At 70.5% G+C, this 57,671-nt stretch carries 47 protein-coding genes (2 of these 47 only partly in view); 16 read left to right on the top strand and 31 right to left on the bottom strand.

Annotated elements, in window-relative coordinates:
• The 4 genes from hmgA to ACZ68P_RS18555 form a co-directional block, all read left to right on the top strand.
• Nucleotides 1-970, top strand: partial view of a homogentisate 1,2-dioxygenase gene (gene hmgA / locus ACZ68P_RS18570; protein ID WP_471007343.1) — the 3' portion only. 353 nt of this gene lie to the left of the window's left edge; 970 of the gene's 1,323 nt are visible here — the last part of the coding sequence; its start codon lies beyond the left edge, outside the window; its stop codon occupies nt 968-970.
• A gap of 12 nt (nt 971-982) precedes the next feature.
• Entirely contained in the window at nt 983-1,732 is a 750-nt protein-coding gene (locus tag ACZ68P_RS18565; RefSeq protein ID WP_471007341.1) for a GntR family transcriptional regulator, read from the top strand.
• Between the two features lie 76 nt (nt 1,733-1,808).
• The gene (locus ACZ68P_RS18560) at nt 1,809-3,062 is read left to right on the top strand and encodes a type ISP restriction/modification enzyme (RefSeq protein ID WP_471007339.1); all 1,254 of its coding nucleotides are present in this window, start codon (nt 1,809-1,811) and stop codon (nt 3,060-3,062) included.
• A gap of 195 nt (nt 3,063-3,257) precedes the next feature.
• Nucleotides 3,258-4,454 (top strand): CaiB/BaiF CoA transferase family protein, encoded by a 1,197-nt coding sequence (locus ACZ68P_RS18555; RefSeq protein WP_471007337.1) that lies wholly within the window; start codon nt 3,258-3,260, stop codon nt 4,452-4,454.
• A 150-nt stretch (nt 4,455-4,604) separates the two neighbouring features.
• Here ACZ68P_RS18555 and ACZ68P_RS18550 read toward each other — a convergent pair whose 3' ends face one another.
• The gene (locus ACZ68P_RS18550) at nt 4,605-4,868 is read right to left on the bottom strand and encodes a hypothetical protein (RefSeq protein WP_365719234.1); all 264 of its coding nucleotides are present in this window, start codon (nt 4,866-4,868) and stop codon (nt 4,605-4,607) included.
• 337 nt (nt 4,869-5,205) lie between these two features.
• On the opposite strand from ACZ68P_RS18550, the gene ACZ68P_RS18545 reads away from it, so the two are divergent.
• Nucleotides 5,206-6,855, top strand: coding sequence for a serine/threonine-protein kinase (locus tag ACZ68P_RS18545; protein WP_471007334.1), 1,650 nt, complete (start codon nt 5,206-5,208; stop codon nt 6,853-6,855).
• Here the strand turns inward: ACZ68P_RS18545 and ACZ68P_RS18540 are convergent.
• Complete coding sequence (locus tag ACZ68P_RS18540; protein WP_471007332.1) at nt 6,839-7,645, bottom strand: SGNH/GDSL hydrolase family protein; 807 nt, start codon at nt 7,643-7,645, stop codon at nt 6,839-6,841. The genes ACZ68P_RS18545 and ACZ68P_RS18540 overlap by 17 nt on opposite strands.
• A 227-nt stretch (nt 7,646-7,872) precedes the next feature.
• On the opposite strand from ACZ68P_RS18540, the gene ACZ68P_RS18535 reads away from it, so the two are divergent.
• On the top strand, nt 7,873-9,000 hold the full coding sequence (locus ACZ68P_RS18535) for a DUF5925 domain-containing protein (RefSeq protein WP_471007330.1): 1,128 nt from the start codon (nt 7,873-7,875) through the stop codon (nt 8,998-9,000).
• Between the two features lie 162 nt (nt 9,001-9,162).
• Here the strand turns inward: ACZ68P_RS18535 and ACZ68P_RS18530 are convergent, their stop codons facing one another.
• Nucleotides 9,163-9,537 carry a GntR family transcriptional regulator gene (locus tag ACZ68P_RS18530; protein ID WP_471007328.1) on the bottom strand — a complete coding sequence of 125 codons (375 nt, stop codon included), beginning with the start codon at nt 9,535-9,537 and terminating at the stop codon, nt 9,163-9,165.
• Nucleotides 9,538-9,610: 73 nt separating this feature from the next.
• On the opposite strand from ACZ68P_RS18530, the gene ACZ68P_RS18525 reads away from it, so the two are divergent.
• Nucleotides 9,611-10,531, top strand: a complete 921-nt coding sequence (locus ACZ68P_RS18525; RefSeq protein ID WP_471007326.1) for a GNAT family N-acetyltransferase — start codon at nt 9,611-9,613, stop codon at nt 10,529-10,531.
• Nucleotides 10,512-10,997: a ribonuclease FAU-1 family protein gene (locus tag ACZ68P_RS18520; RefSeq protein WP_471007324.1), complete on the top strand. Its 486-nt coding sequence runs from the start codon at nt 10,512-10,514 to the stop codon at nt 10,995-10,997. The genes ACZ68P_RS18525 and ACZ68P_RS18520 overlap by 20 nt, the downstream gene beginning before the upstream one ends.
• 67 nt (nt 10,998-11,064) lie before the next feature.
• On the opposite strand, the gene ACZ68P_RS18515 is transcribed toward ACZ68P_RS18520, so the two are convergent.
• The 4 genes from ACZ68P_RS18515 to ACZ68P_RS18500 form a co-directional block, all read right to left on the bottom strand.
• Nucleotides 11,065-11,478: a DUF6299 family protein gene (locus ACZ68P_RS18515; protein WP_365719247.1), complete on the bottom strand. Its 414-nt coding sequence runs from the start codon at nt 11,476-11,478 to the stop codon at nt 11,065-11,067.
• Between the two features lie 202 nt (nt 11,479-11,680).
• On the bottom strand, nt 11,681-13,177 hold the full coding sequence (locus ACZ68P_RS18510) for a tripartite tricarboxylate transporter permease (RefSeq protein ID WP_471007322.1): 1,497 nt from the start codon (nt 13,175-13,177) through the stop codon (nt 11,681-11,683).
• A gap of 2 nt (nt 13,178-13,179) precedes the next feature.
• Nucleotides 13,180-13,728 (bottom strand): tripartite tricarboxylate transporter TctB family protein, encoded by a 549-nt coding sequence (locus ACZ68P_RS18505; protein ID WP_471007726.1) that lies wholly within the window; start codon nt 13,726-13,728, stop codon nt 13,180-13,182.
• A 128-nt stretch (nt 13,729-13,856) separates the two neighbouring features.
• The gene (locus tag ACZ68P_RS18500; RefSeq protein ID WP_471007320.1) at nt 13,857-14,840 is read right to left on the bottom strand and encodes a Bug family tripartite tricarboxylate transporter substrate binding protein; all 984 of its coding nucleotides are present in this window, start codon (nt 14,838-14,840) and stop codon (nt 13,857-13,859) included.
• Nucleotides 14,841-14,961: 121 nt separating this feature from the next.
• On the opposite strand from ACZ68P_RS18500, the gene ACZ68P_RS18495 reads away from it, so the two are divergent.
• Nucleotides 14,962-15,633 (top strand): response regulator, encoded by a 672-nt coding sequence (locus ACZ68P_RS18495; protein ID WP_471007318.1) that lies wholly within the window; start codon nt 14,962-14,964, stop codon nt 15,631-15,633.
• 177 nt (nt 15,634-15,810) lie between these two features.
• On the opposite strand, the gene ACZ68P_RS18490 is transcribed toward ACZ68P_RS18495, so the two are convergent.
• The 6 genes from ACZ68P_RS18490 to ACZ68P_RS18465 form a co-directional block, all read right to left on the bottom strand.
• Nucleotides 15,811-16,599: a DUF72 domain-containing protein gene (locus ACZ68P_RS18490; protein WP_471007315.1), complete on the bottom strand. Its 789-nt coding sequence runs from the start codon at nt 16,597-16,599 to the stop codon at nt 15,811-15,813.
• A gap of 310 nt (nt 16,600-16,909) precedes the next feature.
• Nucleotides 16,910-18,085, bottom strand: a complete 1,176-nt coding sequence (locus ACZ68P_RS18485) for a site-specific integrase (RefSeq protein ID WP_471007312.1) — start codon at nt 18,083-18,085, stop codon at nt 16,910-16,912.
• Between the two features lie 60 nt (nt 18,086-18,145).
• Nucleotides 18,146-18,445 (bottom strand): helix-turn-helix domain-containing protein, encoded by a 300-nt coding sequence (locus ACZ68P_RS18480; protein ID WP_471007311.1) that lies wholly within the window; start codon nt 18,443-18,445, stop codon nt 18,146-18,148.
• Nucleotides 18,446-18,754: 309 nt separating this feature from the next.
• Nucleotides 18,755-20,299 (bottom strand): YfjI family protein, encoded by a 1,545-nt coding sequence (locus tag ACZ68P_RS18475; protein ID WP_471007309.1) that lies wholly within the window; start codon nt 20,297-20,299, stop codon nt 18,755-18,757.
• A complete protein-coding gene (locus ACZ68P_RS18470) occupies nt 20,286-20,642 on the bottom strand; it encodes a hypothetical protein (protein ID WP_471007307.1) in 357 nt (118 codons plus the stop codon). The genes ACZ68P_RS18475 and ACZ68P_RS18470 overlap by 14 nt, the downstream gene beginning before the upstream one ends.
• Nucleotides 20,639-21,541, bottom strand: a complete 903-nt coding sequence (locus tag ACZ68P_RS18465; RefSeq protein WP_471007304.1) for a bifunctional DNA primase/polymerase — start codon at nt 21,539-21,541, stop codon at nt 20,639-20,641. Before ACZ68P_RS18465 ends, ACZ68P_RS18470 begins: the two co-directional genes overlap by 4 nt.
• Nucleotides 21,542-21,782: 241 nt before the next feature.
• On the opposite strand from ACZ68P_RS18465, the gene ACZ68P_RS18460 reads away from it, so the two are divergent.
• On the top strand, nt 21,783-22,301 hold the full coding sequence (locus ACZ68P_RS18460; protein WP_471007302.1) for an endonuclease domain-containing protein: 519 nt from the start codon (nt 21,783-21,785) through the stop codon (nt 22,299-22,301).
• Between the two features lie 37 nt (nt 22,302-22,338).
• Here the strand turns inward: ACZ68P_RS18460 and ACZ68P_RS18455 are convergent, their stop codons facing one another.
• From ACZ68P_RS18455 to ACZ68P_RS18420, 8 genes are all read right to left on the bottom strand, one after another.
• Nucleotides 22,339-22,824, bottom strand: a complete 486-nt coding sequence (locus tag ACZ68P_RS18455) for a hypothetical protein (protein ID WP_471007300.1) — start codon at nt 22,822-22,824, stop codon at nt 22,339-22,341.
• A 245-nt stretch (nt 22,825-23,069) separates the two neighbouring features.
• A complete protein-coding gene (locus ACZ68P_RS18450) occupies nt 23,070-25,163 on the bottom strand; it encodes a hypothetical protein (RefSeq protein ID WP_471007298.1) in 2,094 nt (697 codons plus the stop codon).
• 2 nt (nt 25,164-25,165) lie between these two features.
• Complete coding sequence (locus ACZ68P_RS18445; RefSeq protein WP_471007296.1) at nt 25,166-26,749, bottom strand: hypothetical protein; 1,584 nt, start codon at nt 26,747-26,749, stop codon at nt 25,166-25,168.
• A gap of 82 nt (nt 26,750-26,831) precedes the next feature.
• Nucleotides 26,832-27,107 (bottom strand): hypothetical protein, encoded by a 276-nt coding sequence (locus tag ACZ68P_RS18440; RefSeq protein ID WP_471007295.1) that lies wholly within the window; start codon nt 27,105-27,107, stop codon nt 26,832-26,834.
• A gap of 19 nt (nt 27,108-27,126) precedes the next feature.
• On the bottom strand, nt 27,127-27,462 hold the full coding sequence (locus tag ACZ68P_RS18435; protein ID WP_471007292.1) for an RRQRL motif-containing zinc-binding protein: 336 nt from the start codon (nt 27,460-27,462) through the stop codon (nt 27,127-27,129).
• Nucleotides 27,459-28,508 carry a DUF2637 domain-containing protein gene (locus ACZ68P_RS18430; RefSeq protein WP_471007290.1) on the bottom strand — a complete coding sequence of 350 codons (1,050 nt, stop codon included), beginning with the start codon at nt 28,506-28,508 and terminating at the stop codon, nt 27,459-27,461. Before ACZ68P_RS18430 ends, ACZ68P_RS18435 begins: the two co-directional genes overlap by 4 nt.
• Nucleotides 28,505-28,843: a hypothetical protein gene (locus ACZ68P_RS18425; protein WP_471007288.1), complete on the bottom strand. Its 339-nt coding sequence runs from the start codon at nt 28,841-28,843 to the stop codon at nt 28,505-28,507. Before ACZ68P_RS18425 ends, ACZ68P_RS18430 begins: the two co-directional genes overlap by 4 nt.
• Nucleotides 28,840-29,106, bottom strand: a complete 267-nt coding sequence (locus ACZ68P_RS18420) for a DUF6284 family protein (protein ID WP_471007286.1) — start codon at nt 29,104-29,106, stop codon at nt 28,840-28,842. Before ACZ68P_RS18420 ends, ACZ68P_RS18425 begins: the two co-directional genes overlap by 4 nt.
• A 603-nt stretch (nt 29,107-29,709) precedes the next feature.
• Here ACZ68P_RS18420 and ACZ68P_RS18415 point away from each other — a divergent pair.
• Nucleotides 29,710-30,843, top strand: coding sequence for a helix-turn-helix domain-containing protein (locus ACZ68P_RS18415; RefSeq protein ID WP_471007283.1), 1,134 nt, complete (start codon nt 29,710-29,712; stop codon nt 30,841-30,843).
• Here the strand turns inward: ACZ68P_RS18415 and ACZ68P_RS18410 are convergent.
• The 3 genes from ACZ68P_RS18410 to ACZ68P_RS18400 form a co-directional block, all read right to left on the bottom strand.
• The gene (locus tag ACZ68P_RS18410; protein WP_471007281.1) at nt 30,827-31,603 is read right to left on the bottom strand and encodes an NUDIX domain-containing protein; all 777 of its coding nucleotides are present in this window, start codon (nt 31,601-31,603) and stop codon (nt 30,827-30,829) included. The genes ACZ68P_RS18415 and ACZ68P_RS18410 overlap by 17 nt on opposite strands.
• A gap of 126 nt (nt 31,604-31,729) precedes the next feature.
• Entirely contained in the window at nt 31,730-31,996 is a 267-nt protein-coding gene (locus ACZ68P_RS18405; RefSeq protein WP_471007278.1) for a hypothetical protein, read from the bottom strand.
• Between the two features lie 110 nt (nt 31,997-32,106).
• Nucleotides 32,107-33,501, bottom strand: a complete 1,395-nt coding sequence (locus tag ACZ68P_RS18400; protein ID WP_471007277.1) for a hypothetical protein — start codon at nt 33,499-33,501, stop codon at nt 32,107-32,109.
• A 563-nt stretch (nt 33,502-34,064) separates the two neighbouring features.
• Here ACZ68P_RS18400 and ACZ68P_RS18395 point away from each other — a divergent pair.
• Nucleotides 34,065-35,114 (top strand): lytic polysaccharide monooxygenase, encoded by a 1,050-nt coding sequence (locus ACZ68P_RS18395; RefSeq protein WP_471007275.1) that lies wholly within the window; start codon nt 34,065-34,067, stop codon nt 35,112-35,114.
• Nucleotides 35,115-35,143: 29 nt separating this feature from the next.
• Here ACZ68P_RS18395 and ACZ68P_RS18390 read toward each other — a convergent pair whose 3' ends face one another.
• From ACZ68P_RS18390 to ACZ68P_RS18380, 3 genes are all read right to left on the bottom strand, one after another.
• The gene (locus tag ACZ68P_RS18390; RefSeq protein WP_471007273.1) at nt 35,144-36,058 is read right to left on the bottom strand and encodes an esterase/lipase family protein; all 915 of its coding nucleotides are present in this window, start codon (nt 36,056-36,058) and stop codon (nt 35,144-35,146) included.
• Between the two features lie 177 nt (nt 36,059-36,235).
• Complete coding sequence (locus tag ACZ68P_RS18385) at nt 36,236-37,195, bottom strand: DNA polymerase Y family protein (protein ID WP_471007272.1); 960 nt, start codon at nt 37,193-37,195, stop codon at nt 36,236-36,238.
• On the bottom strand, nt 37,192-40,812 hold the full coding sequence (locus ACZ68P_RS18380) for a DNA polymerase III subunit alpha (RefSeq protein ID WP_471007270.1): 3,621 nt from the start codon (nt 40,810-40,812) through the stop codon (nt 37,192-37,194). Before ACZ68P_RS18380 ends, ACZ68P_RS18385 begins: the two co-directional genes overlap by 4 nt.
• 160 nt (nt 40,813-40,972) lie before the next feature.
• Here ACZ68P_RS18380 and ACZ68P_RS18375 point away from each other — a divergent pair, with 160 nt between their 5' ends.
• The gene (locus ACZ68P_RS18375; RefSeq protein ID WP_471007268.1) at nt 40,973-41,998 is read left to right on the top strand and encodes a DUF3533 domain-containing protein; all 1,026 of its coding nucleotides are present in this window, start codon (nt 40,973-40,975) and stop codon (nt 41,996-41,998) included.
• Nucleotides 41,999-42,086: 88 nt separating this feature from the next.
• Here the strand turns inward: ACZ68P_RS18375 and ACZ68P_RS18370 are convergent, their stop codons facing one another.
• On the bottom strand, nt 42,087-45,320 hold the full coding sequence (locus ACZ68P_RS18370) for a hypothetical protein (protein WP_471007266.1): 3,234 nt from the start codon (nt 45,318-45,320) through the stop codon (nt 42,087-42,089).
• 520 nt (nt 45,321-45,840) lie between these two features.
• Here ACZ68P_RS18370 and ACZ68P_RS18365 point away from each other — a divergent pair.
• The 3 genes from ACZ68P_RS18365 (at nt 45,841) to ACZ68P_RS18355 (ending at nt 55,213) form a co-directional block, all read left to right on the top strand.
• Nucleotides 45,841-53,844, top strand: a complete 8,004-nt coding sequence (locus tag ACZ68P_RS18365) for a ricin-type beta-trefoil lectin domain protein (RefSeq protein ID WP_471007724.1) — start codon at nt 45,841-45,843, stop codon at nt 53,842-53,844.
• 1 nt (nt 53,845) lies between these two features.
• The gene (locus ACZ68P_RS18360; protein ID WP_471007264.1) at nt 53,846-54,226 is read left to right on the top strand and encodes a hypothetical protein; all 381 of its coding nucleotides are present in this window, start codon (nt 53,846-53,848) and stop codon (nt 54,224-54,226) included.
• Between the two features lie 606 nt (nt 54,227-54,832).
• On the top strand, nt 54,833-55,213 hold the full coding sequence (locus ACZ68P_RS18355) for a hypothetical protein (RefSeq protein ID WP_471007263.1): 381 nt from the start codon (nt 54,833-54,835) through the stop codon (nt 55,211-55,213).
• Between the two features lie 153 nt (nt 55,214-55,366).
• On the opposite strand, the gene ACZ68P_RS18350 is transcribed toward ACZ68P_RS18355, so the two are convergent.
• From ACZ68P_RS18350 to ACZ68P_RS18340, 3 genes are all read right to left on the bottom strand, one after another.
• Nucleotides 55,367-56,269, bottom strand: a complete 903-nt coding sequence (locus ACZ68P_RS18350) for a S1 family peptidase (protein ID WP_471007262.1) — start codon at nt 56,267-56,269, stop codon at nt 55,367-55,369.
• A 181-nt stretch (nt 56,270-56,450) separates the two neighbouring features.
• A complete protein-coding gene (locus tag ACZ68P_RS18345) occupies nt 56,451-57,320 on the bottom strand; it encodes a S1 family peptidase (RefSeq protein ID WP_471007260.1) in 870 nt (289 codons plus the stop codon).
• 164 nt (nt 57,321-57,484) lie between these two features.
• Nucleotides 57,485-57,671, bottom strand: partial view of a DUF1684 domain-containing protein gene (locus ACZ68P_RS18340; protein WP_471007258.1) — the end only. Its footprint extends 602 nt past the window's final position; the window shows 187 of its 789 coding nt (coding positions 603-789); its start codon lies off the right edge, out of view; its stop codon occupies nt 57,485-57,487.

The following is a 57,671-nucleotide window of genomic DNA, read 5'->3' as shown; positions in this document are numbered from 1 at the left end:
GGACTGGCTCGCCGGCCTCTGGACGCTCGGCGGCAACGGCGACACCACCCAGCGCACCGGCATGGCGGTGCACCTCTACCACGCCAACGCCTCGATGGACCGGATCTTCAGCGACGCCGACGGCGAACTGCTGATCGTCCCCGAGCGCGGCGGTCTCCTCCTGCGCACGGAGCTGGGCCTGCTCGCCGCCCGCCCCGGCGAGGTCGCGCTGATCCCCCGCGGGGTCCGCTTCCGCGTCGAGCTGCTCGACGAGAGCGCCCGGGGGTACGTCTGCGAGAACTACGGAGCCCCCTTCCAGCTGCCCGACCTCGGCCCGATCGGCGCCAACGGCCTGGCCAACGCGCGTGACTTCCGGGCGCCTCTGGCCGCCTACGAGGACGTCGAGGGCCCGGTCGAGGTCGTCAACAAGTACTGCGGCAACCTCTGGTCGGCGACCTACGGCCACTCCCCGCTCGACGTGGTCGCCTGGCACGGCAACCACACCCCGTACGTCTACGACCTGCACCGCTTCAACGTCATCGGAACGGTCTCCTACGACCACCCCGACCCGTCGATCTTCACGGTGCTGACCTCACCGTCCGACACCCCCGGTCTCGCGGGGGTCGACTTCGTGGTCTTCGCCCCGCGCTGGCTGGTCGGCGAGGACACGTTCCGCCCGCCGTACTTCCACCGCAACGTCATGAGCGAGTACATGGGCCTGATCGAGGGCGCCTACGACGCCAAGGCGGAGGGTTTCGTGCCGGGCGGGGGCTCGCTGCACAACATGATGTCCGCGCACGGCCCCGACCGGGAGACGTTCGACCGGGCGAGCGCGGCGGAGCTGAAGCCGCAGAAGATCGACGACGGTCTGGCCTTCATGTTCGAGACGCGCTGGCCGATCACGGCCACCGGCCGGGCGGCGAACGCCGACCATCTGCAGAGCGGCTACGACGACGTGTGGCAGGGTCTTGAGCGCCACTTCCGGTCGTAGTACGGAGAAACCGTGACCGCCTTCGCTCCCGACTCACTGGTCCTGAACCGCAAGCTGCCGCTCTGGTACCAGGTCTCCCAGTCCCTGCGCGCCTCCATACTGGGCCGCACGCCCGACGCCTCGCTGCGGCTGCCCACCGAGGAGCAGCTCGCCGCCCATTACGGCGTGAGCGTGCTGACCATGCGGCAGGCCCTGAAGGAGCTGGAGGAGGAGGGGCTGATCAGCAGGCACCGGCGGCGCGGCACGTTCATCGAGCCGGGCGCCCGGCGCTCCACCCCGCGCCGGCTGCTCGGCTCGATCGACGCGATCGTGGCCCAGCAGTCGGGCGAGCTGACGACGGTTCTCGGCCACGGCGCCGAGCCGGTGCCCGGTGAGCTCGCCGAGTACTTCCCCGACGAGTCCGAGGTGATCGCCTACCGGCGGCTGCGCTGCGACGGGGAGAGCGGCGAGCCCACCAACTGGGCCCTGAACGCGGTCCGCCCGGACGTGGCGGCCGGTCTCGACCCGGCCGACCTGGAGCGCTGGCCGATGACGAAGGTGCTGCGGGACGTCGTCGGCGTCCGGATCAGCCGGATCACGGACACGGTCGAGGCCCGGCTCGCCGACCCGGAGACGGCGTCCCTGCTCAAGGTGCCGCTGCTCTCGCCGATCCTGCACTACACCGGCGTGACCTACGGCGCGGACGGGCGCGTGGTGGACGTGGCCCGCATCTTCTACCGGGGCGACCGGTTCTCCTTCACGGTGACGGTCGAGGCCCACTGACCGGGACCCGGCCCGGCCCACCGCCGGACCGCGCGCACGGACGCGCGGCTGCGCCGTCCGGGGGCCGCTCACTAGCATGCGGCTCGTGACCGACGAAGACCCGCTCGCGGACGACGCTCCGGACGAGGCACCGGACGAGGCGCCCCTGCTCGACGACCTCATGCCGTGGTCCGTGGCACCGCTGCGCCTGGGCCGGCCCTGGATCGTGGCCCCCGACGTCCGCACCCTGCGCGCCCGCTGGGACCGTCTGGTGGGCGCCGAGGGCGAGGAACGCGAGAGGCTCTTCCGGCCCAGCAGGGCGCGTACGCCGTCGAGTTCGGTGGCGGCCCTGCCCGGGCAGGCGACCGGGACCGGCCGCTTCGCGCGCGAGGCGGGGCCGTGCCCGGCACCCGTACGTCTCGCCCACGGCCCGTTCGACGAGCAGTGGCTGATCCCGGACCACCGGCTCATCGACACCGCACGGCCCGAGTTGTGGCGCGTGGCCGACGACCGCCAGCTGTTCGCGGTCGAGCAGGGGTACGTGCCCGGCAGCGGACCGGGGACGGGCGGCGGGCCCGCCCTGCTGGTGACCGCGGCCCTGCCCGACGGCCGCTCCCCGGCCGGCCGTCCCGGCCGGATCCGCCCGCTGTTCCGCCGCCCGGGCGGCCGGGAGCCGAACGTGACCCCCGGGCTGCTGCCCCTGCTCGGCGAGCGGTACGGGCACGAGGTCACCGCCGAGGAGCTGCTCGCGTGGGCCGTCGCGGCCGCCCGCCCCTCCCCCGCCGGGTGCCGGGTCCCCCTGCCGCGGGATCCGGCCGTGTGGGCCAGGGGGGTGGAGCTGGGCCGGCTGCTGAGCGGCGTCCAGCTGCGGGGCGCCCGCGGCGGCGGGAAGCCCCGGTTGCCCGGCGGCCGGCGGCCGTACGTACGGGCACCCCTCCCGGCCCGGCCGACGACGCCGGTGTACGACCCCGAGGAGGAGGCGCTGGAGGTCGACGGCGGCCGGATCTCGCCGGTGCCGGTCGAGGCGTGGGAGTTCCGGGTCGGGGGCGTCCGCATGCTGGAGCAGTGGTTCGCGCACCGGACGGCGCCGGCCGAGCCGGGGACGCTGGAGGCGATCGGCCCGGCGGCCTGGCCTCAGGAGTGGACCTCGGAGCTGCTCGAACTGATCACGGTCCTCGCCCTCCTGGCGCAGCGCGAACCGGAGCGGGCGGCCCTCGACGTGACCCCGTCGCTGACCCGCGGCGCCCTGCGGGAAGCCGCCGTCCTGCCCGTACCGCAGGGGGCACGGGTCCCGGCGTCCGTCCTGGACCACCAGGAGGAGGGCCCCGAGGGCCAGTTCGCCCTTCTGTAGCCGCGCCCGGGCCTGCCTGCGGGCGCCGACGCGCGGGACGGCCCGGCGGCGGTCCCCCCACCGATGATCACCGGCACGGACACGGGTGAGCGTCGGTACGCGTGCCTACGGTCAGGCGGCCGAGGTGGTGACGAGGGGCGCGGTGACGAGGACCGCAGTGACAAGTGCCTCCTCCACCGGGTAGGCAGGGCTGTCATGAGCACTCAGCCACTCCCCCTGGAGGGGATCACGGTCGTCGCGGTCGAGCAGGCGGTCGCCGCGCCCTTCGCCACCCGCCAGCTCGCCGACCTCGGCGCACGGGTCGTCAAGATCGAGCGGCCCGACGGCGGGGACTTCGCGCGGGGTTACGACACGGCGGCCCGGGGGCTCGCCTCGCACTTCGTGTGGTGCAACCGCGGCAAGGAGTCGGTCGCGATCGATCTGAAGGAGCCGCGGGGCATCGCGCTCGTCCGGCGCCTGGTGGCCGGCGCCGACGTCTTCGTGCAGAACCTCGCGCAGGGCGCGGCGGCCCGCCTCGGCCTGGACGCGGCCACGCTGTGCGCCGCCCATCCCCGGCTGGTCGCGGTGGACGTCTCGGGCTACGGGCCGGGCGGGCCGTACGCGCACAAGCGGGCCTACGACATGCTCGTGCAGTGCGAGGCGGGGCTCGTGTCGGTGACCGGGACCGAGGAACGGCCGGTCAAGTCGGGGATTCCGGCGGCCGACATCGCGGCGGGGATGTACGCGTACGCCGGTGTCCTCGCGGCGCTGGTGCGGCGGGGCACCACGGGGCGTGGCGGACCGGTGGAGGTGTCCCTGCTCGACGCGCTGGCCGAGTGGATGGGACATCCGCTGCACCACGGGATGCACGGGGGCACGACCCCGGCGCGCACGGGCCTGGCGCACGCGGTCATCGCGCCCTATGACGCCTATCCGACGGCCGACGGGAGTCTGGTGCTGCTGTCCGTGCAGAACGACCGGGAGTGGCGGCGGCTGGCCACGGGGGTTCTCGGCCGTCCGGAGCTGGCGGACGATCCGGCCTTCGCCACGAACACGGCGCGGGTGGCCGGCCGGGAGAGGACGGACGCGGTGGTCGGCGACGCGCTGGCGCCGCTGACGGCGGCCGAGGCGCTGGACCGCCTGGACGCGGCGGGCATCGCCTGTGCGCGTCTGAACACCGTGGCGGATCTGGCCGACCATCCTCAGCTCGCGGCGCGCGACCGCTGGCGGTCCGTGGACTCGCCGGTGGGGCCGCTGCGCTCGCTGCTGCCGCCGGTCGTCTTCCCCGACGGGCCGGACCCCCGGATGGACCGGATCCCCGCCTTGGGGGAGGACACGGAGCGGGTGCTGGGGGAGCTGGGGGTCACTGCGGCCGAGCTGCGGGGGCTACGCGTGGACGGTGTCGTGGCGTGAGGGTCTCGGGGAGGTGGTGAACGGGTGTCCGAGCCCCGTCTCCGGGGCCGTGTCGTCCGGTCTTCGGGGTTGTGTCCATCCGTTCCGCAGGGGATCCCCCGGACGGAGTCTGGGGGAGGAACGTCTGCCCACAACCCTTCCGCTGGGCTGCTAGCCCCGGCTTCCGAAGAGCGAGCGGCGCAGTCGGCGCAGGGGTGCGAAGAGCGAGACCCGCGCGCTCTTGCTGCGTCGGCTGTGCGCGCGGTCACGCGTCGTCAGTTCTCGCATCAGCAGCGTGGCCTCGGCCGCCTCGCGCTGCGGCACGGCAGGACCGCCGAGCACCGCGAGATGGCGGTCGAGCCGCGAACTGGTCGCGCTGTTCCCGCACGTGATGGCAGGCACTCGCGGCCTGCTGCGCATTGCTATCTGTTCCATGTCACTCCCCACCCTAACGAGGGCACCCGGCCCGGGCAGGTTAACCCTATCGCCCCACCGTCACACCCGTGTATCCCGGCGGCAGGATTCACCACACTCGTACGGGGGTTGACGGTTACTGTCCGAATCCATCTGATTCCAGGGCGAGTTGGACAGCGATCGAACACCTGCCGAACTGTCACGAACCATCCTGCACGCCAGGGCGCCGGCCATGGACATCTGACGGACTGTGATCTCCACCACCAAGATCACCTCCCTCGCGCCCCATGGAGTTCGAAGTACCCCGTACGGGGGCAGAAATGCACCACCGGGCCACCGACGGACAGGGGAACGCGCCATGACCGTGATCGCGGGCCGGTACCGGCTCCTGGACATCCTGGGCGAGGGCGGAATGGGGACCGTCTGGCGCGCCCGGGACGAGGCGCTCGGCCGCGAGGTGGCCGTCAAGGAGGTGCGTGCCCCGGCCGGCCTCCCGGCGGGCGAGGAGAGCAGGCTGTACGCACGCCTGGAGCGGGAGGCCTGGGCGGCGGCCCGGATCTCGCACCGCAACGTGGTGACGGTGTACGACGTGGCCACCGAGCACGACCGTCCGTGGATCGTGATGGAGCTGATCCGCGGGCTCACCCTCTCCGAGGTCCTGGACGCGGAGGGCCCCATGCCACCGCGCCGCGCCGCACACGTCGGCGCCGAGGTCCTGGCCGCGCTGAGCGCCGCGCACGCGGCCGGGGTCCTGCACCGGGACGTGAAACCCGTCAACGTCCTGATGGGCAACGACGGCCGGGTGGTGCTGACCGACTTCGGCATCGCGGCGGTGGACGGGGCCTCGACCCTCACCGTGCCGGGGGAGCTGATCGGGTCGCCCGAATTCCTCGCGCCCGAGCGGGCCTTGGGCGAGAGACCCGGCCCGGCCTCCGATCTCTGGTCGCTCGGGGTGCTGCTCTACGCCGCGGTGGAGGGCAACTCGCCCTTCCGGCAGGACACTCCGCTGAGCACCCTGAGGGCGGTGGTGGACGAGGAGCTTCCACCGCCGCGCCGCGCGGGGCCCCTGGGCCCGGTGATCGAAGGGCTGCTGCGCAAGGACCCACGGGAGCGCCTGACCGCGGTGGAGGCCGAACGGCAGCTGCGCCTGGTGGGCGCGGGCGGGTCGCCGCGGTCGGGGCCGGTGCGGGCGGAGCCGTACGGGCCGGTGGGCCCGACCGTCTCCTCCTCCGCCTCCCCCTTCTCCCCCGGCGGCGGCGCGGGCCCGCAGGTCGTGGGGGCCCTGGTCCCCGCCGGGGGCGAACGGCGGCAGGGGCGCGCGGGGGTGCTGCTCGTCGCCGGGATCGTGCTCCTGCTGATCGCCGGGGGGCTGGTGGCGTACGCGCTGCTGCGCGACGAGGGGCCGGGCGGCGGTACGGGCACGGGTGCCGGGGCCACGAGTGGGGTACCGGGTCCGACTCCTCCCCCGGCACGCACGTCGGGCGCCCCGAGCGGCTCCCCCGGAACGGCCCCCACGACCACGACGACGGCCACCACGACCGCGACGACGACCGCCACGGCCACCGCGACCACCACGACGACGGCGACCACCACGGTCACCGGCACGCCGCCGGCGCAGACGGTCCTCGTGTACGTCACGGCCGTCCGCGGGGGCTACGCCGGCCCCTGCCCGCCTCCGGCCGACGAGGCGCCCGCCTTCACCGCCACGTTCGCGGTGGGACGCACCCCCGCCTCGGTGGAGTACCGCTGGGCCACCGAGAGCGGGGAGAGCTCCACCGGCGCCTGGCGGACCTTGGAGTTCACGGCGGACGGCCCGAAGCAGCGGCGGGTCGGCCACACCGAGCCGACGTACCGGGCGGGCGGGACGCGCCGGGACCGGATGCGGGTGGAGGTCCGCTCTCCGGTCGAGGTCCGGTCGAACGCGGTGCGCTTCTCCGTGACGTGCGAGGAGGCGACCCCGACGGGCGGGGCCGCCTCCTCGGACGGGGCGCTTACGCCACGGCCCTGAAGGTGGGCAGGTAGCCGCCGGACTGGCCGGAGGCGGTGGGGTGGTAGGACTCGCCGATGTTGAGCCAGTTGACGCTGTGCAGCCAGGCCGATCCGGAGCAGATCTCGTGTCCGGTGAAGGCGGGGACGACGCTCGCGAAGGTGTAACCGTGGTCGGCCGCGCGCTTGGCGGTGGCCGCGTTGAGGTGGTCGGACCCGTCGTTGATGGCGCGCCGCTCGTTCTCGCTCAGTCCGGCGACGCAGCCGCCGCCGAGCTTGTAGAAGCGGGGGTAGCCGAGGACCACGACACGCGCGTTGGGGGCCTTGGCTCTGATGGCCGAATACACCGCGTCGAGACGTCCGGGCAGGGTGGTGTCGACATAGCTCTTGGCTTGATTCACACGGCTGATACAGGTGGCCTCCGACTGGAGGACACAGGTGGTCATGACGTCGGCGAAGCCGGCGTCGTTGCCGCCGATGGTGACGGAGACCAGGTCGGTGGCGGTGGAGAGGGGTCCGAGCTGACCCGCCGTGACATCACCCGTTCGAGCGCCCGAGCACGCGGTGAAGGCGAACGAGGAGGGCGCGTTGGCGCTCGCCCACAGGACGGGGAAGGCGCGGGTGGAGCGCTTGCAGTCGCCACTGGCGCCGTCGTAGCTCCCGGCTCCGACACCGGAGGAGTACGAGTCGCCGAGTGCCACGTAGTCGACGGCGGCGGTTTCGGCCGCCTGTGCGGTCCCCGCGCCGGTGAGGGCGAGGACGGCACCGAGGAGGAGTGAGGACGAGATTGCCGCGAATCGGGACAGTTTCATGGAACCTCCCTGTAGCAGGACCTCTGCCTACCAGGTAGTAGCAGCGCAGCCGGTCCGCTGGAAGTGTCCATGCCAAGAACTTTTGACGAGAAGATCCCGACAGCCCGTCAGCGACCGTCGTGATCAGGCCATCTGTCGGGCCGCCGGCCGCCGCGGCGCGCACCGGCCCGCGACCCGCGGATCGTCCCGTTCAAAACACTGTGCGCTCAATGCCCGATTGCCGGATCATGGCCGGCATGTCTCTGACCCCGGCGGAGCTCGCCGAGCCGACCGACCCCCAGCGGGCGCTGCCGATCCGGCTCAACGTCGACGACAGCGACTCGCCCGCCGACGTCGTCGACGCGCTGTTCCTCGGACGCTTCGCGACGGGCGAGCAGCCGCACTCGCACAGCACCACCCTGGACCGGGTCAAGCCCGCCGCGACCCTGCTGCCCGCCGGGGCGAAGGTGCTGCGCGCGGCCAAGGACGACGACCGCAGCGCCGTGCTCGCCGAGGGCGACGGCTGGACGCTGCTCGTCAGCCGCTGGAACCGCGGCGCGGACGTCACCGTCACGGCGACCGGCGCGGAGCTGGCGGAGAAGGTCCTCAAGGAGGCGACGGACGGCGCGAAGGACGAGCCGGAACCGCAGCCGGAGAACGTGACGATGGGCTTCTGGTACGTGTCACCCCGCCGCGGTCCGCACCGGACGACCCGTCAGATCAGCGCCGGGACCTGGGAGGAGATCCGGGCCAACTACACCGCGCCGGTCGCCACGGCCATGGACCGGCTGATGAAGGTCACCCCTGACGACATCGCGGGCAGGCTGCTGTTGCTCCACGGACCGCCGGGCACGGGCAAGACGTCCGCGCTGCGGACACTGGCCAGGTCGTGGCGGGACTGGTGCCAGGTGGACTGCGTCCTGGACCCCGAGCGACTCTTCAACGACGTCGGCTATCTGATGGACATCGCGATCGGCGAGGACGAGGGCACGGCGAAGGGACGGTGGCGGCTGCTCCTCCTCGAGGACTGCGACGAGCTGATCCGCGGTGAGGCGAAGCACACGGCGGGGCAGGCGCTGTCGCGCCTGCTCAACCTGACGGACGGACTCCTCGGCCAGGGCCGCAACGTCCTCGTCGGTGTCACCACCAACGAGGACCTGGAGCGGCTCCACCCCGCGGTGGTGCGCCCCGGGCGGTGCCTGGCGCGCATCGAGGTGGGAGGTCTGACGCGGAACGAGGCGGTGGCGTGGCTCGGCACCGAGGATGGGGTCGGCGGCGAGGGCGCGACGCTGGCGGAGCTGTACGCGCTGCGGCGCGGCACGACTCCGGCGGGGGTGCCGGAGTCACGCCGGCCGGACGCGGGGCTCTACCTCTAGGAGATACGCGCACCCGAAGCCCCGGAGGCGAGGCGTGCGGAGGTGAAGCGCCTTTGGCCGAGGTGTGCGGACCGCGGAGGCGAGGCGCGCGGAGCCGAAGCGCCCTCGGCCGAGATGTCCGGAACGCGGCGGCGTCCGGCCCCCGCCTCCCCGTCGGCCGGCTCACGTCCCGTACGCGGCCCGCAGGGCGTCCTCCACCGCCTTGGCCGCCGCCTCGCGCGTCAGGCCGAGCCGATGGGCCTCGCCCGCGTACGACGCCGCCGCCGTCGCGGCCAGGCGTTCCGCGGCGTCGCCCGCCGCCGCGACGAACGTGCCGTGGCGGCCGCGCGTCTCGATGACGCCGTCCGCCTCCAGCGCCTTGTAAGCCTTGGCGACCGTGTTCGCCGCCAGGCCGAGGTCCTCCGCCAGCCCCCGTACCGTCGGCAGCTTGTAGCCGACGGGCAGCGCGCCGGAGCGGGCACGCTCCGCGATCTGGGCGCGCAGCTGTTCGTACGGGGCGGTCGGGGAGCCGGTGTTCACGGTGATTCTCAGTGTCACGCGTCGATTCTGCCTGGGCCGCACCGGAAAATGGGAGGCGGCCCCGCCACCGGCCGCCGTAGCGTGCGGGCCCATGACTGTGATCGTGCGTGATGTACGGCCCGAGGACGCCGAGGGCTTCGCCCGGGTCCGGCACGCTGCCCTGCCGTTCATGCTCGCCACCCCCGCCCAGGTGGCCTTCGACTGGGCCCACGCCCATCCCGACGCCCATGAGCGTCCTCTGGTCGCCGAGATCGACGGGGAGATCGTCGGCACCTCCCAACTGCGCGTCGCGCACGACGCCCCCGAGCCGGAAGTCGGCTCCGTCAACGTCTACGTCCACCCGGAGAAGCGGGGGCTCGGCGCCGGCGCCCTGCTGCTGCGCGCCTCCGAGGAACACCTCACCGAGGTGGGCGCGACCACCCTCTACAGCTGGGTCCTCGACGAGCCCGGTTTCCGCGCCTTCGCCGAACGGCACGGATACGCTCCCCGGCGCTCCGCGCACTTCCTGCGGCTCGACCTGACGACCGCCGACCTGCCGCCGCTCCCGGAGACGCCCACCGGCGTGGAGCTGCGCACCGCCGCCGACTTCGCCGCCGATCCGCGCCCCCTGTTCCTGCTCGACGCGCTGACCACGGCGGACGAGCCGGGGGACGTCGGCACCGAGCTGACGGACTACGCCCATTGGCTGGAGACGACGTGGAACCATCCCCTCTTCGACCGTGAGCTGACGACCGTCGCCGTCGTCGACGGGCGCCCCGCCGCGTTCAGCGCCGCCCAGACCGACGGGCGGGGCCGCTACAGCTCGGCGATGACCGGCACCGACCCGGCGTTCCGGGGCAGGGGCCTGGCCAAGCTCGCCAAGACCCGCTCCCTCCATCGCGCCCGGGCGGCCGGCTGCACGGAGGCGTTCACCGGCAACGACGCCGGGAACGAGCCGATGCTGGCCATCAACACGTGGTTCGGTTACGAAGTCTGCGCGACGGAGGTACGTCATGTCCGCACGTTCGGTTGATGTGGTGCTGGTCAAGGCCGGGCGGACGAAGATCCGTTACCCGGCCGACGTCCTCGCCGACGACGGCACCCGCCTCACCGTCCGCGCCCCCTGGGCCGCGGAGGGGGTGCGGGACTTCGGCTTCGTGCGGTTCGAGCCGGGTGACGTCTTCGTCGAGCACTACTGGCGCGACCGCTGGTACGCGGTCAAGGAGGTCCGTGCCGCCGATGGCACGCTCAAGGGCTGGTACTGCGACATCGCCCGGCCCGCCGTGATCGACGAGGGCGCGGGCGAGGTGGTGGTCGAGGATCTCGACCTGGACCTGTGGGTGTCGGCGGACGGCAGCGAGGTGCTGCGGCTCGACGAGGACGAGTTCGAGGCCGGCGGGCTCGCCGCCGCCGACCCGGAGGCGGCGGCACGCGCCGTCGTCGCCCTCGACGAGCTGGAGGTGCTCGGCCGCGAGGGCCTGAGGGAACTGCTGCGGTAGGGGGCCTGCCCCACGGCGCGGTCCGCTGGGGGGGGGGCGGCCCGCGCCGTGGGGGCGTCCTCCGACGTCAGCGCAGGGTGACGTCGGAGTCCTGCGCGGCCAGGAAGCCGGGCATCGGCAGCCCCATCGGACCGGTCGGCGTGAGCTGCATCAGCGTGGCCTTCACCCGGGCCGCACCCGCCCGGTAGGCGGGCTCCTTCACGACGCCCGAGTTGGTCCAGGTGCGCACCTGGCCGTCGCAGACGGCCCGGGTGCCGCCGATCCCGGCGGAGAGGTTCTGCTGGACGAGGGTGCTGCCGACGAAGACGGGGCCGGCACTGTCGTCGAAGCAGCGGTAGGTGCCGGACACGGTGACCGTGCCGTCGTCGGCGACGGTCCCGTACGCGTCGACGGAGAGGTCGTCGGCCTGCTCCGCCTGGGCGGCGGTCGCGGTGGCGGCCATGAGCAGGCTGGAGGCGGCGAGGGCGAGACGAAGACGCATGGGCGCGGTCCCTTTCGGGTGGGGGGAACGTTGCCCGCCAGGGATATCGGATCACGCCGCCCGCTGTCCGAAACTCACCCTTTCGGGGGCGCGTTGGGACCGGATGCGACCGCTCGCGGTCAGGATGACCGTCATACGGTCGTACGACCCCGGGGATCCTTCTCCGCGCGGTCCATGACCGCGCGGAGAAGGATCCCGGCGGTCATGCCGTCCTCTCGCGGCGGCGCCCGATCACCTTCCTCACCAGCGGCCAGACCAGCAGGAGCACGACGACTGCGTACACGGTGACGGAGAAGGGTGTGTCGACCAGGCCGGCCGGCGAACCGTCGCTGATCTGGAGCGCGCGCCGCAGCTGCTGCTCGGCGGCCGGGCCGAGGATCACGCCGATGACGGCCGGCAGGACGGGCAGTCCGTACCGCCGCATCCCGAAGCCGACGAGGCCCACCGCCAGCAGGATGACCAGGTCGAGCGCCTCTCCGCCGACCGCGTAGGCGCCGACGGCGGCGAAGAAGAGGATGCCGGCGTAGAGGTACGGGCGCGGGATGCGCAGCAGCTTGGCCCACACGGGGGCGAGCGGCAGGTTGAGCGCCAGGAGCAGGACCATGCCGACGAAGAGCGAGGCGATCAGGCCCCAGACCAGGTCGGGTTCGCGCTCGAAGAGGAGCGGTCCCGGCTGGATGCCGTACTGCTGGAAGGCGGCGAGCATGACGGCCGCGACGGCGGTCGTCGGCAGCCCCAGGGTCAGCATCGACACGAGGGTGCCGGCGGCCGACGCGGAGGCGGCGGACTCGGGACCGGCGACGCCCTCGATGGCCCCCTTGCCGAACTGGTCCTTGTGCTTCGAGAGCCGCTTCTCGGTGACGTACGAGAGGAAGGTGGGGATCTCCGCGCCGCCGGCCGGGATCGCGCCGAACGGGAACCCGATGAAGGGGCCGCGCAGCCAGGACTTCCAGGTGCGCCGGACGTCGTCCCTGCCGAGCCACGGCCGTCCCACGGGGATGGCCTCGCCCGCCGTGCGGCGCAGATGCGCGGCGACCCACAGGGCCTCGCCGATGGCGAAGAGACCGACCGCGACGATGACGACGTCGACGCCGTCGGCGAGCTGGAGCGAGCCGAAGGTGAGGCGCTGCTGGCCGGTCATCTGGTCCAGGCCGATCAGGCCGATCGTGAGACCGATGAGGAGGGAGGCCAGGCCGCGGACGCGGGAGGAGCCGAGGACGGAGGTCACCGCGATGAACGCGAGGACCATGATCGCGAAGTAGTCGGGCGCGCCGATGTCCACGGCGAGGGCGGCGACGGTCGGGGCGAGGACGACGAGCAGGATCGTACCGACCATGCCCCCGGCGAAGTGGCCGATGGCGGCGGCCGCGAGCGCCTGCGCGCCCCGGCCGGCCTTGGCCATGGGATTGCCCTCGATGGCGGCGACGACGGCGGCGCTCTCGCCGGGGGTGTTGAGCAGGATGGACGTGGTGGAGCCGCCGAACATGGCTCCGTAGTAGATGCCGGCGAACATGATGAAGGCGCCGGTCGGTTCGAGTCCGTAGGTCACCGGGAGCAGCAGGGCGACCGCCATGGCGGGGCCGATGCCGGGCAGGACGCCGATGGCGGTCCCGAGGAGCACGCCGATGGCGGCCCACAGCAGGTTCATCGGGGTGAGGGCCGTACCGAAGCCGTCGATGAGCGAGTTCAGTGAGTCCATGGTCAGAGCACTCCCATCAACGGGCCGCCGGGCAGCGGGACTCCGAGCAGGTGGTCGAAGACGATGTAGGTGAGGAGGGAGAGGCCGGCGGCGATGAGGGGATCGCGTCGCGGGTGGCGGCTGCCCAGCGCGTAGGCCGCGCCCCAGAAGAGGAGGGCTCCGGCGACGGGGAAGCCCACCGGGCCGATGAGGACGGCGAAGGCGAGGAAGACACCCGCGAGGAGCAGGACCGTGCGCCAGTCGGCGGGCTCGGACAGGTCGACGTCCTCGCCGCCCTCGGCCTCGCCGCGGCCGCCGCGCAGGACGTCGACCGTGAGGAGGACGGCGACGACGAGGAGGCCGACGCCGACGACGATCGGCACGGTACGGGGGCCGACGGGGCCCCGCTGGGTGATGTCGACGGTCATGGTGAGGGCGTCGGTGAGGACGAGGACGCCGATGAGGAGGAGCAGCAGGCCGACGCCGAGCTCGGAGTGCTCGCGCAGCCAGGAGCCACGCTTCGGGGCCGCGGGGGCCCCGGCGGCCTCGGGAGACTTCTGCTGCCCCGGCACCGTGGGAGCCGTGGCCGTGTCGGCGGCCCTGTCCGTTCGGGGGGCCTCAGGCGTCCCGGTGCCCTCGGACCGGTCGGGGGTCCGGGGGGTCTCGGACCGGTCGGGGGTCCGGGGGGTCTCAGGGGTGTTCACAGTCCCAGCTCCTTCAGGACGGAGCCGACGCGCCGGTCCTGTTCGGTGAGGAAGTCCCCGAACCGCTCGCCGGGCAGGAAGGCGTCGTTCCAGCCGTTCTTCTTCAGCGACTCCCGCCACTGCGGGGAGGCGTGCAGCTCGCTCACCAGGCCGACCAGCTTGTCCCGTTCGGCGTCGGAGAGGCCGGGAGGGGCGACGATGCCGCGCCAGTTGGTGAACTCCGTGTCGAGCCCCGCCTCGCGCAGGGTGGGGGCGTCGAGCCCCGGGACCCGCTTGGCGCCGGTGACGGCGAGGAGACGCAGTTCGCCGGACTTGATCTGGTCGAGGTACTCGCCGACGCCCGAGACGCCGAAGGCGACCTTGTCGCCGAGGATGGAGGCGAGGAGTTCGCCGCCACCGTCGAAGGGGATGTAGTTCACGGTCTTCGGCGCGATGCCGGCGGCCTGAGCCATCAGCATCGGGGCGAGGTGGTCGGGTCCGCCGGGCGACGACCCGCCGCCGACGGGCAGCTTGCCGGGGTCCTTCTTCCAGGCGGCGAGAAGCTCCTGGATGGTGCGGTACGGAGAGTCCTTGCCGACCACGACGATGTCCTGCTCCTCGGTGAGCCGGGCGATCGGAGTGGTGTCGGCGAGGGTCTTCGGGGTCTTGTTCGTGTGGACGGCTCCGACGACGCCGAGGCCCATGGACATCGCGAGCCGGCCGTTGCCGTGCTCGCCGACGAGCCGGGTGAGGCCGACGGTGCCGCCCGCGCCGGGCAGGTTGAAGACCTCGATGCCGGTGGTGAGACCGGCGTCCTCGGCGTTCTTGGCGGCGGTGCGGGCCGTGATGTCGTATCCGCCGCCGGGCGTGTTGGGGACCATGAACCGCAGGCCCGGTATCTGCGTGCCGGTGTCGGAGCCGCTGCCGGTGGAGAGCAGCGGCGGCCCCACGAGCACCAGCAGCGCCGCCCCGAACAGGGCGAGGGGAGTGCGCAGACGCACGTGTGCCGCCTCTCGGTAGGTGAGTGAAGTGGCCCACATGTTGCCCGCGCGTTAAGAAGCTGTCTCTCTTCCGCAATCAACGGACGTTGTGGTCCTTGTGGTCGCGACCTAGCGTGGCGGCGTGACGAAGGTGCTGGTGGTGGACGACGACTTCATGGTCGCGAAGCTGCACAGCCGCTATGTGTCGACCGTGGACGGTTTCTCCGTCGTCGGTGTCGCGCACAGCGGCGCCGAGGCGCTGCGCGCCGCCGACCTGCTGCGCCCCGATCTGGTGCTGCTCGACATCTTCCTGCCCGACATGGACGGGATCAGCGTGCTGCGCGAGCTGCGCGGGGCGGGCCTCGGGGTCGACGCGCTGTTCATCACGGCGGCGCGGGACGCGGGCATGATCCGTTCGGCGCTGCGGGCGGGGGCGCTGCACTATCTGATCAAGCCGTTCAACCAGGCCGCCCTGCAGGAGCAGCTGCGGCACGTGGCCTCGCTGCGCAGCCGCCTGGAGGAGCTGGACGAGGCCCGCCAGGAGGACGTGGACCAGATCTTCGGCACCCGTCCGCCCGGTTCGCGGGAGCTGCCCAAGGGCCTGGCGGCGCCCACGGCGGAGCTGGTGGACGGCATCCTGCGGGCTCATCCGGAGGGTCTGTCGGCGACGGAGTGCGCGGAGGCGGGGGCGCTGTCCCGGGTCAGCGCCCGGCGCTATCTGGAGTACTTCGCGGAGACGGGCCGCGCGGAGATCACCCTGCGGTACGGAGGGACGGGCCGCCCGGAACGGCGCTACCGGCGCCTCGGCGGCTGACGGCCACCCCTCGGCCCCGGACGCGCCTCAGGGGTGCCGGCCTCCTCTCCGGGCGGCACGGCTCAGGGGCGCGGGTCTGCGGGTCCCCGGGTCCGGGCGGTGCGGTCAGGGGCGCCGGCCTCCCTCTCCGGGCGGCGCGGCTCAAGGGCGCCGCTCTCCCCCCTCAGGCGGTGCGGCTCACCCCGCCGGTCCCCCGCCCGCCGGGCGCTCGGGAGTGCGGCTCACGGTCCGCCCCCGCGCCGCCACGGCCCGGGCGAAGCGGGAGGCGTCGACGACGGCCGCGCCGCCGGTGTCGTTGTTGAAGTACGCGTACACCTCGGCCTCGTCCGGCCAGGCGTCGGCGAGGCGCCCGGCCCAGGAGGCCAGCGCCTGGCGGCCGTAGCGGGGCGCCGGGCGGGCGAGGCCGGCGTGGAACCGCACGTACCCCCAGGGCGCGGTCCGCCACAGCGGGGTCACCGGGCGCGATCCGCGGTCGGCCCAGCACAGCGCGCTGCCGTAACGCTCGAGCACCGTCCGCAGCGGACCTTCCGCCTCCCACCACGAGGGGTGGCGGAGCTCCACGGCGACCCGGACGGAGTCGGGAAAGCACCGCAGGCAGGCGTCCAGGGCGCCGACGTCCTCCCGGAACCGGGCCGGCAGCTGGAGCAGCACGGGCCCGAGCCGGTCGCCGAGCCCGGCCGCGCGGTCCATCAGGCGCGCCACCGGCTCCTCGGGGTCGCGCAGCCGTTTCAGATGGGTCAGATAGCGGCTCGCCTTGACCGCCATGACGAAGCCCTCCGGCGTCCGCTCCCGCCAGGACGCGAAGGTCTCGGAGGTGGGCAGCCGGTAGAAGGCGTTGTTGTTCTCGACGGTGGCGAAGGACCGGGCGTACTCCTCCAGCCACCGTCGCTGCGGGACCGCGGGCGGGTAGAGGACCCCGCGCCAGTCCCGGTACTGCCACCCGGAGGTTCCGACGCGTACGGGCATGGCCGGTCCCTCCTCTCGGAAGTGCGCGGGCCGTACCGCCTCGCCACGGCCCGGGCCCACGGTCGCTCAGCGGCCCGGCTCCACCGTCTCGTCACCGCCCGGATCCGGGCTCCCGAGGGGGCCCGTACGCGCTGTCCTGGAGGGGCCGGGCCGACCTTTCTATTGTGCCGCTTAGCGGCTCCCTAAGCGGCTCCACTCTGAGAGCGGACCGGAAACTTGCTGGTCAACGACCCTGCTCGCCGGTTTGACTCCCCACAGCGGTCGCCATCGGGGAGCCAAACTGGGAGCCACGGCGCTGAAGTCCGCCGGCCTAACTGCTCCCGCCGTCGGCCTCCGAGAAGATCTGGTCCATGGCTTCCGCGCCCTGGGTGATGACCGGGCGGATCTGCTTGCGATACACCAGTTCCGTGGTCTGCGTGGTGCTGTGCCCCACCACGCGAGCAATCACCTCGATGGGGATCCCGTGATCCGACAGAACGGATACGAAGCTGGTCCGGAGTTCTCTCGGCGTCCAGGCTTCGGGAGCCTCGAACCCGGCCTCCTTGAGCAAGGATCTGAACGCGCGCCGAACATCATGGGCAGTACGTTCCGCGCCACTGTCCGTGCCAAAGACGTAGTCGTCGTCACGGACTTCGAGTCCCAGCAACGTGCGCTGTGCTTGCTGGGCTTGCCGCAGAGCGCGCAGGGTGACGACCAGCTGGTGCGGCATGGCCAAGGTCCGGCGGCTCTTCCGCGTCTTGGTCTCTCCCTGGCGTCTCACGGAACGCCAGACCTCGACGTGCGGAACCGAATCCTCGGGCACGTCCAGCTTCACGTGGCTCCACGTAAGCGGGCGCACCTCCTCGGTACGAATGCCGACCAACAGCGAGAGGGCAAGGTATGCGTGGATCCAGGTGCCTGGCATCGCGGAGAGGGCCGCCTTGGCCTGAGGCAAAGTCAGGGACTTACTCGGCCGGCCCGTCTGGCCTTCAGGTGCCTCCACCAGCTCGGCCACGTTGCGGAGAACCTTGCCCCTCCGCTGCGCATGAGCGATCGAACGCCTCAGGATGGACAGCACCATCTGAAGAGAGCTGGTCGCCAAGACCATGGACTTCTCTTCCAACCAGTGGTCGAGCGCGTCGGCCTCCAGGTCGCGCAGCTTCGCCCTTCCAAGGTCGGCCACGATGTGGTTCTTGGCGAGGCTGCGATACGTGTCGATGCTTGCGGTGTCGCGACCTTTGAGACCGTTCTTCAGCCAGTCCGAAACGGCCTGCTCAACGGTATACGTGGCCGAGGTCTTGACCCCCGCCTCCAACTCCTTCTTGAGCTCCTTCAGCTTGTGTCGTACCTCGGTCTTCGTCTTGCCCGACACCTTGGGTCGATGCCGCTTGCCGGCCGGGGTGTAGCCGAGAGAGACGGCCCCGACGAAGCGGCCCTTGGACTTGTCCCAGTAGATCGAGTCTTCTCCATTGCCAGCCTTGCGGGGCCGGCCGGATGCTTCGGGCATTTGCGCCTTCCATAGGAGCGGGGCCGCACCTGGATCGGTGCGGCCCCTCGGGTGAACAGGTCAAGCAGCGGCTTCGGCCTCGCGCTTGAGGAGTTCGACGTAGTCGTCGATGTACTCGGTCGGTACGAGGCGCCTCCGTCCGATTCGGACGGTGCGGAGTCGGCCGAGGCGGATCTCCTCGTACGCCGTCGTCCTCTTGATGCTGAGGACTACGGCCGCGTCCTCGACTCGGTGCAAGCGGCGCTCCGAGGGAGGTGCGGCGGAAGCTCCGGTGGGCACCCGCACGGTCCGGATGGCGTCGTACGGCAGGTGTCGGGCGGGGGCTTCGAGATCAGGCTGCGGCTTCTGGGCGGTTGCCATCTGGCTCCTTCGGCTCGGTCCGGGGGCCGGAACCCCGGAAAGTGCTGACAGAACTGACAGAACCTCGCCGTATGGCCGCTGACCTGGGGGTTTGGCTGCTTCGGCCGCTGTGACAAAACCTCAAAAAACTCTGACAGAACCTCGGAAACCTGGGTTCTGTCACAGCGGCCCCGCCCTGTCCGGCGGGAGGTTTTTTGAGTTCTGTCGGAGTTTCCGGAGGTTTTGTCAGAGCTCCGGATGCGGCTGTTTTCGCAGGTCAGCGGCCATGTCGGGAGGTTCTGTCAGTTCTGTCAGTGGTTTCGGGGGTTTTCAGGTGGCGGAGGTGATGCGGGGGTGGGTCTCGTAGCGGGGGGAGGGCGGCCGGCCGCCGCGTGTGGTGCGGGGCGGCGGGGGCTGCTGGCGCACCCAGCCGTGTTCTTCAAGGAGATTCAGGGCGGGGTCGAGGTCGCTCATGGCGGGGAAATCACTGCGGGGCATCGCGCGGAAGAGGTCGCGTTTGGCGAAGGTGGCGGTGCGGGTCTCGCGCAGGTGGGTCAAAACCGTGTGGGCGGCTTCCTGGGCCGGGTCGGCCTTCATGGCGTCGAAGACGTCCAAGGCGTGGGCGGTGAAGTAGTCCCCGAGGCGGGTGGCGGCGGCCATCGTCTCGGCGGCGATCGGCCGGGTCCAGGCATCCTCGGGGTGGGCGGCGACGTGGAGCAGCCCGGCGATGCGGGCGACGGCTCCGTCGCGTTTGCTGGCCCAGTTCACGATCGGCGCGAGGGTTCCGTCCTTGCGCAGACGGGATTCAGTGACGCGCTGGTAGGCGAGCAGGACGGCGTCGGCCTCGGGGGTGAGGGCCAGGGCGGCGGTCTCGGTCCAGGCCGCGAGGGTCAGGGCGAGACGGCCGAGATTGTGGGCGTAGGTGGCGGCGGTGTCAGGGCTGAGGAGCCTCGGGGTGAGATTGCGGTAGCCGACGAGAGAGGCGGGCTTGGAGTAGAGGAACCGGGCGAGCAGACCGCGTCCGTCGGCGCCCTTGATCTGCCCGATGGAGTCGAGGACGTCCGGCTGCACGGCCAGGCCCATGGTGATGGCGGGGTTTTCGATGTACTGGGCCTCCCTGGCCTGGCGGTTGACGCGGGCCATGTCGCCGGCGTGGCCCTTGAGGAAGATCCCCATGTTCGGGGCGCCGGAGTAGCGTCCGGCGATGATCTCGAAGATCTCGCCTTCGGGAGACAGGATCGAGATCCGTCCGTCCTGCTGGGCGAGGAGGGTGGTCAGGCTTTCGGCGGTGACGTCGTCGGCGATGAGCTGCGGCTCGGCGGGGATGACGGCCGCCCGCTCGGCGGCCTGGGTGAGCGAGACGGCCTGGGCGGTCAGCTCGGCCAGCTTGTCGGCCTCGGCGTTGGCTGCCTGCTTCTCGGCCTTCTCCGCGGCGGCCTTCGCGATGCGCGCGGCTGCGGCGGCCTCCGTCCGCTGGGGGGCGGTGAGTTCGATGAGGGCCTGCTCGGCGGCGAGGAGAGGCTTGGTCATGAGTCCGAACACGGCGCTCTTGCGGTTGCCGGGCGGGAGGGCAACGGCGGTGTAGAGGTTGACCGGCTCGCTCCACTGCCCGCGCACGGTCACGGTGAGGCGTCCGCCGGCGGCGGTGCCGATGACGGCAAGCGCGAGGCACCCGGCGAGGTCGACGGGTGTCTGGGTCTCCTCGGCGACCTCCGCCGCCATCGCGCCGAGCCAGTCGGGCAGCGCGTCCACGGGGAAGGCGGGGAGCTGTCCGCGCGGGTTGATGGGTACGGGTTCGTCCCACACGGGCCCGGCGACGTCCTCAGCGGTCATCTCCTCGAACCCCGCCCACAGCTCAGGGTCATGCGTGCTCATGCGGAGTTCCTTCCTTGGCGGCGAGTAGGGGGCAGAGGTTGCGGTGGGCGGTGTGGTCGGCGATCAGGTCATGGACCTGGCGGTGGCCGACGGCGCTGCGGTCGCGTCCGCAATCGCACCGTGAGGTGGCGGTGGGCAGGGCGCCGCGGCCGGGTGCGGTGATGTGGAGCATGCCGACGATCCGGGCCCCGGCGGCCGGGTACGGCATAGGGATGGAGGGGACGCCTTCGGCGACGCCCTTCGGGGCGCCTACCAGCCGCAGGTGCCGCAGCCGTTCGGCGCCGCTGAGACCGGAGGGCGCGGAGGTAGTGCTTTTCAGGCGGGGAGTGGGGCGGGGGCTCATGCCGTCTCCCGGGGCCGGGCGGTACGGATGGACCAGTTCAAGGCGCTGCGCAGGGTCGAGCGGCACTCGGCCGGCCGCAGACCCGCCGCCTCCCCCGCCGCCTGAAAAGCCTCCTCAACCACGTGCCGGTCGAGGTCGCCCCACGCGACGAACCGGCCCACGGCGCGCGCGGCCCGGAACAACTCCGCCTCCCTGCCACCCTCCCGGGCGGCAGCGACGGCGGCGGTCTCGCGCTCCAGCACCACGTCCGCGTAGCGGCTCACCCGCGTCGGGAGTGCGAGGCGGACGGGCCGGGTGGGCTTCTCCTGGCGCGTGAGGGTTTCCATCAACCACGGGGGCAGCTCGGCCACGGGAGCGTCGTCCAGGACGGTGTACAGCCCGGTGGGGGTGGTGCTGCCGGGGGCGACGACGTATCCGCCCCAGGCGCGGGTGTCGATGTGCCGGCCGAGCTTGCCCGCGCTGTTGGTCAGGCGGATTCCGGTGGGGGCGGTGAAGTACAGGTGTGCTCCGCCGCTCGCGGTCCGGACCCGGTAGGTGGTGGGGACGGCCTGCCCGGCGCGCTCGCAGAGCGCCTGCAAGGAAGTGGCGCCGTCAGGCGTCCCCTTCGGGTCTTTCGGCTTGAGCGTGTCGAGGTCGACCACGAGCAGCCCGGCCGGGCCGGTCGCGATCCCGACGTTGTACGGCCGCGCGCTCCACGCGGCCCGGATCAGGTCCGGGTCGGTGGTGGCGCGCTCCTCGGGCTTGCGGTGACCGTCCGCGCACCGGCCGGTGCCGGGGCAGTTCGCTTCGGGGTGGCCGGCGGGCCGCTTGTCCCAGGGCCGCAGGGGGAACACGGGCCAGCCGCGTTCGGCTGCGTCCAGCGCTGCGCGGAGCAGCGCGGGACGGGGGTCATGGGTCATGCTGGGTGTCTCCAGTTCTCTCAAGGGTGCTGGATGAGGGCGGCCCCGGTTCTTGGCGGAATGGGGGGCCGCCCTCGGTCTTGCTGGTCAGGCAGCGAGTTCGGGCTGGTGCCAGGAGGGCAGGTCGTTCAGGATTGCGGCACGCGGGCCCAGCCAGTCGGTGTGGCGGTCGAAGACGATTAGCCGCGAGGCGGGCGCAGGTGGTCAGAGCGATGTCAGAGCTTCCGGCTACCGTCGCGGGATGATCAGCTACGGGATCCGCCTTACGCGCGAAACTTTGTGCGCGTGTGAAGGGTGTGGCGTAACCGTCCGGTACCTAGGCGAAGGACGACGCAAGGGGCACTGCCTTAGCTGTAGCCGGAGGGCTCGCCAAGGTGGCCGGTACAACCTAACTGCGAGCGACGTGATAGCCATCCTGGATTTCCAGGGAGGCGTTTGTGCCCTGTGCGGCAACGGCCCTGAAGGGGAAGCAACCTCCACTCCTTGGCACATCGATCATGATCACGAATGCTGTGCGCCTTCTGACGCAGCATGGTCCATAGGCGGAGGGTGCGTCCGGGGCTTGCTATGCAACGGATGCAATTCCCGAGGGGTCGCCTGGTACGAAGACCTTCCTGCAGACCGCAAGGACTGGGAGCGCATGAACAACTACCTAAGCGATCCACCAGCCCGTCGCCTTCAAGCTGCTGGACGGCTGAAGTTCCGCTCACCGGACTTCGCACGTAACTGTGAGTACCGCAGGCGTTTCAACGAACGCTGACCGCTCCGACCACGGACTCAGTACGCGCAGATGGGTATCAGTGGTGGTCTACGGTTCCGTGGGCGCGGCCGAACAGACCGGTCGCGGTGATGTTCTGCGTGATGTGCGTCGCTCCGCCCCCTCGGCCCCTGCGGGCGCCTCGGATGAGGAGGGGGACGGCGATGACAGCGGCGACGATGAGGGCTGCGGCGGACCAGAGGGCTCGGCTCATGGCGATGAGTCCCGGGGCTGCGTAGGAGAGTCCGATTCCGGCGGCGGCCACACCGGCGCCGATCGTGGGAGCGAGCAGAGCGGTGGTCTTGGCCCAGCCGGGGATCGGCTGCCCGACCGCAGCGGCCGGGGCCGGTGGGGCGGGCGGTTGGGTGTAGGCGAGGGTGCGGACGCCGTTGGGGAGCGTGACCCAGTCGACGCCGGGCGGGATCTCGGCGGGCTGGATCACCGGCTGCCGCATGTTGGTGGGGAGGGTGATCGGGTCGCCGTAGCGGGTGGGGGTGGTGATCTCGTACGTGGGTTCATGGGCCACGACTCGGGTCCTTTCAGCGCGGTGGGCGGTGCCTCGTTGTGAGGCACCGCCCACGGGGGTCGGTGACGCTGTGTGGTCGTAGTGGGGTGCGGCTACTGGGTAGTGGCTACTGGGGTCCCCAGTAAAAGAGCCCGATGGGACGGCCTGTACGCCTCAGTGGGGCGCCTACCGGGTAGTGGGGCGCGCCCCACTACCCGGTACTCGGTAGCTCTCTGTAGAGGCGTCTGGGCGTGTCCCCAGCGCGTCTAGGCGTGGTCGGGGTGGACGTAGACGGAGTGCGGGCCGTTGTCCCGGTAGGTGAGTTGGCCTCGCTCGGCTGCGGCTTTGAGTCCCGCCCGCACGGTCTTGCGGTCCCTGCCGACCGTGTCGGCGACGGCGGAGGGCTTCATGCCCTCCGGCCCGGCGGCCTGGATCGCCTCGATGGCCGTCGGCAGCCAGTCCGGACCCCCGGCCGCTTCCCGGTCCTTGCGGAGCGCGGTCAGGTTCAGCCCGGCCGGGGGCTGGTCTTCGGGGTCGTCGTCGGGGTCGGCGATGGTGCCGAACTCGGCGTCGATCTGTGCCATGAACTTCCGCGCGAGTGCGTCCTCATCCGCCTTGGACTGGCCGGTGGGCGGCTGCGTGCTGCGGTGGGCGGACAGGTTCAGCCCGTTCGGCTTCCCGGCCGGCGACGCCTGCCCGTCGTCCTCGCCGGTGGTGGTGGGGTGGTGGGCGCGCATCCATGCGGTGCGGGTGGTGTCCCACCTGCGCGCGTAGTCGGGCCCGGCGGCCTTGGCGGAGACGTCGTCCAGCCTCGGGTGGAGGGTGGTGGTGGCGTGGACGATGTCGCGGATCTGGCTGGGCTTGATTCGCCAGGATTTGAACAGGGCGGCCGGTGATTCGGGGGTGCCCATGAATCCGGCGCCCTTGTAGGGGGCCTGGTCGACCTTGAGCCCTCGGGCGTTGGGGAAGACCTTGGACAGGTCCATGCCCTCGACTTCCCCGCCGGTCAGACAGACCCGGGCTTTGGCCTCGCGGCGGATCATCAGGTTTCCCAGCACCGACCCGGTCGCCCCGAGGGCGGTCAGGACGGTGCGCACGGCCATGGCGCGGAGCATGCGGATGACTTCGAGGATCTTTGCGGCGAGCTTGCGCATCTTGGGGTCGTTGCTGGCGAGGATCTCCGCGCCTTCATCGATCACGAGCATGATCTGCGGGATCTTCGCCGAGACGGGAAGCAGGTCGGTGTTCGCCTGGGCCATGAGGTCCTGGTAGGCGACCTTGCGCTGGTTGCCCACTCGCAGGGCCGCGTCGAGCATCAGCATTGCTTCCTCGTAGGAGGAGGCGAGCCAGTCGATGCCGGGCCGGGTCTCCTGCTCGGGGTTGCTGTTGGCGTCCAGGGCGGGGCGGATCCAGGGCAGGCCGGCCGATCCGGCGTTCAGGTCGATCACCCAGGTCAACATGTCCTTGGCCCGGGCGAACCCGGCGAGAACGGTGTGGAGGAAGTTGGTCTTGCCCGAGCCGGTCGGCCCGACCACCAGCGCGCACTGCTCGCGCAGGTACGCCTTCACCTCCCGGCCGTCGGTTCGGACGCCCCAGGGCAGGCCGGTGAGGCTGGACAGGGGCGTGTAGTCCTCGGGGTAGGGGATCTCCCCAGCGAGGACGTTGACGGTGGTGACGTCGATCAAGACCCGGCCCTGGTCGATGCCCCGCGACGCGGTCGCGGTGCAGCCGTGCGGCAGCCGGGCGTCCGCCGAAAGCCGCGCCGTCTCCTTGGCGATCCGGTCGTAGGTCACCCCGCCGGGCGGGAGTTCGGCGTCGATCGTGAACCCGGTCCCCGTCGGCCACTGCTCGACGGCCAGCACCCTGAGGGTGATGTTGCAGACCCGCTGGACGCGGTCGACCCACTCGGCGGCGATCGCCCGGCGTTCGGCGGAGAGTTCGCGGGCGACCTGCCGTTCAGCGGCTGCCAACGCTTCGAGTTCGCGTGCTTCTTCGTAGAGGCCGGTGGAGCGGGCTGCGGCCCCCATCCCGACGCCGATGGTGGCCAGGGAGCCGAGGGCGGCCCAGGTGAGGGGGCCGGTGGTGATGGCCCAGGTGGTCCATCCGGCTCCGACCAGCCAGGACGCGGCCCGCATCGCGATGGTGCGGGCGGCGAGGCGTTCGCGGAGGCTGGAGATGGTGTGGCCGATGGCGCCGGCGGCGCCGGCGGCGAGGGCCCATCCGGCGGGCATGCCGGTGGCGGCGCCAGTGGTGGCCAGGGCGAGGGCTCCGGTGGTGGCGGACAGGGCGCCGGTCACGGGTCCGTGACCGGCCGCCCAGTCCCACACCGGCCCCGTCGGGGTGGCGGTGTTGTTTGCCATGGTCAGACGTTCCATCCCTTCTCGGCCTCGGGTCCGTTGCGCGGGTCCTCGTGGCGGGCGATGTCGGCCTCGTGGGCCTGGCGGAACACCGGCCCCATGTCCTCGGCGACCGCGACCGCCGACATGACGGCGCCGAAGATGTCGCTGAACCCGTCCGCGACCTCCTTCTCCAGCGGGAACTCGGAGTCGGCGCGCTCAGCCAGGATCCGCATCACGTTCGCCACGCTCGTGAGCGCGGCCGGAAGGCTCTCGACCATGGCGAGGATCTCCATCGCGCTGTCCGGCTCGTAGGACTGCGCGGCGGACTCCATCTCGGCGGCCTGCTCTTCGAAGTTGAACCCAGACATCAGAACTTCCTCACTCGAATCGGTGGACGTACCGGGGCCGGCCGGACGCTCGGCCTGGTCCCCGACCTGCTCGTTGTCGTGCTCGGTGGCTTCCGCGTCGGCGGCGGCCTCCTCCGTTTCCTGCTGGTCCCGGATCTCCTGGTCACGACCTTCGCGCTCCTCGCGGGCCTGCTTCATGAGGCGGGCGAACAGGCGGCGGCCGGGCTGCTGCAGCCAGGCCCAGCCGAGCTTGCGCCCCAGCGGGGTGGTCAGCACCCCGACCAGCCCGAGCGCCCCGGCCAGGAGTGCCGCGAGCAGGCGACGGCCCTGGAACCGGGCCGCCGACCGGCGCAGCGCCTTCCGCGCCTTCTGCCGCGCGGGGGCTTTGCGGACGGCGGAACGCTGCGCCGCTACCTGACCGGCCGCCTTGGTGTCGGCGGCCTTGCGGAGCCTGCCAACCGCAGCGCTGCGTGCTTTCCCGGCCGCGTTCGTGCCCCGAGCGACCGCCCGCCCCACCGGCCCCTTCCACGCGACCGATGCGGCACGGGCCTGGGTCTTCGCGGCACGCCGGGCGTCGGCGACCTGACGGCGGGCGGCCGTCGTTCCCGCCCGCTGCGCGGCTTTCGACGGGTTGGCCGTCCGGGACTGCTCGCGCAGCGCCTTGACCTGACCGACCCGCCCCAGCGGCTTCCCCGCAGAGGTGCCGGGCCGGGTGGAGCCGGACGTACCCGCCGCCGCCTTGCGGCCGCCTCGTGCCGCCGTGGCGGCGCCGGGAGCGACCGGGCGGGCGGCCTTTCGTGCGGACTTGCTGCCGGCGCCGCTTCCCCGGGCGGTCGAACCGCCCGCGCGCTTACCCGCAGCGGCAGCTCGGTTCGACTGCTGCGGCACCCGGCCGACAGCACCGTGTCGGGCCCCGCGACCAGCACCACGGGCGGACAGTCGGGCCTTTCTGGCCTTCTCGGTGGACTTGCCCGGCTTGGTGTTCTTGCGGTGGGCGGCGGTGGCGCCGAGGACGACGGCCCCGGTCGCCGCGATCGCCGCGGCGATCGGCCCGCCGGCCAGAGCGGCGGCCCCGAGCAGGGACGCAGTCGCGTTCGCCCCAGTCAGGGCGAGCGGAACGACCGGCCACCCGCCCGGCGTGTGGTCCAGCTCTGCCGTCCTCGCGGTCTCGGACGCGGCCGGCGGGGACTGAACGGGTGCCGGTTCGGGAGCGGGTGTGGCCTCGGGGGCTACTACCGGCTCGATGCGGACATCGGTCATGCTGTGAACCTCCCTTTGGGAGACGAGAGGGCCCGGCCGGGACTGTGGAGGAAGCGGCCGGGCCCTTTGGCTTCGTGCAGGGCTAGAGCTGCGCGACGTTGTGCCCAGGGATGACGTAGATGTCGGTGACGAAGTCCGCGTGGGCCCAGCGCTCGGGCCCGAAGTGCAGCGCGATGACGGACACCGGGTTCCCGGCGCGGTCGGTGGTCTCGTACTGGCCGACCCACTGCGCGTCCTTGCGGTCGATGACGATCCAGCGCAGCGCCAGATCGGTGCGCGGGGTCCGAGTGGCCAGGGCCACGGGGGTGGTCTCGTCGGTGCGGCGCAGGACGGTGTTCATCGTGGTGGCGTGCGTCATGAGGTCTCCTCGGGTGAGGTCAGACGGTGGTGTGGGGTGCGTCCGCGCACGGGACGCACAAGCCGAGCGAGGGCGGGATGCGGTATCCCGCGTCCCGGCCGCACTCGGGGCAGATGCGGCGGGCCGCGTTCGCCCGTTCCAGGGCCGCCCACCGGGCCGGGGTCATGGGGCGGACGGGCTTGGCCTGGTCGATGCGGTAGAGGTTGGCGACCAGCGGCCCCCGCCGCCGGCGAGGGCGTTCGAGCTGCGCCACGACCGGCTGACCGCCCGGCCGCAAGCCCCGGGCACGCAGCTGCCGGAACGTGGCGAGCCCGTCGGGGGCCAGGCGCCACCGGTAGACGGGGAGGGTGCTCACGACGCGGCCCCTTCAAGAGCGCGAGCCGTGGGCGCGGTGTTTTGGTGGTCGCGGAGTTCCTGGTAGCGGGTGGAGACCCAGCCGACCGACCAGCCGCACAGCTCCGCGGCCTGCCGGACCGGAAGCCCGGCGTGGAAGGCCGCGGTCACTGCCTGGCGGGCCCGGTCCTCGGGGAACTTCTCCGTCGCCGGACCGGCCGCGAGAAGTTCAGCGCGTTCACGCTCGGCCCGCTCGCGGCGCTCGGCCTGTTCACGGGCGGCGGCTTCCTCCCGCTCTCGCCGCGCCTGCTCGGCCCGCTGAGCGGCCTCACGTTCACGGGCCTGGCGCTGCTGTTCACGCTCCCGCTCAGCCCGTTCACGCGCCTGCTGCTGGTGTTCACGCTCGCGCTCAAGGCGTTCACGCTCTGCCTGCCGAGCACGCTCGGAGGCCTCGGCCTGCTCGCGTTGCTCCCGGCGTGCGCGCTCCTCCCGCTCGGCCTGTTCACGGGCCAACCGGGCTTCGTGGTCACGCTGTTCACGAGCCAGCCTCTCGGCGTGCTCACGCTCCTCCCGGGCCCGCCGCTCCCCCGCCTCACGTGCCTCGCGGGCGGCTTGCTCGCGGGCTGCCTGCTCGGCCTTCCTCTCGGCCTCCAGGGCCGTCAGAGCGGCGGTAATCGCCCGGCGGTACGCCAGGCCGGTCTCCGCCGTGACGATCAGCAGCAGCGGTGCGACCGCGTGCACGGCCACGCCGACCAGGTCTTTCCGCAGTGCGGAGTCGGCGACGTTCAGGGCCAGGGTCATGCAGCCGGTCATCCACCGCAGCACCACCGGCCACCGGCCGCCGTGCCCGCCCAGGCGGGCCAGGACGGAGTCCAGGCGGACGACGATCACGACCGCCGCGTCGACCACGAGTGGCAGGATCGGCGCGGTCCAGTCCCACTCGTTGGCGGTGTGGGCCGCCATGAGCGGGGTCACCGTGAGGACGGAGTAGAGCATCGCGCCGGACACGATCAGCCACGTGCCGACCGACAGAGCCCGCTCCGCTGAACGGATCTGAACACTGTTCACGGCCCGACCTCCGCCCGTGAACGCCCCGCCGCCGGGGTGGGGATCCTGGCGAAGGCGACCAGACTCAGCCGCGCGCCGGCGTAGTCGGCCTCGGCCTCCAGGACCCGGGTGCGGCCGTCGCCCTGAACGTGGTGGGTGACGTTTACCGGGTCGATCCCCAGCGCCTCACGCCAGGCCTCGAACCCGGCGCAGTCGTTGTGGAACGCCAGCGTCAGCAGGTCCGGGTAGACCGTGGACACCGACACACACGGGGCCGGAAGGTGCGGGTACTCCACGCTGAACAGCCGCAGAACAAGCAGCGGCGCGTTCAACGCGGCGAGCGTCTGCGTGCTCACGCGGCACCGCCCGACTGCGCCGCCGTGACGCGGTTGCTCAGGTCGCGGCGGACGGTCAGGACCCGGTTACGGGCTCGGCGGATGCGCCGGGTGTCCAGCGCGGTGGCCGGCCGGTCCAGCAGCGGCAGCCGCGCGTCGAGCAGCTCGACCTCCGCCAGGATCAGCGGCATCTCGGCCTCGATCGCGTCCAGCTCCGCATCCGACGGCTCACCGTCGAACGGGGTAGCTGTAACGAGCTTTTGAAGTGCAGCGATGGACTTCATAGGGTCGTGCTCCCTTCCATGAGGAACGGCCCGAACCGAGGCCCCGGAGTTACCGCTCCGGGGCCTCACGCCGTTGGAACCACCCGGCTCCCCTCGACCCCGCCCGTACGACCGAAGCCAGACGGGCGGAGGAGGCAACCGGCCGCAGTTTGAGCTGCGGTGGGCCGTGCTGCTTCAGGCCTCCAATGCGCGTGGTGCCCCTCGCCCCGAGGAGGTCCTGGTTCTCGGGGTTCGTGGGGGTCTTGTTTGCCCACGCGGTTCTTTAGAGCCGATGGCGTGTCCCCCTGCGGGGTGTGAGGCCCGGTTGTGACGCGGGCCCGGTCTCGATCGGCTGGTCTCCACTCACTCGCCGGCCTCATCACGGCGTCCTGCTGTGGTGGATCACGCTGTTGAGTTGGCGCACACCGGACTTAGGCCACTTGAAGCCCATCTGGTGCGCACCAACAGATTGACATCTGGTGCGCACCAGACGCAACCCCTGTCGTGGGTTGCGTGTCGGTGCACATCTCCAGAGAACGACTCAACCCGGGTGTCTCGGTAGCCAACTGGGGTTAACCTCAGGGGGGTTAACCAGCTTTCACCTGGGGCTTTACGGGAGGCAGCGTGGCTACGGGGTTAAGGGCAGTAAGGACCGCGCACGGATGGTCCCAGGAGCGATTGATCTATGAGATGCGGCGATTCGCGGAGCAGCGGCTGCTCGATATCGCCTCGGCGGCGAGCCTTAAGACCTACATCTCGGAGTGGGAGAACGGTCGGCGTGCCATCACTGACCGGTATGCCGCAATCCTCCGCCCACTCCTGGGTATCACCGACGACGAACTACGAGGCGCGGCCGACGCTCAGGAGCCACAAGCAGACGGCTACGCGGACTTGCTGAGCCGGATCGATGCGGCAGGCAGCCTAAGTGAGTCCATGGTTCCGTCGTTCCTGGCCCAGACCGAACTACTGCGCACCATGGACCGGCAGATGGGCGCGGCCGGTCTGGTCGACCAGATGAACGGCCACCTTGCGGCCATGGAAGAGGCGCTCACCTTTGCCGTGCTGCCAGGGATGCGCAAGCCCATCGCCACCGCGCTCGCGGGAGCGTCCACCCTTGCCGCTTGGCAGGCGCTGGACGCCGGTGCAGTGGAAAGGGCGTGGCGGAGGTACGAGCTAGCTAAGAAGGCCGCCCAGGAGGCCGACTCCCCGCTCTACCTCGCGCACGCCATGGGGGAGCAAGCGTACGTACTCGCGGACGCCGGTCGGCCTCAGCTTGCGATCGAGTTGGTGCGGGACGCCCAACGCACCCAGCCCAAGCTTCAGTCGCCCCGACTACGGGCCTGGCTAGCCGCAGCAGAGGCCGAACTCTGCGCAGCGGCCGGGGTCGGGAGGGAGCCAGAGGCCCTCGCGGCGCTTGAGCGAGCGACTTCCCTGCTACCGGACGACGGGGAGGTGCGTGACGCCGACATGCTGAGCATCTTCCTCAACACTGATCACCTGGCGAGGTGGCGCGGGAACGTCCTCGCCAAGCTCGGAGATGCTTCTGCGATGGATGAGTTGTACGCCTCCTTGGACGGCGTGGACGCATCCTTCGTGCGCGCGAGGTCCGGGCTGCACTGCGACCTCACCCAGGCTCATATGGCCCGGGGGGAGTTGGAAGACGCGCAGTCACACCTTCATAAGGCCCGACTGCTGGCGAACCGCACGGGATCCGTGCGGTATCGCCGTCGGGTGGACCTGCTTACCGGTCGCCTCTAGAACGGGAGGCCAAGATGTGCAGTAGGGCCACGAGCGTGCCAGACCCCATGAGCTTATTCTCCGCCATCAGCCGAGGGATGTCGTCAAGAGGGATCCAGGCGACCTCGCCGGCCTCCTCCGCATCCGTAGGTTCACCGACCTTCTCAGCCCCGCGGGCCACGAAGATCTCATGGGGCGAGTCGACCATGCCGATCATCGGCTGGTAGCTCACGACGTGCTCAAGGGGACCCGGACGCCAGCCCGTCTCTTCCTCCGTCTCACGTGCGGCCGTTGTGGCGGCCTCCTCGCCAAAATCAACGATCCCGCCGGGTAGCTCCCAACCCCACTGTTGCGGGACGAAGCGGTATCGCCACAGCATTAGGACGCGGTCTTGGTCATCGATCACGGCGTTCACGGCTACGCGAAAGAGTCGGACGACGTGGTGCTCGAAGCGGGCGACGCCGGGGGGCTCCACGTCAACCAGATCCAAGGTCACCCACCGGTTCTCGTATACGTGACGAGAGCCGTGGATCCGCCAAGGCTCCATCTCCGCTGGCGTCGGGACACTCTCGCCCCCGAGAACTCGATAGGAGCTGCGATCGTAGGCCTTAATGAAGTGCTCGTGTGACAGGCGAGCGAGCACTTGGCGCAGCGCGGTCCGGCCGATCTCAAGCTCTGCGCTCAGCGCCCGCTCGGACGGCAGCTTGCTACCGGGGCCATAGTGGCCTGACTCGATCCGGGACCGGATCGTTTCGTAGACCCTCTGCGTCTTTGGTCCCATCCGCAGAGCACACTCCTTAGTCGTTTGCAGGTGCCGGTAAGGATATCTTTGCTCATCAGCGGTAGCGACAACGTCTCACATATCCCCATGCTGAAGATGAGCCCAACAAGCGATGAGCCGCGACCGTCACTCCCCTGGTTCCCTTCTTTCAATTAGCACTGTCCCGAGAGGCCAAGCCTTTCCGGAAGACCGCCTAAAACGCCTCTCCGGGTTTCTCCACCTTTGCAGCCTGCTCCAGACAAGAACGATTACAGCCACGACCATCAGTAGGGAAAGATATCCCACCCATGCACCCATTTCACCCTTTTCTGCAAGCACTCGGAGAGGTGTTGCCGCATTGCCAATTAGGCCGCTATCCGGAATCTTGCGAGCCACATCGAGGGTCTCATCCATGGCTGGAAGCCCAAGCAGCACAGTCGCAAGTGCAGCGGTGGCCGCCAAGGCGTTAGCCCTACGCGCAGATCGCTGAGATTCTATGGTGGCCACCAACTGCTGCACTTGATTCAAGCTTTCGATTGTGTGCGCAACCGGTCAGCATGCCACCCCTTAAGCAGAGTGTCTGCAAGGTCTCGCGCGGTTCCATGAACGAGAGGTGTATCTCGATACTCTCGAAGCCCATATATCGCATCCTCCTGAAGGCTTCGAATACTTTTCAGGCGCCCACGACTCCTAGATACCCTCCAGTCGATCATGCGGATCTGCCAGTACTGCAGTAGTGCGCATTCCGAAATCATCACATGCTGCAAATGCCCCGCATACTCTTCGTGTCCACTGAACCCCGGCCAGCGAAAGTACATAGTATGGGACGGGTTCATGTATACCGAATAGTCAATGTTTAGAGAACTATCCTCCGGCATCAGATCCGCAACCGAGGATCCCCTCTGCCCGTGTCGGCTCTTGTATCGCGTTACCAGCTCAGTAAGTTCCTCTGGGTGGCATTCACGAAAGCCCAACTCCGAAGGGCAGCACGAGATCTTCTCAACGAAGATTGAAGGATGGCAGAGAAAGTCTCCACTGGGTTTCGAATCGGATGCTGCAAATATGGCATCAAAGTAAATTTGAAACATTTCGGAGAGTGAGATCGCATTTTGGTACGCTATTCGACGCCACCGAGTTCCTGACCTAACCTCAGCGACCCACTCACCGGGCATGCTGTCGCTTCGACGCCCGTCGAGAGACGCTTTAATCAAGTCCTCCGGATACTCCGCAGCTAGAACTATAGGACTCCCACCGAATTGCATCTCACTCAACCGACTTGCTTCAATATCACGGGGGAATCGGATGGCTATAGTTACTTGAACAACTCCGGATCGGTGAAGCAGAGCCGTGGCGTTCGCGTACATCCCATCACTGAAATCTGAACGCTCGCGAACTATACCTCCATCCTTGTGCGTGAGCCAAACAACAATATCCCGCAGATGCAGGCGAAGGTAGGGCTCCTCGATTCGATAAGCAGGCCTATAGACTTCACATTCAACTGCATGCTGCACGGCGTTGATAGCTTGCTCCTCGGCTACCGAAAGCTCGATTGTTTCGATGCTCTCATCGAACGAGCGAACCAGATCAGCTAGTTCCGCCGGCGAGGAATACCCCCTATTCCCGCGAAAAGGGTTATACAACATTGCGAAGATTCGCGAAGCCCTTAGCGGGTGGCGCAGTATCCACCGGCGGATACCGCCCTCATCTACGGCCCGTGCAAACTCGCGCCACGTGTGAGACGCGCGAATCAAGTCATACAGGTCGGAGTAGCGGTGCCCCATTCGGACCTCGGGGTGGGCTGGCGTACCAACAGTCTCAGCAACTGCCTTACCAAGCAGACGATCAGCCACCGCATGGATGTCCATCCGTCGGTCCCCACCCATGGTGAAGGTGAAGTATCCGACGCTGTCGCCGATCACTGCGGCATGCTGCCTGGTAGTCCCCATGCTTCAGTGAAACATGACAGGAGTGAGTCCGACGCGTACCACGGCAACTCCTCGGGAGCGAAGGCAGCGAGAGCCTCTGCACCTCGAAAGCTGCCGAGCATGCGGTCAGTCTGAGAACGACCGGGACCCACAACTGGCCCCTGTTAATCCCGCCGAGACGAGGGTTCACGTGCCCTGTCCTGGATCGAGTCGGCAGACGACTTCGCGCGGTCTTCCGTCCGTCCCGCAACCTGAAGCCGCCCACAGGGCGTCCCCGAGCAACATGGCCGCGTTCCTCGTGGCTCCCCGCGAGAGCCACCCAGGGAGCCACCGCACACGACATCTGGCGGACACGAGCGGACGCACACGAACCAACAGAGGGCGTCCGTCCCGCGCTTGGGGCGCGAAGGCAGGCAATCCCTGAGCCCACTCTTAGCGGCTCCTTAAAGCGACCATAAGGATCGCCATCACCCGTTCCCAGCAGCCCTTTTCACGGATTCCGGCGGCTAGCTTGCTCAGCGACCCCCCACGTTCCCCTCTCGAAGGAGTCGCTCCTCATGACCGCTCGCCGTACGGCCGCCACCGCTCTCGTCCTCGGCATCGCGCCGCTCGCGCTGGCCGGTCTCGCCGCCACCCCTGCCGTCGCGCACGGGTCGATGACGGACCCGGTGAGCCGGGTCTCGGCCTGTTACGCGGAGGGGCCCGAGAGCCCGCGGTCGGCGGCGTGCAAGGCCGCGGTGGCGGCGAGCGGGGCGCAGGCGTTCTACGACTGGAACGCGGTGAACATCGCCAACGCCGCCGGCAAGCACCGTGAGCTGATCCCGGACGGCAAGCTGTGCAGCGCGGGCAACGACAAGTACCGCGGCCTCGACCTGGCGCGCGGCGACTGGCCGGCGAGCAAGCTGGACTCCGGGGCGCACACCTTCCGCTACAAGGCGACCGCGCCGCACCGGGGCTCCATCGCGCTCTACGTCACCAAGGACGGCTACGACCCGTCGAGGCCGCTGAAGTGGTCGGACCTGGAGGAGAAGCCGTTCGCGACGGTGACCGACCCGAAGCTCGAGAACGGGGACTACGTCTTCGGCGGGACCGTCCCGGAGAGGTCCGGGCGGCACCTGATCTACTCGGTCTGGCAGCGCTCGGACTCCCCCGAGGCGTTCTACACCTGCTCCGACGTCGTCTTCGGCCAGGACAACGGCGGCGCGGGCGGTGCCCCGGCCCCGACGGCGAGCGCGCCGAGCGAGGAGCAGATCGAGGACGGGAAGGACCAGTCCTCGGTCGAGCACGGCGGGCACGGGGACGACGACGCGGGGACGGGGGCGAAGGAGACCGCGGCGGCGCCCGCGGCATCGGCCTCAGAAGCGGCCGGGCCGGCCCCGGCGCCGGCCGAGGCCGCCGGGTCGCGGCCGGCCGAGACCGCGCCCGGCGCGTCCGCGCCGAACGCGCCCGCCGCCGCCGGCTCGGGCGAGAACCTCGCCGAGACCGGTGGCGACAGCTCGACCCCGTACATCGCGGTCGGCGGCGCCGCCGTGCTGGCGATGGGAGCGGCCGTGCTCTTCGCCACGGTCCGCCGCTCGTCGCCGTCGACGGGCCGCCACAGCCGCTGACCCCGTCGGGACCGGCCGGATCGGGTGGATCAGCCGATCACCGAGAGGCAGGTGGTCGGGGTCGCGTGGGCCGGGTCGAGGGCGTTGGCCACCTCGTGGAACGTGACCCGGTCCACCGTCCCGATCGCGACGTGCTCCGACAGGTCGAGGGCGCACCTGTCCTGGATGAGGACGTTGGTGACGTGGGCGCCGTCGAGGAACTGTGAGCGGTAGGGGGTGACGACCTCGTCGTACCGGGTCGCGATGACCGTGTACGTCACGCCCGGGACGGTGTCCCCGCCCGCGTTGAGCTTGGTGAGGAACGGCGAGCCGGCCACCTGGTCGGCGAGGCCGGGGGTCTTCTCGTCGATCAGGTCGGCGACGCCGGGGAAGTACGGCAGCAGCCGGGTGAGGCCGAGCAGTGTCGTGCCGTGGTTGTCGGGGGCGATGCCGACGAGCGCGCGGACCTTCTCGGCCCCGCCGAGGAACTTGAGGTAGTAGCGGGGCATCATGCCGCCCTGCGAGTGGCCGACGAGGTCGGCCTCGGCGGCGCCGGTCGCCGCGAGCACCCTGTCGACGTAGGCGTCGAGCTGTTCGGCGGACTTGTCGATCGGTCCGAGGCCGTGGAAGAAGGGCACGTTCGGCAGCTGCCCGTAGTCGAGCGAGAAGACGCAGTACCCGCGGTTGACCAGGTAGGGCGCGAGCACCAGCCAGTTGTCGACGGAGTTCCCGAAGGTGCCGTGGACGAGGACGACGGGGCGGGGGTGGGCGGCGGAGGGCTTGCAGGAGAAGTCGTTCCAGCCCCGGCCGGCGGCCGCGGTGGAGGTGTCGGCCGTGAGGGACGCCGTGGACGTGTCGGCCGTGGTGGAGGTGTCGGCCTGGGCCGAGGCGGTGGGTGCGAGGGTGGCGGCGGCGGTCAGCAGCAGGACGGACACGGCTCTCAGCGCGTGTTTCCAGGGCAGCATCGTGCGATCTCCTTGCGGCTCAAGGGAAATCTGGGCGAACGATGACAGCGAGCCCTGCGGTCCGGACCACAAGTGGGGATGCTCTGCTCATGCCAAGCTACGCACGGGTAGCCTTTGCTGGGAAGTTACGCGTCGGTAAAAACTGACCGTTCGTCACGAGCGAGCAACGGCCGCACGTCAGGCCGCCAGCGAGCCCGGCAGGACCGCCCGTGGACCGAACTTGGCTCGCGCCCGGTCGGCCACCGCCTCCAGCCGTCGGGCCTTGTCGTCCGCCGGGTCGAAGGTCAGCTGTCGCGCGGCCCCCTCGGCGGGCGCGAGCCCTTCCGCGCGCAGCGCGATCCCCCGCACCCGTGCGCGCTGCAGCCCGAACGACTCGTGGACCGTGTACACGAGGTCGGTGAGCGCAGCCGTGTGGGCGGTCGGTTCGCGCAGCGTCCGGGTACGGCTGCTGGTGGAGCGGTCCGCGTACCGCACGGTGACCGTCAGGGAGCGGCACACCTGGCCCTCCGCCCGCATCCGGGCGCCCAGTTCACCGGCGAGCGAGAGCAGCGCCCTGCGCTGGGCCGAGGGGTCCAACTCGTCGTGGGCGAAGGAGCGTTCGGCCGCCAGGGAGCGGGAGGCCGCGTTCGGCACGACCGGGGTGCGGTCGACGCCCCGCGCCCGCTCGGCCAGTTCGCGCCCCGTCTTCGCCCCGAGCAGCCGCTGGAGCACGGCGAGCGGCGCGTCCGCGACCCGGCCGATGGAGTCGAGTCCGTACGCGCAGAGGGTACGGGCGGTGGCGCGGCCGACCCCGTCGAGCGCGGCGACCGGGCGGTCCCGCAGGAAGCGCTCGGGGTCCTCGACGACCAGGGTGGCGCCGGGCCGGGCCTCACGGGCCGCCATCCGGGCCAGCATCGGGTTGGGCCCGGCGCCGACGACACAGTCGATGCCGTACAGGGCAAGCGCCCTGACCCGTATCACCGAGGCCAGCTCCGCCGGGCTCCAGCCGAAATAGCGCAGCGCGCCGCGCACGTCCGCGAGCAGGGTATCGGGCGGGGCGGCCTCGACGACCGGGGTGAACTCGCCCACCAGGGACAGCAGCCGCGGCAGCATCGCCTCGTACAGGGGCTCCAGCCGGAACCGTACACAGAGGATCATCCCGCGCTCCCCGGACTGCTGTGCCACAGCTTCCGCGGCGGGGTCACCGCGCCGTCACCGGCCGGCCGGAGGTCCGCCCAGGGATTCATCTGGAACCCGGTCGACATCCTGATCCGGCGACCGCTGTCACCGCCGTCGCCGGAGGGCAGGGGCTCGGCGAGCCGCTCCCCCACCGCCTCCAGACCGCCGGCCGCCCGCAGCTCCACCAGCTCGGCGAGGTTCCAGGTCGCGGACCCCACCACGCTGAGGCTGCGCGGGCCGCGCCGCTGCACCACACCCCGGACGAGCAGCAGCCAGGAGTGGAAGACGGTGTGCGCGCAGGCTTCGTGGGAGTCGTCGAAGAAGGCGACGTCGACCAGGCCCGTCCCGTCGTCGAGCGTGGTGAAGACGACCCGCCTGCCGGAGCGGATCGGCGGGGTCTGGGTGGCCGCCTTGGCGCCCGCGACCAGGACGGTCTCCCCGTGCCGGGCCTCGCGCAGCCGCTTGGCGGAGACCACGCCGAGTTCGCGCAGGAAGGCGTGGTGGTCGCCCATGAGGTGACGGGAGGCGTCCATGCCGAGGACGCCCAGCTCGGCGCTGAGCCGCTCCGACTCGTCCAGGTCGGGCAGGCCGATGGGTGCGGTCTTCATGCCCTGGGCGAGAGGGAGCTGGCCGCCGTAGGAGGCCGCGCCTCGCTGGGTGCGGTGCAGTTCGGTCAGGTGCAGCAGCAGATCGCGGCGATTGGCGCCGAAGGCATCCAACGCGCCCACCTGCGCGAGCCGTTCGGCCACCGGTTTGCGCGGTCGGGCGCGCTCCCAGAAGTCGAGCAGCGAGGTGTAGGGCTGCCCGGCCTCGATCCGCGCGCTCTCCGCCTCGCTGATGCCGTGGACGTCGGCGAGGGCCAGGCGGAGCCCCCACACCTTCGGCGTCTCGGACACCAGTTCGATACGGTGAGTGGCGGCGGACCTGTTCACGTCCAACGGCAGCACCGGCACCCCGCGCCGCCGCGCGTCCGCGAGCAGCAGCCGCTTCGGATACATCCCCGGGTCGTGGGTGAGCAGCCCGGCGTAGAAGGCCGCCGGGTGGTGCGCCTTGAGCCAGGCCGACTGGTACGTCGGCACGGCGAAGGCCACCGCGTGCGCCTTGCAGAAACCGTACGAGCCGAAGGCCTCCACGATCTCCCAGGCACGGGCGATCGTCTCGTAGTCGTACCCCCGCCGCTCCGCCCGCTGGGCGAACCAGATCTTGATCCGGCCCGCCGACTCGGGATGCGAGAGCCCGCGCCGCACCTGGTCCGCCTCACCCCGGCCGCAGTCGGTCATGATCCGCACGATCTCGATGATCTGCTCGTGGAAGACGACGACGCCGTACGTCTCCTTCAGCGCGTCCTCCAGGTCCGGGTGCGGGTAGCGGGCGGGGGCCCGGCCGTGACGGGCCTCGATGAACGGGCGGACCATGTCGGCGGCGACGGGCCCCGGCCGGAAGAGCGAGATGTCGACGACGAGGTCGTGGAAGGTGGCGGGCTGGAGCCGGCCGACCAGGTCCCGCTGGCCGGGCGACTCGATCTGGAAGCAGCCGAGGGTCTCGGTGGACTGGATGAGCCGGTACGTCTTCGGGTCGCCCGGCTCGACCTGCTCCGGGTCGTCGAGGTCCACCCGCTCGCCCGACGCCCGCTCGATCTCGGCGACGGCATGGGCCATGGCGGACTGCATCCGCACCCCGAGGACGTCGAGCTTCAGCAGTCCGAGGTCCTCGACGTCCTCCTTGTCGAACTGGGACATGGGGAAGCCCTCGCCGCTGGTGGGCACGACGGGGGTACGGGTGAGCAGCGAGGCGTCCGAGAGCAGGACCCCGCACGGGTGCATCGCGATGCCGCGCGGCAGCTTGTCGAGGGCCTCGACCAGCTCCCAGAGCCTGCCGTACTCCCCCTTCTCGCCCGCGAGGGCACGCAGCTCCGGCAGTTCGTCGAGGGCGGCGAGCGCGTCCCGGGCCCGGATGTGCGGGAACGCCTTGGCGATCCGGTCGATCTCCGCGGGGTCCATGGACAGGGCCGCGCCCACGTCCCGTATCGCGTGGCGGACCCGGTAGGTCTCGGGCATGGCGACGGTGGCGACCCGCTCGGTGCCGAAGCGGTCGATGATCGCGCGGTATACCTCCAGGCGGCGCGCGGACTCCACGTCGATGTCGATGTCGGGCAGGGCGGTGCGGTTCTTGGACAGGAAGCGCTCCATCAGCAGCCCGTGTTCGACCGGGTCGGCGTGGGCGATGCCGAGGAGGTGGTTGACGAGGGAGCCGGCACCGGAGCCCCGGGCGGCGACCCTGATCCCCATCCTCTTGATGTCGTCCACCACCTGCGCGACCGTCAGGAAGTAGGTGGCGAAACCGTGGTGGGCGATGATGTCCAGCTCGCGGTGCATCCGGTCCCAGTAGGCGCGGCGCCCCTCGTAGCCGCGCAGCACCATTCCGGCGGCGGCACGGGAGGCCAGGACGCGCTGGGCGGTGCGGTGCTCGGCGCCGACGAGGTACGGCTCCGGGAAGTGGGCGGAGCCGATCCCGAGGTCGTCCTCGGGATCGAGCAGGCAGTCGGCGGCGACGGCCCGGGTCTGTTCGAGCAGCCGGTGGGCGGTGTCCCGGCGGAAGCCCGCGGCCTCGACGATCCGCTCGGCGCCGGCCAGCATGTCGCCGCCGCCCTTGAGCCAGGCCTCGCCGCTGTCGAGTTCCCTGCGGGGGTCGACGGGGACGAGCCGGCGGGCGGAGTCGAGGACGTCGGCGACGGGCCCCTGGCCGGAGTCGGCGTACCGGACGTCGTTGGTGAGGACCGGTCGGACGCCCTGCTCGGCGGCGAAGCCGACGGTGCGGGCGGCGAGCCGCAGCGAGCCGGGGCCCGTCCCGGAGCGGCCGTGGTGGACCGCCTCCAGGCGCAGGGCGTCGCCGTACCGCTCGCGCCAGGGGGCGAGCAGCCGGGCGGCCCGGTCGGGGCGGCCTGCGGCGAGGGCGCGGCCGACGTCGGAGGCGGGGCCGAGGAGCACGGTCAGACCGTCGCCGTGGTTGGCGTCCCAGGGCAGCAGGGGCTGGGGCCGGGCACCGCCGGCCGCGTGGGCGGCGGTGATCATCCGGCAGAGCGCGGCCCAGCCCTCGCGGGAGCGGGCGAGGAAGACGGCGCGGGGCGCGGACTCGTCCACGAAGGCGCCCCCGCGCACGGGGACGCGCCGCGCGGAGGTCCCGTCACCGCGCACCGGCCACCCGGCGGGGGTGGCCGCGGACCCGACACCGCCGGCGCGGGCGACCCGACGGCCGTCCCGGCCGGCGCCCTCCGGACCGGGGCCGCCGGCGCCGGGGCCGTCCGGGCCCGGGGTGGTCGAGCCGTGGCCCTGGGGGCCGGGGCCGCGGAGGCCGGAAGCGGCGCCTCCGGTCGGGGCGGGCCCGTCGAGGGCGAGGTCGGCACCGAACAGCGGACGCACGCCCGCCGCCGCGCAGGCCTTCGCGAAGCGGACCACGCCCGCGACGGTGTCACGGTCGGTGAGGGCGAGGGCGTCCATGCCGCGCTCGGCGGCACGCTCGGCCAGCCGCTCGGGGTGCGAGCCGCCGTAGCGCAGGGAGAAACCCGACGCGGTGTGCAGATGCGTGAACCCCGGCATGTGCACCTCCCGCATCGATTCGTACGTACGTTCCCACCCCCCTCTCCTTCACCATAGACCATTTCGAACGTGCGTACGATACGCCGGGCGCGCCCCTCTCCGTCATCCGTTCGGACCCGACCCACCTGCGGGAACACCACCTGGCCCGGAGCGTGGGGGCATGAGTCTCGCCGAGGAACTGAAGAGCGCCGTCACTCCGCGAGCAGCCCTGCTCGTCGTCGGCGTGTTCGCCCTCCAGCTGCTGTTCATCGCCTCGTACGTCGGGGCCCTGCACAACCCGAAACCGAAGGACGTGCCCTTCGGGGTGGTCGCTCCGCAGCAGGTCTCAGCCCAGCTGGTGGGGCGCCTGGAGCGGCTCCCCGGCGGGCCGCTCGACCCGCGGACGGTCACGGACGCGACCGAGGCCCGGAAGCAGATCATGAACCGGGACATCGACGGGGCCCTGGTGGTGAACCCCGCCGGCACCACCGACACCCTGCTCGTCGCCTCCGGCGGCGGCACGGTGCTGTCCTCCGCCCTGGACGCGCTCTTCACCCGGGTCGAGGCAGCCGACCGGCGCACGCTCAGGACCGTCGACATCGCTCCGGCCTCGGAGCAGGACTTCGACGGCCTCTCGGCCTTCTATCTGGTCGTCGGCTGGTGCGTCGGCGGCTACATCTGCGCCGCGATCCTCGCCATCAGCGCGGGCTCCCGCCCCGCGAACCGCGAACGCGCGATCATCCGGCTCGGGGTGCTGGCGCTCTACTCGGTCCTCGGCGGCCTGGGCGGCGCGGTCATCGTCGGCCCGATCCTCGGCGCCCTGCCGGGCAGCGTCGCCGCCCTGTGGGGGCTGGGGGCCCTGGTCGTCTTCGCGGTCGGCGCCGCCACCCTGGCCCTGCAGTGCCTCTTCGGCATCGTGGGCATCGGCCTGGCGATCCTGCTGATCGTGATCGCGGGCAACCCGAGCGCGGGCGGCGCCTTCCCGCTGCCGATGCTGCCCCCGTTCTGGAGTGCGATCGGCCCCGCCCTGCCACCGGGCGCGGGGACCTGGGCGGCGCGCTCGATCGCGTACTTCAAGGGCAACGACGTCACCGGTTCGCTCCTGGTCCTCTCGGCCTGGGCCGTCGTGGGCAGCGCGATCACGCTGGTGACGTCCTCACTGAAGCGCACGCCCGTGGCCGAGCCCCTCGCGGACGAGGTGAACTGACCAGGTCACGGACACGGCCGGGCCCCGGCCCCCTGGGAGGGGGCCGGGGCCCGGTCCTGTTCTCGGTGTTCCTACCTCCGGCCGGGCATCAGCCGAAGGCCTTGATCCCGTTCCAGTTGACCGACAGCACCGTCTTGACGGGCGCGTTGGTGTTGGTCTTGGACGGGTGGTAGATCTTGATCGTTCCGTCGGCGGTGGTCCGGGTCCAGATGTCCGGGATCCCGTCCCCGCTGACGTCCGGGATGCCGACGGCGGTGTTGACGTTGGCCTCGGTCCAGCCGGTGCCGTAGGCCACGTCGCCGTTGAGCGAGTTGGCGGCCAGCATCAGCGAGTTGAGGTCGACGCTGCCGGCTCCGGCGGCGCCGGGCTTGCCGTGGCGGACGTACATGTTGCCGTTGTCGAGGTTGCGCCACAGCAGGTCGGGCGTGCCGTCGATGTTGATGTCCGCGACGTTGACGATGTCACGGCGCTCCCACGCGTCGGCGTTCATCAGCGTGGCGGTCTGGAAGGTGGCGCCGGTGTAGCCGGACAGGACCCAGAAGGACACGCCGGCCCGCAGGACCAGGTCGGCCCGCTTGTCGCCGGTGATGTCGCCGACGGCCTTGAGCTGCGTCCAGGTCGACGGGGCCGGCGCGTTCGACGGCAGCCTGATCTTGAGGCGGTCGTCGACGTCGAACGTGCCGTAGCCGTCGCCGGGGTAGAGCCAGAAGCCGCCGTCGGGCGTACGGGCGAACAGGTCGGTGGAGCCGTCACCGGGGTAGGCGTCGCTGTGGTGGGCGATCAGGGCCGCCTTGCCGGTGGCCGCGTCGAACCAGTGGCCCTTGGGGTGCATGACCACGTTGCCGTCCGCGCCCTTGCTGTACGAGCCGGTCAGACCGGCGTACAGCTCGCCGCCCGGGCTGCCCGGGTAGGAGAAGAGGTTGCCGTTGGCGTCGATGACGAGGAGGTCGGCGATGTTGTCGCCGCCCACGTCACCGGGACCGTCGGCCGCGTCGCGCGGCGGCACGTAGAACGCGTAGTCGGTCCGCGCGCTGACGTTGCCGAGCGAGTCGAGGGCGAAGATGTGCAGCCAGTTGGGGCCGGCGTGCGGGGGCTTGAGCGCGGGGTCGGTGAAGGCGCCGTCGACCGCGGGGACGTCCGGGTAGTAGATGCCCTCGAAGCCGTAGCGGAACTTGGCCGCGCCCTCGGACCGGAAGGTGATCGACCCCGTGCCGCCGAACTTCACCGAGGCCCAGGTGGCACCGTCCGAGGTGGCCCGCTTGAACGGGGTGGTCTCCTCGTCGACGGTGGGCTGCGGCGGCGCGGTCGGGTCGATCGTGAGGCGGCACGGCTCGGTGGTGTTCGGCGGGAAGTACGTGGACACGGCACCGACCTGGTCGATGGCGTGGACGTCCCACGAGTAGGACGTGGAGGCCGTGATGTCCTTGATCAGCGGGTCGGTGGCGGAGATGATCCGCTGCGCGGTGCCGCTGGAGTTCGGCGTCGCGTCGACCGGGGCCGGAGCCGTGGTGCCGGTCTTCCAGAACCGGAAGCGCAGCTTGGACAGGTTGCCGTCGCCGTCCTTGGCGTTGGCCGACAGGGTGATGTTGGTCTTGCCGATCGTCACACCCACGCCGGGACCGGGCACACAGGGCCCACCGGGGGCGCTGGTGCCGGCGGTGGGCTCGCTCGGCGGACGGTTGTAGTCGACCTCGAAGGTGGCGGAGGTGGCGCGGAACTTGCGCCAGGTCTGCGTGTCCGTCTCGGTCGTGGCGCGCATACCGAAGGTGATGTTCGACCAGCCGTTGTCGGCGGCCTTCTGCGCGGCGGCCTTCACCCCGGTGCTGTCGAACGCCTCGTACGCGTCCGCGCAGGAGGTGGACCAGCCGTGGGCGAAGGACTTCGACTGCAGGTGGGTCGTCCAGGAGGGCTGGGCGTTCCAGGTGGTGCCGGTGGAGATTCCGCCGGTCAGGTAGAACTTGAACTCGCGGTCCGTGCAGGACCAGGAGTGGTTGTTCAGCACCTTGTAGGAGGCCCGGGTGACCGTGGCGCCCTTGATCTTCGGGTCGAACTTCATCCGCCAGAAGGAACGGCCCAGGCCGCCGGTGTCGCTCTCGTAGCCCACGCGGGCGTCGGAGGTGCCGGAGGAGAAGTTGGTGCCGTTCCAGAAGCTGCTGTTCGGGTACTTCCGGTAGGCCGTCGTCCACGCCTCGTAGGGCGAGTTCATCGTCGGGTCGACGAAGACCGGGAACTTCACACCCGCCTTGGTGAACAGGCCCGTCGCCGCCACGTTCAGGGCGAGAAGCGCGGTGCTCGTCTTGTCGCCGTCGAGCGTGACGGGCAGCTGCGCGGACCGGGCGCCGGGCTCGATGCCGGTCAGGCCCGAGAGCTTGAGCACGTCGGCGGGGGTGCCGGTGGCGGTACGGGGCGTGGCCTGGGCGGCGGGCAGCTCGGGGTCACGGCCGCTGGAGTCCCACGCGAAGGGGGTGGGGATCGAGGCGACCTCCGTGCCCTTCTTGTCGAGGACGAGCACGCGGCCCTTGGGGGCGTCGAGGTGGAAGGTGGCCGTCTTGGAGCTCAGGCCGTACGCGACCGACTTCAGCGCCTCTTGCTTGGCCGCTTCCGGGGTCTTGACGATGAGGAGCTGGGCGACGCCGCCTTCCTCGCGCGCGACGAGGAGCAGGTCGACGCCGGGCAGGACCTCGGAGTAGAGGGCGCGCGGGCCGTCGAGGACCGGCTCGGGCAGGGTGCCGGGCCAGGTGTAGGCGACGGTGTGACCGGCGACGTCCATCTCGGCCAGCACGGTCTCGCCGGGCCGCGGGGCACGGGCGAACGAACGGTCCGCACGAGCGGCGTCCTTGCTGCCGCTCGAAAAACGGACCGGAACAGCGGCGTTGACGGGTCGTACACCCAATCCACCGGCGGCGTTCTCGGTCCGCGTGAGCGTGTTGTCGATCGGCGCCCACTCGCCGTCGGCGTTCTTCGCCCGCTGCGGTGAGGCATGCATCCGGGTACGCATCTGCCCGTCCGGCAGGGCCCACGTCTGCTCGGTGGCGGTGGTCGCCGTGTCGACGAGCACCTGCTTCCGGATCCGCTTGGCCTCGGCCACGGCAGCGGCCTCGTCACGCGGACCGGTGGCCGCCGGCTTGGCGTCCGTCGCCTTCTTCCCCTGGGCGACAGGTGGGGCCTGAGGTTGCCACCAGGGAAGGAGCGCGGCGGTGAGGGCGGCCAGGACGAGGCCGAGAGTCAGGGACAGCCGCGTGCGCGTGCGCACGAAAGGGCTGAGTAGTCGAGGTGGCGGCGCGGACAAGGCGGTCAACTCCCGTGGAAACAAGACGGACATGGGCAGCACGGACAGCCCCGTACGGCATGCCACGGGGCACAAGGCGCGCACACGATCACACGTGGACCACAGGGCGTCCACACCTTTGAAATTTATGAATCCGTTACGCGAGGGAGGAAACGATCTGATCAGTCGTCAGTACCGGTACCAATGCGGCTTTCGTGCGCCTCGTACCGACCGGATGACCCCGAAAATGCGATCTATCTGAATGGTCGCCCTTGGGCGGTAGAGGGCTGAACTGCGGCGTGAGGCAGGTCACTTGGCTGAAAGAGTATGCGCTTTCCCGATCTTGAGCGTAGGGCCTCGATGACGGAAAGTTCGCACGCACGTGCCTGCCGCAGGCGCGTGCTTTTGGTGTTTCCGCACCTTCTCCGTTGTCTGTATTACCTGGGTGGGAGTCGACGCGATGCGTTCTTCAGGTCCACCGTCATGGCTGGGGCGGGGACGCCTAGCCGTGACGGAGTCACAACGACGGCGCCGGCGGCTGAGCCGCACGGCGACCGTCCTCTTGTTGTCCTCGATGCTGACGGTGACGAGCCTCAGTTCGCAGGCGTTGGCGATTCCGGGCGACGGGATGAGCCGCGAGGAGCAGACCTCGCAGGTCGATCTGCCGGACATTCCCCAGAGCACGGAGCTCGAGGGTGATGAGACGGCGCAGAAGGCGCTGACGACGGCGCAGGAAGTGCCGGTCACTCCGTACGTGCCGAAGAACGTCACCCCCTGGGTGGCCGATCTCGGTACCGCGACGCTGACGGAGACGAGCGCGCCGGGCACCACGGTCCCGCTCTCGGCGAATCTGCCGGTCGCGATCGGTGTTCCCGAGGGCGGGGACCCGGCCGCGGTGGACGGTCAGTGGAGTGTCGACCTGAAACCGGTCGAGGCGTCGCAGGACGCCGGCGTGTCCGGCATGATCATGAAGGTCACGCCGCCGGCCGACGTCGACCCCGCCGCGCAGGTCGCGCTGAGCGTCGATACGACCGGTTTCGCCGACCTCTATGGGCCGCAGGCGGCTGAGCGTTTCGGTCTGACGCTGCTGCCGGAGTGCGTCTACTCCGACCCGAACGCGGGTGAGTGCGCCGACGACGGCACCACCACGATGGCGGGCGGCAAGGACGAGGGCGTCGGTTTCGAGCGCCTGAAGACGTCGGTGGAGGTGGTGCCCGCCAAGGAGGCTCCCACCAAGAGCACTGCGGCCAAGGGCGCCAAGACCCGCACGGTCCTGACCGGCACGATCCCGGTCGCCCAGCTCCTCGACGACGAGGCAAGCACCGGTCCCACGGCCCGCAAGGCGTCCTTCTCGGCGGCCGGGACGTCGACCGGCGGGGGCGCGGTCGGCATGCTGGACACCGGTTCCTCGGCGAAGGGTGACTTCACGGCCTCGCCGCTGCTGTCGTCCGGCTCCTGGTCGGCCGGTTCCTCCTCCGGTGCGTTCACCTACAACTACCAGGTGCAGGTGCCGGAGACCGCCGGTGGCCTGATGCCGAAGATCGGCCTGGGCTATTCGTCCCAGTCGGTCGACGGCCGCACCTCGGCGTCGAACAACCAGGCTTCGTGGATCGGTGACGGCTGGGACTACAACGCGGGTTCCATCACCCGTACGTATGCCAACTGCCGTCAGGACTCCAAGCGGGCCGGGTCGAACAACGCCACCCACAAGACGGCGGACCAGTGCTACGGCTCGGAGAACGCCACCCTGAGCCTCGGTGGCATGACGACCGAGCTGGTGTGGGACGCGGCCAAGCAGCAGTGGTTCACGGCCAACGGTGACGGTTCGAAGATCGAGCGGATCAAGGACACGTCCAAGGATCCCCGCTCGGGCATGAAGGACGCCGACGGTGAGTACTGGGTCGTCACCACGAAGGACGGTACGAAGTACCACTTCGGTCTGAACAAGCTCCCGGGCTGGTCGGACAACGGCACCGCCGCTGACGACCCCTACACCGACTCGGTCCTGGCCGTCCCGGTGTACGGCAACCACGCCGGTGAGCCGTGCTACAAGGCCGGTGACTGGAAGAACTCCTTCTGCAACCAGGCCTGGCGCTGGAACCTCGACTACGTCGAGGACATCCACGGCAACGCCATGTCGCTGTGGTGGAAGCGCGACCTCAACTACTACGCGCGCAACTTCAACTTCAAGGCCCCGGTCGAGTACCACCGCGACGGCTACCTCTCGCGCATCGACTACGGCCAGCGCAAGGACAGCATCTTCTCCGCCCCCGCCCCGGCGCGCGTGAACTTCTCCGTCGAGGAGCGCTGCTTCACCGAGGGCACCCTGACCTGCGCCGAGGAGAACTTCACCTCGAAGGACATGGGCAAGTACCGCATCTGGTACGACACCCCGGCCGACCTTCGCTGCGCGCCGGTCACCACGACCTACAAGCAGAAGTGCTGGAACGCCGGCCCGACGTTCTGGTCCCGCAAGCGCCTGGACAAGATCACCACCTCGGCCCAGCGCCGCACCGACACCACGGCCCGCCAGGTCGTCGACGAGTACAAGCTCAACCAGAACTTCGCGGCTCTGAAGACCGGCGTGAACACCGCCCTGTGGCTGGAGTCGATCTCCCGCACCGGTTACGCCCGAAACGGCTCCACCGACGCGAGCGTCACGCTGAACTCGGTGCGTTTCGAGTCCAACGCCGAGGACATGCCCAACCGCGTCATGCGCGGCGCGGCAGACCCGCGCCCGGGCTTCTCCCGTCTGCGCATCGACCGTGTGATCAACGAGTACGGCGGCGAGACCGTCGTCACCTACAAGCCGGCCGAGGGCCAGTGCGCCACCGGCATCGGCCTGCCGATCAAGACCGACACGGCCGCTCTCAAGGCCAACAACCGCCTGTGCTACCCCACGTACTGGAACCCCGACCCCGAGGTCGAGGACATCGACTGGTTCCACAAGTACGTCGTGGACTCCATCGAGGAACTCCCGAACGTGGCCGGCTCGTATGGCACGAAGACGTTCTACGAGTACAAGAACGCCGGCTGGAAGCTCGCCGAGGCCGAGTTCACCAAGAAGTCCACGCGCACGTACTCGCAGTTCGCGGGCTTCGAGCAGACCACGGTCCTGACCGGCCCCAAGCCGTCCGATGTGGACAGCGGTGAAGGCTCCACGGGCGAGAACACCCCTGGTGTCGACTCCCCGCAGACCAAGGCCGTGAGCCGCTTCTTCCGCGGCATGGGCGACACCGTCCCGGTCAAGGACGTCCACGGCAACGTCATCAAGGCGTCCGACGGCTCCACCGTCTACGACCACGAGGCGTTCGCCGGCCGCATCGCCGAAGAGCTCTCCTACACCAACGCCACCGACGCGGACACCAACTGGCTGACCCGCAGCGTCACGATCCCGGAGGCGACGGAGCTGGCGAGCCGCGACCTCGGCGACGGGCTCAAGCCGCTGAAGGCGTGGCGGGTCACGGAGCCCGAGGAGATCGCGTACACCAAGTCGTCGGGCACGAACACGGACGACCCGCGCACGCTGCGCTCGGTGAAGACGACGACGACGTACGAACCGACCTACGGCCTCCCGACGATGGTGGAATCGCTGGGCGACACCGGCAAGACCGGTGACGAGTTCTGCACCAAGTCGGAGTACATCCACCAGACGGCGATGAACCTGATCGGCCTGAGCAAGCAGGTCCTGATCTCGCCGACCACCTGCACCAGCGCCAACTGGTCCGACCTCGGCTCGCTGACGGGGGCCAACCGTACGACCTACGACGGCACCACGTACGGCACCGCACTCGGCTCCACGACCCGCGGTCTGGCCACCCAGTCGTGGGCGCTCAACGCCAACGGCACCGGCTTCCAGTCCAGTGGCACCAAGGAGTTCGACGCCATCGGCCGCGTGGTCAAGCAGACCCCGGCGGAGCAGCTGGGCCAGCCGTCGCCCAAGTCCTCCACGATCACGTACGACTCGATCGGGCCGGCCACCGGCCAGGTCTTCAAGATCACCTCGACCAACGTGCTCGGCCACACCGAGATCCAGGAGCTGGAGCCGGGCCGCTCGGTCACCGTCAAGACGACTGACGCCAACAACCACGTCAGCGAGGCCGTGTACGACCCGATGGGCCGGATGGCCGAGGCCTGGGCACCGGGCCGTACCCCGGGTTCGGGCGTGCCGGACTTCAAGGCCGTGTACACGATCCCCCCGCCGGAGGTCGACCCGGAGGACTCGGAACGCGAGATCCGCAGGCCTCCGTACGTCACCACGTACGCGCGTGGTTACGAGGACCGGATCGAGAAGTCCGTCACGCTCTACGACGGTCTGGGCCGCGAGCGGCAGTCGCAGGAGGCGGCGGACGGCGGCGGCCGTCTGATCACCGACACGCTGTACAACAGCGCCGGTGAGGTCTACCAGACCAACAACGCCTACCTGAACGAGGAGGACCCGAGCGGCGAGCTGTTCACCCCTCTGGCGGACACCGCGGTTCCGAACATCACCCGCTACAAGTACGACGGCCTCGGCCGCGTGCTGGAGGAGATGCCGGTCCTCAAGGTCAAGCTCCCGGGCACGACCGAGGCCATCTCGCAGGAGGTCCCGGAGCGGGCCGTCCGTTACGAGTACGGCCAGGACTGGTCGAAGGTCATCCAGCCGCAGGGCGACTCGTCCTACCGTGTCTGGTCGGACGCGGTCGGCCGCACCGTCCGCACGGACACCTTCAACCCGGCGGCCCCCGGGGGGTTCACGTCCACGCGCTACCAGATCGACGGGCGCGGCCAGGTCGTCAAGGCCATTGCGTCGGCGGATCCGACTCACCCGTGGTCGTGGACGTACAACCACATAGGCCAGATCGAGACGTCGACGGACCCGGACTCGGGTACGAACCGCAACACGTACGACGCCTTCGGCCGGATCCAGATGACCGAGAACGACCGAGGCGTCAAGGTCTGGAACAGCTACGACGAGCTGTCGCGTCCCAAGGAGGTACGCGAGGCCGGGCCCGCCGGCAAGCTGCTCTCCTCGTTCACCTACGACACCGTGCCGGGCGGCAAGGGCATGCCCGCCACCGCCACCCGCTACACCGACGGCGCGGCCTACACACAGACGGTCAACGGCTACACGAAGGAGTACGAGCCGACAGCGACGACGCTGTCCCTGCCTCAGTCGATCGTCGACACCTGGGGTCTGAAGAAGGACTACAGGTACGACTACACCTACAACGACCGCGGCATGCTGGACGAGACCACCCTTCCCGAGGTGGGCAAGTTCGGCGCGGAGAAGCTGGTCTTCCGCTACAACAAGGACGGCAAGCCCCTCTCCCTCTCCGGCAAGGACTGGTACGGCTCGGAGACGGTCTACTCTCCGTACGGTCACGTCTTGCGCTCCACCCTCGGTGCCCAGCCGTACCGGGTCTGGACGCAGAACTCCTACGACGAGTCCAGCGGTGAGCTGGCCGAGCAGTCGGTCTACCGCGAGAAGGGCGGCCCCAGCGACACCACGGCCGACAGGAGCGTCGTCGGGGGCAACCTGGTCTCGAACCGGGCCTACGGCTACGACCCCTCCGGCAACGTCACCTCGATCCAGGAGAAGTCCACCGGGATCGCGGAGCGCCAGTGCTTCGTCTACGACCCGATCGGGGAGCTGAAGTCCGCCTGGACCTCCAAGGACCAGACGAGCTGCGTCAACCCGAGGAACGCGGACGGCTCGCTCAACAAGAACGCGGACGGCACGCTCCGGGTCGCTGCCGGTGCGGACAGCTCCGGCTACTGGCAGGAGTACGAGTACGACCTGCTCGGCAACCGCACCAAGCTGACCGAGAACGACCTCACGGGCGACACCACCAAGAACGCGGTCACCACGTACGCGTACGGCAAGAACGCCGCCAAGGACCAGCCGCACACGCTGACCAAGGTGTCGAAGAAGTACAAGACGCCGGCCGGCGCCGACGTGACCGCCGAGGCGACCCGGCTGTACGAGCTCACCGGTGAGACCAAGACGATCACCTCGGTCGAGAACGGCGACAAGCAGGACTTCGCCTGGACGTACGACGGTCTGGTCGACCGGATCACCGGTGCGGGCACCGGCGGCAAGACCCCGTACGTGGGTCTCGGCCAGAAGTGCCTGGACCTGAAGTCGGGTCTGGGCGCGACCGGCCAGCCGATCCAGCTCTACGCCTGCAATACCTCGATGGCGCAGAACCTCAAGTTCACGCCCACCCCGGGCACGGCGGCGTCGCCGCAGGCCGACCCCAACCGGGGCTCGCTCTCGGTGAACGGCTCCTGGTGCCTCCAGCCCGCCGCCAACACGGCCGGGTCGGCGGTCCAGGTCCAGCAGTGCGGCACCACGGCCGCGCAGCAGATCGCGCAGGAGCTGAGGCGCAACGCTTCCGGGCAGCTCACCCACCTCGCCTCCGGTCTGTGCCTCGCGGTGCAGGGCGCGGCGAACGTGAACGCGACGCCGATCGTGCTCGCCACCTGCGACGCCGCTTCCGCGGCCCAGCAGTGGCTGCCGCAGAACGACACCCGTCACATCTACGGCCCCGACGGCTCGCGCCTGCTCACCATCAAGGGCAAGCAGGCCACGCTCCACCTGGGCGAGGCCGAGGTGACCGTCCAGCAGGGCGGCGTCCTGGTCAACACCCAGCGCACCTACCCGGCTCCCGGCGGCGCGGTCATGCGCTACGCCTACGGCACCGGCGGGGACACCCTGGTCGCCCAGACCACGGACCACCAGGGCAGCGCGTACACGGAGGTCGCCCTCAACGGCGGTCAGTCGGTGCGCATCCGCAAGCAGGACCCCTTCGGCAACGAGCGCGGCACCACCGGTGCCAACCTCCAGAACCACAAGGGCTTCCTGGGCAAGACCCGCGACGACGCCTCCGGCTACCAGCCGCTGGGCGTCCGCCTGTACGACCCGGTGGTCGGACGCTTCCTGTCCGTCGACCCGCTGCTCGATCTGAACGACCCGCTGCAGTCGAACGGGTACGGCTACGCGCAGAACAACCCGGTCACGTACTCCGACCCGACCGGCCTCGCGATCAGCCTGACCGCATCGGAGAGGGCAGCGGCCCTCGCCGGAGCCGGTCTGTCCGCGGCCCAGGTCGCGCAGGCCGAGGCGATGCAGGGCAAGTCCCTCACCTCGGTCATTCTCGCCGTCGCGTGGGAGACGCTGAAGGACTTCATCGGCATCAACGACGCCATGGCCTGCTTCGGCGGTGACATGTGGTCGTGCGTCAGCATCGTGGTCGACGCCGTCCCGTGGATGAAGCTCGGGAAGATCCCGTCCCTCATCAAGGCGGTCAACCGCACCATCGATGCCATCAAGGCCTTCAAGGCGGCCAAGAAGGCGGCCGAGGCCGTGCTGAAGGCGGCCAAGGCAGCCGAGGCAGCCGCACTGAAGGCCAAGAAAGCCGCCATCGAGAAGGCCAAGAAGGAGGCCGCCCAGAGAGCGAAGAAGAAGGCCGCGGAAGCCGCCAAGAGAAAGGCCGACGAAGCGGCCGCCGCGAAGCGGAAGACGGGTAACCCCGTCCAGAAGCGGTCCCAGTCCAAGGCCGCGCCCAAGTCCTCCTCGCAGGCGAGCAAGGGCGGCGGAAGCAAGGGCTCCGGCGGCGGAGGCGGCGGCAAGTCGGGCGCCTCCTCCCGCAGCAAGGGTGGCTCCAGCGGTGGTGGAGGTTCGGGCAAGGCCAGCGGCGGTAGCAGCGGCGGCGGCAGCGGCGGTTCCTGCAGCACGGCCGACAACAGCTTCGTGCCCGGCACGCAGGTGTTGATGGCCGATGGTTCCACCAAGCCGATCGAGAAGGTCAGGACCGGCGACAAGATCAGGGCGACCGACCCGAGGACCGGGGAGACCCGGATCGAGACGGTCACCGCGGAGATCAAGGGTCAGGGCCTCAAGCGCCTCGTCACCGTCACCATCGACGTCGACGGTGCAGCCGGCTCGAAGACGGCCCAGGTCACCGCGACAGACGGCCACCCCTTCTGGGTGCCCGAGCTCGGCAAGTGGATCGACGCAGCCGACCTGAAGTCGGGCGAGTGGCTGCAGACCAGCACGGGTACCTACGTGCAGGTCGCCGCGGTCCAGCGGTGGACCGGCCAGGACGCCAGGGTCCACAACCTGACGGTCTCGGACGTCCACACGTACTATGTTGCGGCGGGTAGCGCCCCGGTCCTGGTCCACAACTGTGGAGCGAACGTCGATGGGTATTACTACCGCGGTGTCGTCGAGGGGCACCATAGCTATGACACCGCTGCGCAAGGCCGTGCGGTGCCCCGCGGAACCCGCGCGGACATGAACGACCACTCGGGTGGAGATGGCACGGATACCATTTTCACGTCGTGGTCGGACGACTTCGAAACCGCCGAGTTCTTTGCCCAGAATCGGGGAGACAAGTTTATTGGGAGAGGTGTGATGCTGCGCATCAGGGTGGCAAGCGTCGATCCCGCCATAGGGCCGTCGAGAAACATTCAGATCCACGGCGGTCCATATGAAAGGTTCTTTGAAGACGAGCATCTCATCGTCGGTGAAATCCTCGCCGACGACATCAGCTTCGACTTCGGGGAAACCTGGACACCAGTCAGGCGGCGATGAGGTGAACGAGGTATCCGCGAGTGAACTGCTCGCTGCATTCGAGTCCGACTCCGATGCCAGCATTCAGGCCAAGAATGCATTGCTTTCCGGAGCACCTTTCGAGATCTGGCTCAAACCTCTTCCAGCGTCGATGCTTCGAGGCATCCTTCGCGGGAGGGTGGGAAGTCTGCAGCGGCGCGGTAAGCCGGTTGTCGGGATCACGGAATGCCTTGCGGGTCTTGCCGAAAAGGGCGAGCAGGGCGTTCTTGTGGCCAACGTGGACGATCGCGAACGAGGCGGATACCTCTTTCGGCTCTACCTTGATCCGCAACCGCTCAAAGTGGTCGGATGTATGGGGTTCGGCTCCTCCCCCGAAGGTGACCCCACCACCGGTCCCGAGTAAACACCGCCGATAGGGGAAGCCTCACAGAGTCCCAGCGGCCCCACCGGATCTGTTTCCGGTGGGGCCGCTGGGCTTTTGACGTGATGCCCACACCTCACGGATCCCGAGCCTCCAGCCACAGCCTTTTCCGGGGCCGTGAAAAAGAGGACCGGCAACCCGGTTCTCAAGAAGGGACAGGCCAAGACCGCTCCGAAGATATCCTCGGGTCACGGCGGTCAGGAAGTGGACCCGTGCGGACGAGACGGTGCACGACCTGACCGTCTCGGACTTCCACACGTACTACCGGCGGCCGGCGTACGGGTGGGTAGTGGTGATAGGGAAACGCATGTGGGGATCGGTTGACGGTAGCGGCCCTGGGGAAGGCGGGGCCCGGCGCCGACTGTACTGCGGTGACCGGCCTCACGGAGTCGCGGGAAGGGCGCCCGCCGCTCAGGGGTGTCAGGCCGCAGGGCGGCCCGCGAAGGTGACCCCTTCCCGGTCCTCGTCCAGAGCGATGGTCAGCGAGGCTTCCACCTCGACGGCGAGTCTGCGCGGAGAGGAAGCGTCGGTACTGAGACGGCGCCGGCGATCTCGGGGAGACCTGGTCGCCCGTCAGGCGGAGGTGAGATGAACGAAGTATCCGCGAGTGAACTGCTCGCCGCGTGGGAGTCGGGATCCGAGGTCAGTATGCAGGCCAAGGATGCCCTGCTCTCCGGAGCGCGTTTCGACGTCTGGCTCGACCCCGTTCCGGCGCCGAGACTCCGGGGCATCCTGCGCCGCAGGGTGACAGCCACGCAACGGCGCGGCAGGCCGGTCGTCGGGGCCGCGGAATGCCTGGCGAGCCTCGTCGAAACGGGCGAGCGGGGCCTTCTCGTGGGCTTCGTGGACGACCGCGAACGAGCGGGATACTGGTTTCAGCTCTACCTCGATCCGCACCCGCTCAGGGTGATCGGATGCGTCGGGGTCGGCCTCTCCCCCGGAGAGGGCCCCGTCACGGGTTCCGCGTGAAGACCGGCGGCCCCACCGGATCTGTTTCCGGTGGGGCCCGCCGGGCCTCATGGAAAGAAGCCCCGCCAGGCGTCGCCTGGCGGGGCTTCCTCATGCTCCCGTACCGTTCACCCGGTGTGTCGGGCCATGGTCGTGCCGAGGTGCGGCCTTCGCCTAGTAGACGCTGACCCCGTACGCGTTCAGCGCCTCGGTGACCGGCTGGAAGAACGTCGTGCCGCCCGAGGAGCAGTTGCCGCTGCCGCCGGAAGTGAGGCCGATCGCGCGGCCGCCGGAGTAGAGCGGGCCGCCGGAGTCGCCCGGCTCGGCGCACACGTTGGTGCGGATCATGCCGTAGACGATGTCCCCGCCGCCGTAGTTGACGGTGGCGTTGAGGCCGGTGACCGAGCCGCTGTGGGTGCCGGTGGTGGAGCCGCGGCGGGTCACGGACATGCCGACGGTGGCGTTGGCGGCGCTGGTGATGTCCACGTTGCCGACCGTGCCGGACTTCGTGACGGAGCTGTTGGTGTAGCGGACGATGCCGTAGTCGTTGTTCGGGAAGCTGGAGCCCGAGGTGGAGCCGAGGACGGTGGTGCGTCCGGAGTTGGAGTACCAGGTTCCGGCGCCGTCGGTGCAGTGACCGGCGGTCAGGAAGTAGTAGTTGCCCGCGCTGTCGCGGACGTTGAAGCCGAGTGAGCAGCGCCAGCTGGTGGCGTAGATCGCGTCGCCGCCGGAGATCAGCTTGTTGAACGTGCCCGGGGTGCGTTCGACGCGTATCGCGCCGGCGTTGGCCCCCGCCTGGCGCTTGATCTTGGCTATCTCGGCCGGGGACACCGTGGAGTCGGCGGTGACGACGAGCGTCTTGGTGGCCTGGTCGACGTGCCAGGCGGTGCCCGGGACGTCGGCGGCCAGGACGGCGTCGCCCGCGGCGGAGAGCTGGGTGGCGCTGAACGTCCGGGCGGTGTCGGCGTTCGCGGTGGGGACGGCGAGTGCCGCCGCGGCGACGAGCCCGGTGGTGACGGCGAGGAGGCGGGTTCGTCTCGCGGTGGCCTTGAGGGGGTTGGTGCGCTTGATCCTCACTTCTCGTTCCTCCAGAGGGGAATCGGGGGCCCGCAGTGGGGTGTCGGACCCGTGAGGCGCGGCCCCGGGGGGCCGGCGCTGTGGGGGAGTCTCGGCCCGTCCGGGCCCGCGCCGCAAGGGCGCCTTTCGGCCGTACGACGCTCAACTACCGTTCGGGAGAGACCGTCTTCGGTGCGGTGCGTCAGTACAGGCTGACCTTGTACTTGGCGAGGGCTTCGGGCACCGGCTGGTAGAAGGTCGTGCCGCCGCTGGAGCAGTTGCCGCTGCCGCCCGAGGTGATGCCGAGCGCCTTGGTGCCGTCGTACAGGGCGCCCCCGGAGTCTCCCGGTTCGGCGCAGACGTTGGTCTGGATCATGCCGCGCACGGTGCCGCCTCCGGAGTAGCGCACGGTGGCGTTCAGGCCGGTGACGGTGCCGCTGCGGGTGCCGGTGGTGGAGCCGGAGCGCTTGACGGACTCTCCGACGTAGGCGTCGGCCGCGGTGAACCCGCCGGGGTGGGCGAGGGAGGTGTTGTCGTAGCGGACCAGGGCGTAGTCGTTGCCGGGGAAACTGGAGCCGGTGGTGGCCCCGATCAGCGTCGACTGGGCGGAGTCGGCGTACCAGGTCTTCACGACGTTGCCGCAGTGGCCGGCGGTGAGGAAGTAGTACGTCGCGCCGCTGCGGACGTTGAAGCCGAGCGAGCAGCGGTAGCCGTTGCCGTAGATCGCGTCACCCGCTCCGAGCAGGGGCGTGAACACGCCCGGGGTGCGCTGGATGGAGAGAGCGCCCGCGTCGGCTCCGGCGGCCTGCCGGATCCTGGCGATGCCGGCGTCGGAGACCGTGGAGTCGGCGGTGACGACGACGCGGCCGGAGGCCCGGTCCACGTACCAGGCGGTGCCTCCGACGTCGGCCTTGAGGACGGCGGCGTCGGCGCGGGCGAGCTGGGCGGCGCCGGCGGGCTCGGGGGCGGGCGATGCCTGGGCGCCCGGCAGAGCGAGGGCGGTGGTGGCCACGAAGGCCGCCGCGACGGCGAGTACGCGGCCGGCGTGCTTGAGTCTCGTCGGTCTCTTCACTGAGCTCCTTCCGGTAAGGCGGAGCGGCCCGTGGGTGACGGGCGCGGTGCGGTTGTATGGCGTGTTCCTGACATGCACCGCTGCGATAGTGACCCCCGCATGACGGACGCACAAGACCGCACACCGAACGGGACTTCCCGCCCGCCCGGCCGAAGCTGTCCCCCTCAGGCCCCGCTCACGCGCCTCTCCCCCGCCGGGACCGCCGTGTCGAGGGTGTTGCCCGGCGGCGGGAAGGGGCAGATGAAGTGGTCGACGAAGGCGCACGGCGGCAGCAGCGCCCGGTTGAAGTCCACCGTCACCGAGCCGTCCTCGGCCGGGGCGGCGGGGCGCAGGAAACGGAAGCGGTAGCTG

It is taken from the genome of Streptomyces sp. NPDC036822 (assembly GCF_055609145.1).
The sequence above is the reverse complement of the archived record's forward strand: the minus strand, read 5'-3'. Positions and strand labels throughout refer to the sequence as shown.

Coding starts and splice junctions, on each gene's coding strand:
- ACZ68P_RS18515 (WP_365719247.1), bottom strand. CDS start 11,478: ATGCGTCTTCGTCTCGCCCTCGCCGCCTCCAGCCTGCTCATGGCCGCC.
- ACZ68P_RS18545 (WP_471007334.1), top strand. CDS start 5,206: ATGACCGTGATCGCGGGCCGGTACCGGCTCCTGGACATCCTGGGCGAG.
- ACZ68P_RS18550 (WP_365719234.1), bottom strand. CDS start 4,868: ATGGAACAGATAGCAATGCGCAGCAGGCCGCGAGTGCCTGCCATCACG.
- ACZ68P_RS18465 (WP_471007304.1), bottom strand. CDS start 21,541: ATGACCCATGACCCCCGTCCCGCGCTGCTCCGCGCAGCGCTGGACGCA.
- ACZ68P_RS18475 (WP_471007309.1), bottom strand. CDS start 20,299: ATGAGCACGCATGACCCTGAGCTGTGGGCGGGGTTCGAGGAGATGACC.
- ACZ68P_RS18460 (WP_471007302.1), top strand. CDS start 21,783: ATGATCAGCTACGGGATCCGCCTTACGCGCGAAACTTTGTGCGCGTGT.
- ACZ68P_RS18375 (WP_471007268.1), top strand. CDS start 40,973: ATGAGTCTCGCCGAGGAACTGAAGAGCGCCGTCACTCCGCGAGCAGCC.
- ACZ68P_RS18370 (WP_471007266.1), bottom strand. CDS start 45,320: ATGTCCGTCTTGTTTCCACGGGAGTTGACCGCCTTGTCCGCGCCGCCA.
- ACZ68P_RS18450 (WP_471007298.1), bottom strand. CDS start 25,163: ATGGCAAACAACACCGCCACCCCGACGGGGCCGGTGTGGGACTGGGCG.
- ACZ68P_RS18560 (WP_471007339.1), top strand. CDS start 1,809: ATGCGGCTCGTGACCGACGAAGACCCGCTCGCGGACGACGCTCCGGAC.
- ACZ68P_RS18395 (WP_471007275.1), top strand. CDS start 34,065: ATGACCGCTCGCCGTACGGCCGCCACCGCTCTCGTCCTCGGCATCGCG.
- ACZ68P_RS18480 (WP_471007311.1), bottom strand. CDS start 18,445: ATGGCAACCGCCCAGAAGCCGCAGCCTGATCTCGAAGCCCCCGCCCGA.
- ACZ68P_RS18410 (WP_471007281.1), bottom strand. CDS start 31,603: ATGGGACCAAAGACGCAGAGGGTCTACGAAACGATCCGGTCCCGGATC.
- ACZ68P_RS18355 (WP_471007263.1), top strand. CDS start 54,833: ATGAACGAAGTATCCGCGAGTGAACTGCTCGCCGCGTGGGAGTCGGGA.
- ACZ68P_RS18420 (WP_471007286.1), bottom strand. CDS start 29,106: ATGAAGTCCATCGCTGCACTTCAAAAGCTCGTTACAGCTACCCCGTTC.
- ACZ68P_RS18510 (WP_471007322.1), bottom strand. CDS start 13,177: ATGGACTCACTGAACTCGCTCATCGACGGCTTCGGTACGGCCCTCACC.
- ACZ68P_RS18535 (WP_471007330.1), top strand. CDS start 7,873: ATGGCCGGCATGTCTCTGACCCCGGCGGAGCTCGCCGAGCCGACCGAC.
- ACZ68P_RS18490 (WP_471007315.1), bottom strand. CDS start 16,599: ATGCCCGTACGCGTCGGAACCTCCGGGTGGCAGTACCGGGACTGGCGC.
- ACZ68P_RS18405 (WP_471007278.1), bottom strand. CDS start 31,996: ATGGATGAGACCCTCGATGTGGCTCGCAAGATTCCGGATAGCGGCCTA.
- ACZ68P_RS18555 (WP_471007337.1), top strand. CDS start 3,258: ATGAGCACTCAGCCACTCCCCCTGGAGGGGATCACGGTCGTCGCGGTC.
- ACZ68P_RS18380 (WP_471007270.1), bottom strand. CDS start 40,812: ATGCCGGGGTTCACGCATCTGCACACCGCGTCGGGTTTCTCCCTGCGC.
- ACZ68P_RS18385 (WP_471007272.1), bottom strand. CDS start 37,195: ATGATCCTCTGTGTACGGTTCCGGCTGGAGCCCCTGTACGAGGCGATG.
- ACZ68P_RS18365 (WP_471007724.1), top strand. CDS start 45,841: ATGCTGACGGTGACGAGCCTCAGTTCGCAGGCGTTGGCGATTCCGGGC.
- ACZ68P_RS18485 (WP_471007312.1), bottom strand. CDS start 18,085: ATGCCCGAAGCATCCGGCCGGCCCCGCAAGGCTGGCAATGGAGAAGAC.
- ACZ68P_RS18470 (WP_471007307.1), bottom strand. CDS start 20,642: ATGAGCCCCCGCCCCACTCCCCGCCTGAAAAGCACTACCTCCGCGCCC.
- ACZ68P_RS18525 (WP_471007326.1), top strand. CDS start 9,611: ATGACTGTGATCGTGCGTGATGTACGGCCCGAGGACGCCGAGGGCTTC.
- ACZ68P_RS18440 (WP_471007295.1), bottom strand. CDS start 27,107: ATGACGCACGCCACCACGATGAACACCGTCCTGCGCCGCACCGACGAG.
- ACZ68P_RS18540 (WP_471007332.1), bottom strand. CDS start 7,645: ATGAAACTGTCCCGATTCGCGGCAATCTCGTCCTCACTCCTCCTCGGT.
- ACZ68P_RS18520 (WP_471007324.1), top strand. CDS start 10,512: ATGTCCGCACGTTCGGTTGATGTGGTGCTGGTCAAGGCCGGGCGGACG.
- ACZ68P_RS18445 (WP_471007296.1), bottom strand. CDS start 26,749: ATGACCGATGTCCGCATCGAGCCGGTAGTAGCCCCCGAGGCCACACCC.
- ACZ68P_RS18390 (WP_471007273.1), bottom strand. CDS start 36,058: ATGCTGCCCTGGAAACACGCGCTGAGAGCCGTGTCCGTCCTGCTGCTG.